Source organism: Leisingera sp. ANG59 (assembly GCF_013317235.1).
Taxonomy (GTDB): Bacteria; Pseudomonadota; Alphaproteobacteria; order Rhodobacterales; family Rhodobacteraceae; genus Leisingera.
This window is the reverse complement of record NZ_WLCM01000035.1, coordinates 1-44,807: the sequence shown is the minus strand read 5'-3', so window position 1 is coordinate 44,807 and position 44,807 is coordinate 1. Positions and strand designations below refer to the sequence as shown.

Sequence of the window (44,807 nt, the reverse complement as noted above, 5' to 3'; positions counted from 1 at the left end):
TTCGGTGACGCCAAGATGACAACCGCGCTTCTGGATCGCGTAACTCATCACTGCGCAATCATCGAGACAGGCAACACGTCATACCGGTTCGCACAGAGCAAGCGACGCAGAAAAACATAAACGTCGCGCAAGCAAAGGCCCCAGACGGACTCGCTATAGGAGGGCGGCCCGCCTGGGGCCTTTGCGCCACAAGGGGTGGGTCAAATTCAAACGCTGAAACCGGGTCAGTTTTGAACGCTCATTGACAGCTTCGGGTTCGATGACACGACTGCCAGTATCTACCGGATCAGGGAAGATGGCAGCCTTGTGCATGAGGATGTGCCGATAGATGGCAGCGACCGCTTAACCGTCAATGGGAGGAAGTATGGGCGGGACAACTGGCGGCACTAACGTGCTAAAAGGTTATTCCTTGGATACTTGCCCTGGAGGGAAGAGATTCATATATGCCGGAAGCATTCACTTAGCCGGGGGCAGTCCCTCCTTCTATCAAAATTCAGAATGGTTCCGGAGGTCTCGAAGTGATCCTTTTTCACGGTGGAAGCCGCTTACAGAATGGAAAGATCTGGCCCATCACGCACTTTGGAACCCTGCAGGCTGCCATGGACCGCATCACGGTAAACTACGAAGAGTGCTTTCCTGGCGAAGACCCGCAGTGCGTTTTGAACAAATGTAGACTGGTCCTGGGTGCAAACGTTGTGGACTTGCCTGACTGGGACATTGCCCAGCCATCCGGGGTAATCCTTGCCTTGATAAATTCTGGTCTCCTAGCCGTGTCCGCTAAGGAGAAACATGAGTTTCTTAGGCCTTTCAATGAAGCTCAAAGAAATGATCCGTTGAGGGCGAGGCTAATGGTTATGAAGGCGATTGAGCATTTGGATATCAGCGCGATCCGCTATCGAAATACTCATGAAGGTGACGACGAAGAAATTTCGTATTGCGTCCTTAGACCCGAGAAAATCGAGGTCCTGGACTGCAAAATCATTGAGCGGGTCTGAAGGGCGAATTTCCTGGGGCTATGGCAACTGTTGCCCGCGCGCGTGGCATGACTGAAATTGCCAAAGCTGCAGACGTTACGAGGCAGGCGCTTTACAAGGGCTTATCCGAGGCAGGCGATCCGAAGCTCTCAACTGTGCTGGGGGTGATGAAGGCCCTTAGTATGAAAGTGACAGTTGAGGCGGGGGTTTAATTCCCTGCCTTCGGCTCCTCCTTTAAAAACTGCCCTGCGAGGACTTGGCGATCTGCCCCGATTGGGAAGCTCGTTCACCCAGTCTTTCACGTTCAGCATTTTCGCCCCATTCTTTCAGCTCGTCAGCATCATTGAAGCCGTTCCACACCGCCCAGAGATCCGCCTGTTCTGAGGCGGCGTCGATGTTCTGATTTTGACCTTCGGAGGTCATTCTGCAGCCCCTTTTCCGGAAGGTTTTCATTGTGTTTCAAACTTTTTAGGGCGCCCTGGGAGAGGTCGCCACAAAAAGGGTTCATCCAAACCGTGCGCGCCGAACATGCGATCACCCAGCAGCACATCGCCCTTCTTCATTGGGTCGAATTCTGAAATGAAGTAAACACCGACCCACGCTGGTGGCATTGGTTTTCCCGAATTTGTTTTCAACAAATGTTCTGGGCGATCCTCCCAATGGAAAACACCGATGGGGCAGCCGTCTTGGCTGACGACTATGTGTGTTCCGTCCTTTGGAGCGGTGTCGTGCGATTGCCAGTCATCAAGGCCAGCCAGAAAATCAATCATTAATCCGCAGCCTTTCTATGGCGGTCATGCCCCACCGTTAGGCCTCGCCCGTCGCACTGCGTTTGGCGTCCCTTGTCACTACTTGCCCTATCCCGATCATTGCCTTGATCCGAGTCACGGTTGCCACTGCGGCGTCCGCGGATAGCTGGCCCAATTCGGTCTCTTCTTCCTGAGAGTTGTTCGCCCCCAATAGGGCAAGTTTTTCTTGAAGAATTTGGTCATCTAGTGACCCTTCCTTAGTCTCCTTCATGAGAAGGTGCACCACAAGAGCCTCTAGTACCTCGACCGTCCCTTGCAGGGAGGCAATCATTTCTTTCTCGGTCATTACTTTTCACTTTCCTTTGAAGAAGATTCCGTGTTTTCACAAGCAGGGCAGAGTGGTGGCTTGTTCGTCAGAAGAACCCTGCGAGGACGAAGTACAAAAAAACCGCATTTACACAAACAAACCCATAGCAATGATTTGGTCCGACCATCGCGCTCACGAATAGATTGTCCAATTACTCTAAGAGAGCCGTAAAGCTTGCCCGTGCAGTTTCGATTCTTTGGTAGACTTCTTGGTACTTGGAACTCCGGACAGGCTCTTTCTAATGAGTGATACCATGAGGGAAGCGTTTCATCAGTTTTCTGCGGTTTCCGCTTAGACACGGCCAGGGGAAGACCTCCTTCCCTTGACTTTTGTGCGAGGTCGCAGCTGCTACACCTGTCCCTAGTGCCATTCAGCAAGGTCTGTCTCTGAAAGGCTTCAAATCGACCGCATATGCAAAGACACACCCAAGCGCGGCCGTTGGAACTCCTTTCCACTTGCAAGCCCTTCACTGTCAGCCGACCAAATTGACGATCAGTAAGGTCAACAAATCTGGGATCTGATTTGACCTGTTCCATAGCTTTTCCAGTGAGCACTGTTGGACTGTGGCCCAGCTTAGAGGGGCGCGGGTCTTGAACTCCTTTACCTAGAGATAAAGCGGTCTGTTTGTTGATGGGCGTTTTACCACTCGAACGTCGCGTACTGTCGGTCAACGATCCGCACCCTTTACTGGAATGAAGTACAGGTCTCTGCTTCTGCTTTCGTCGCAGCGAGAAACGGAATACCTACTTGCCCATCTTTCTTGTCAACTGATCGATCGGACATCGCGGCTTCGCGGCTGTCATAGGGACCACTTATTACCCAGGATCCCGGCGGCCTTGGGTTTGTCTGTCGATACCAGTACCAATAGGGCATATTTTCGCTCCTTTTCGGAAGGGGTCACGATGAAGCTTCTGGCCGCGAAACCTCGAAGGTCACCCACCAACCATCAGTCTTGGAGGTCCGAGCGGTTTCTCCACAGTGAGGGCAAACGATAGGCTCACGTTCTTTTCCGCCAGGTACACCCATTGGCCTCTCAGCCACACAAAACCAACCTTTGCAGGTAGGATTGGGGCATTGCTCCGCATCGCTATTCACTTGAGGACATCTTTCTTAGAAGGGTAGATCACCACCGGTATAATCCGTTGTTGCACGCAGATTTCACGGCAGCTTTCACATCATCGGCCAAAGGCGCACTGTCGAGATCCCAAGTCTGGCTGATTAGGTCCTCGCCCATACGTTCCAATCCTTCAGCTCTAACGGAGCTTTCGTATTTTGGCATGTCTCCAGCTACATGAAGGAGAATTGTCCCGTGAAGCCTGAGGCGTCGCACGACATAGTCTGCGCTGTTTTCTTCGGCAGCTTGAAGCCGCTCTCGCAGATTAGAGATAATCCGCTCTTGCTCCTGAATCCGCTCGGTAAGCACCTGATCAGTAGTATCATCCATCAATCTGCACCTTTTTTTGATCTGTCGAAAAATTTTCCCCTGAAAAGGTATGAGCCCGCCAGCAATGCGAATAGGGGGAGCGCGGCACCCAATCCTCGAAGCAAATACTGCGACCTATCAACTTCAATGGGGTGGCCCGTGATGTCCGTTCCGAAAGGTGCTTCGTCAGTCAGGCGAACAATGCCCAGCAAGAAAACCATGAATGCTAGAAGCACCATTAACCTATAAATTCGTTCAGCCACCCGTTGCACCTTTCTTGGAAGTGTCACTGAGCTTGCCGCTGTCGCGCAGCGCTCGAATTTTTCGGTTCAATGTGGCGATACTGGCCCCTACGGCCTCTGCGATCTGGGCGTTTGTGGCCCCCTCACCGCGCATCTGGAGGATAGTGCGGATCTTCTCCGTGGACCACTCAAAGGGTTTTTGGCCTAGGTTGCCGCTTTCCCGCCGGGCCTGTCGCGCGCGAGACAAAGCCGCAGCCCGGCTGCTACTCTCGGCGCGTGCAGCAAACTCCAAAGCAGGCACGGCATCGGGATGAATCGAAACAGTTTCGGATGTATCGAGATCCAGCACCGAGCTGCTGCGCTTCCCTATTTCGCTGAGAGCTTCGAGAACATCGCGCGCGGAGAACCCCAGGCAGGAAGCTGAGGCCACCACAAGAACATCTCCCGGCTCCAGGCTGGCAATCGCAACCTCCCTATCCTCGGAATAGACCGGGCCAAATGGGTCATCAACATCCAGGCCCGCCCCTCGAAGCGCCGCCTTCTGGCTGCGGAGGGTCGGCCCGGATTTGAAAGAGCGGACAAAGCCTCTTTTCACGTCTTTTCCATCTATATCACACTTGTATCATTGCTATAATGATATAGGTGTGATATTCGTGATGCAAGAGACGAAACCCGCATTTTCCGGAGGCAGGACGATGATCAGATTGATTGAATTGATCCTTAGTGACGGTTCTACCGTCTGGAACATCGAGTATGACGGGGTGGAAAAGAGTTTCGCAGGGTCACTGACCTGCAATATGAGGATAGGCAATCATGAACATGTTGTCTGAAGGATTGAGCCGGACCTGGCGTTCGGCACAGATGTACATCGGGTTTCACAGGGACCAGTCAGGAAACCAGCGGGAGGCCGCCAAACTGTGGCCGCCCAGAAATGGCAACGCATCGATTCACCGGGATCCGGACGAGCAAGAAGCGTTCGTGGTGGTCAAAGCGTCTGACCAAACTGAAAACGGCGACGTGCAAATTAAACTGCGCCCAGATCAAATAGTCCTGCGCCGGGATCCAGCTCAAGGATGGCAGGGGATCAAGGTCGATGATTACGAGGTAGCTGTCCAGGTCAACGGCGCGTGGATCCGCATCAAGGCCGATGGTTCTGTTTCCCAAACGCGAGATGGAGATCTAACAGCCATCGAGGCCGACGGTTCCGTGATCAAAGTGACAGATCACGTCGAAGCGATCATGTCAGGAGACGGGGTGGAGATGTCCAGGCGAACAGCCTCAGACTTCGCGGCGATCCGGACAGACGGGGTGATTTCCAAAGCTCGCTAACCGGGCATCACACATAGGCATATAGGTTTCAGAATGTTTCAAGATTTTTGGGTCGTCCTCGACCAGGCTAGAGTCGCCGCACCTAACATTGGGTATGCTTGGTTTTTCTGCGGTGTCGCTATTTTCTGTGTAGCAGCTGCCCTGCGAAACATGCGCCTAGGCGACTTCGGACTGGCAAACATGCTTACAGCGCCGTTCGCATACTTCTGTTTCGACATTTTCAGAGCTGGCTTGTTCGCAGTGGCAGCAGCTGACGTTTCAGTGGTGATCCAAGAGGCGCCAATGCTCCAGCACGGCTACCCTTTCATTTTCATCACCTTGATTGCGGTGGGGGTTTTGGTCGGTGTGGACCCTCTGCAAATTGTGCGCGCCGGATTTTCCTTGCCTTCCAGAACTCTTCCTGGCGGTGGAAGAGAACACGAATGCGAATTCAAGCCAGTGGGTGGCCCAGGAAGCATGAGGTGCGCCGGCTTTGCAACTCTTGGCTGGCCGCGCTTCAAGAACGATCTGCCAATAGTGCGAGCGACTGATCGGTTGGAGCGATGCTCTTGCGGTGCTGAACGCTGGGCGCCCGGTTTCTATCTCGCCCCCGAGCTGGAAAAGGATACTGATCAAACCGGGTGGCCGCTGAACCACAGGGGAGAGCGCTTGCCAGCCAATAAAGCTGAACGTGTTTTCGAGGTCCCGGCATGAGATTCCTTGCAGCAATACTCTTTCTGGTCTCGGCCGCCGTGGCCCAATCGGCTCCCTTAAGCAGCCGGGACATATATCTGATAGACGGTGACACGGCCGATGTTGGAAACGATCGGTTCCGGCTTGTGGGTTACGACACACCGGAAACATACAAGCCGCGGTGCCGGTATGAAAAAGCCCTTGGCGATGAAGCGACACGCCGTGCTCGTCAACTGGTCAGGGAAGCCGGAACAGTCGATTTCATTGTGCTTCCTGGCCGGGATAAATATGGGAGAGGGCTTGCCCGTATTTTTCTGCATGGGCACGACTTGGGCAGTATTCTGATCTCCGAAGGTTTAGCACGCCCATATAGAGGAGGGCGGAGACAAAGTTGGTGCGGGTAATTTTCTACGCGCAAAGGATATTCTGGATTTTTATTAGTCGCTAAACTATTCAGTGCTCACCAGAGGCAAAGTTATAGGAATGGCAATGGATTTGAATGCAATGTCGTCTGCCGAATTGAAGCAGCTGCAGGCTGATCTGGAAAACGCGATTGACGCGCGGCAGAAGGAAGACTTGAGGTCAGCGCATCTGGCGGCAGAAAAAGCCGTAGGTGAATTTGGATTTTCCCTGGAGGACGTTTTTCCGTCAGCGGTGAAAAGACCGAAAGGGAAAGCGGTCCCAAAGTACAGAAACCCGGGGAACCCAGACCAAACCTGGACGGGCAGGGGCCGGAAACCCAAATGGGTCTACGAGGTACTGCAAGCTGGAGCTGACCTTACAGACTTGGAGATCACATGACGAGCTGACCGGGCTCAAGATTTCCTGCTCTTGCCAGAAGACAGACAGAGGCCGAGGTGTTCAAAAACACCTTGGCCTTTTCATTTCAAGCCAGGTCTGTTGAGCGGAGTGCCCACAACCCTTGAAGTCTGCAACGCCCGAGCCGCCCGGAATGCTTTGGATACCCCTGCAGGTTAGCCAGGGAGATCACCTGTCAGTTCCGGTACAGCAAGGGCGGTCCAGAAAATTAACCGGAAACGTGTTACAGTCAGAGTCGCCCCGGCTTCGGACCGAGGCAGTTGAAGGGTTGGAGGGGCAACTGACGGGACACTGCGCACTCTTTTTTCTGACCGTATCCTGGGCCTCGATCTTCGGCGTCTGGTCAGGGCTTTTTGCTGCTGTGTATGTCGTCTTCTTGCTCGGCGTCAGATCCGGTGAATTCTTCCGGATCTTGGACGATTTCCCTCGTTGGGTAAGAGGCTAACCAGGTCATAGTCCTGCAGCCCAGATCCGAAAGAAGAGAGGGGCCAACTGGCCGATGACCCCGACAATGAAGAGAGCGACTGGCCCCCAGATAAGAACGGAAGTCCCCCGAAGTCTTCCGGCCCTGTCGAAGGAAAGAGCAAACGAGCACATGAGCTGAAAAGCGACGAACAGTAGTGCGATGGTGCCCACAAACCCTGCGAGTGGATGCAACACCTCCCAGATATTGTCTGCGGTTTTCAGGACGGTGTACGACCCTGTTGAGAGTGCTCCAGCTACCACGAGAAGCGCAGCAGATTTCAGGGCATAGTCAGCTGCCCGGATGTCGCATTTGGAGAGGTTGTACAGCCGGTCAGATTGGGTTTCTGCTGGCTGATCTGGGCCTTTCAAATTTCTCCGGCCCAATCTCCTTCTGGCTGAATTTCTGAGCGTAGGAGATTGTCTAATGGAAACCGTAAGAATCCGCCGTTTCATTGGTCGGCCCGTCACTTGCCCAGACCTGTCCACCCCGCGGAGAGTGCCCGCGTTCGTGGTGCTTGGGATACAGCCGCTGTCCGGGCTTTTCCCGTGCCAAAGATCCTTTCCATCTGCTCGCTATAGAATGCCCGCGTGATGGTTGCGCGGTTTCCAGCATACCCATGATAGGCGGACTTGCCGGACACCAGCGGAAGACCAGCCCAAATGCGCGCCAGGTTGTCCATGAAAGCAGAGCGTGAAATCCGGCCAGCCGAGAACTTCTGATACCCCGCGTCCGAAATCAGAAGCGCGGCCATGCGGTTCTGTGTGTCCCGACTGAACCGGGTTCCGTCAGGCAAGCCCAGACGTTTCTGCAAGTTAAGTAAAGTCGAAGGTATGATCTGGAAATTTCCGATGGCATGGGGCTGGCCCGGCGTGCGGTCGATCCAGGCGTAGATTTCCGCAAGCGTCATCTGTGAGGGTTTCTTGCCGGGCTTCACCTTGGCGCCGTGATGGATCGCGTCATAGCGGCCGCCGGGAGCTTCAGCAAATGCGATGAGGGCAAACAGCTGCTCGACATTGGAGCCGGAGGGAAGGCGGAAGGTGGCCGGGGCAGGGGGCTGCTTTCCCGGCCGCGAGCGTTCAAAGGCATCGAGGGCAACCCACTCACTTTCCCTCGTGGCGAAGTTCCAGCCGCCCTGGGAGGAAGCCGGAGCCGAGGCCAGACTTTCGCGGATTTCAGTGGTCTCTTTCAGGTCGAAGCTGCCAGAGCTGGACCAGTCTCCGGCAGAGACAGCCGCAGGAGCCAGGAGCGCCATCAGGAGGGCCGAAAGGGCATTCCGTGGCCTCTGACCCCAGAGGGGAATTGAGGCGCTTTGCGCCGCCTCGTTGGCGGGCTTTTGGCTCAGCCCTCCCTGATGGTTCGGGCCAGCAACGCCCAATTCGGCCCTTCGGTCCTCATAGAAGGTCCACACCTCACGCAGCAAGCTGCAAATCAGCGCAAGGCGCTGATTTAATTGCCAAAATTGGCATTTTGGCAAAGCGGCACTGCTAGAACCTTTTTCGCCCATATTTTTAGGGGTTCTGAAGGCCCAAAAACTGCCCGTGGCAGGGGTTGTGGCAGGGGTGTGCCATGCCATGCCACGCGAATGGCACGGCATGGCAGCGCGGTACTGGCCGGTTTCGGCCCGCTTCAGGAAGCTCATCATCGCTCAATCTCCGCCTCTGCTGCCGGTTCGTTTTCCAAGCCGCCACGCTCTAAATCGCGCAAGATCGCCGTTTGAACCGATGCCTCGTTTTCCCGCAGTTTCTCAATCTCGGAATCTCCAAGCAACTGCAGTTTTGATTGAACCTCTTCGGTGGCCTGGGAGGCCAAAGCAAGGAGAGTCTGCTGATCCTGATTGCCCTCACTCATGAGTGAGGCAATCAGGATGCGGGTCATTTTCAGTTCCAGTGACGCGGTATAGGAGAGGTTCCGGAGCGCTTCGGTCTGGCGCTCCATCGCAGCCTCCAGGGACGCCAAACGTGTATCCAGCGGGGTCTGTTCAAGGGCTTCTGCCTGCCCGCTTTTCTGCCCTTCCAGAAGGGCAGTAATCGCATCGTCCAATGCCTTGGGGCGGTTCTCTCCTGCGCCGTCGATAAGCTGCCGGGCCACAGGGCCGAGCACGATACGGACGTTCTGGGGTGTCTCGCTCATCGTTCAATGTCCTTGTCTCGCTGCAGGACAATTTCAGCCTGCTTTTCAACTTCTTTAAGTTTCTCATCGAAGAGGCCGGGCAGGGCAGGGGTGTCCGGCTCCTTCTCCTTGGCCTCTTTTTCCTTCACCGCCTCAGGCTTCTCCTGTGGTTCCTCTCGGGTTTGTTCCTCTTCCGGTTGGCGGGCGCGGGCGCCAGCGAGGCGGCCGTCCAGCCAGGCATCGAGCGCGGTCTGGCGGATCCCGGTTTCGTTCTCGATGGTTTTGGACAGCCGGTCCGGGTCTTCGGTCAGCAGCATCGCCTCATCCCGAGCCCGGCTGATTTCAACGTAAAAACTCTTCTGGGTCGCCAGCCGTTCGGTGGAGCGCATCGCTACAATCACCCTGTCAACGGACTCGCCTTGAACCGCGTGAGCGGTGGCTGCGTAGTCGTGTTCCAGGCCACGGGCCGCGAGGCTGTCAGCGGGAATGGTGATGCGCGATCCTTCCTGCGTCTCGGCCTCAATTACTCCACCCTTAGTTGATTTAATTTCAGCCCGCAAACCGTTCTTGATGCTGCTTTCAGGGTCTGTGATCCGGAACCGCACCTGGTCGCCTTCAGCCATGCCGCGGGCCTCGCGCTCATAGGCCACCAGTGCCTTTCCAAGCTCCCGCTGATTGAACTTCGCAGCCAGGGGCAGGGTGGTCCGGGCACCGGTTTCCTCGTGCTCAACGGTCAGCTTGTTGCCCCGATGATCAGCGTCGCGGACCACATAGAGACCGTTCTTCTTCAAGCCGTATTCCTTGCTTGTCGCCACAGACATGACCACATCGCCGGGGGCGTAGCTGCGGGCGTCGGCCAGCATTGCTTCGGTGAGCTGACGGTTCAGCAGGCCGTTCACTTTGACCTCCTCGGAGGCGATGCGGCCTTCCTGCCGGAGGCCATCGCGCACGGCCTCATTGATTTCCGCGCGTGCGGCGTTGGTGAGGGCGAGGATCCGCGTTCCCTGCCGCTCCGCCGGGTTGAGAGCAAGGAACCTTTCCGCGGCCTCTTGCCGGGGGTCATCGACCTTCAGAACGTTGTTTTCCATCCGGTTGAAGGCAGCCGTGATTTCGCCCCGGATCGAGTGATAGACCGCTGCTTTTAGGTCATCGTCCCGTTGGCGGCGGATCTCATCCATGACCGCCGTTCGCATCCCGGCTTTCTGCATTTGGGCGAATGGCTGACCGGCGGCAACCGCATCGAGCTGCTGCGTGTCGCCCACGAAGACGACGCGCGGTGCGCCGGTGCGCTCCGCGTAATCCATGAAGCTGCGCATGTCCTGGGCGGACACCATTGAGGCTTCATCGACCACAAGAATGGTCTTGCTGTTGTCCACGTCCTGCGGATGATGCCTCTCAGCGGTAGTTACCTTGGCGAGGGTTTCCGCACTGCCGAGGACACTGGCAAGTTCCTGAACAGCCTGGTGGCTTGGAGCAAAGCCCTTTACCTCGTAACCGCTTTGACCGGCGTAATGAGCCATCCGCTCCATCATGAAGGTTTTGCCTGAACCGGCGTAGCCCTGGATCCCGACATACCGTCCTGAGCCGGTTAGGGTGTTTTCGATGGCAGCGCGCTGACCATCGGTCAGGCTGGTCACTGCGGCAAGTTTCGTAAGCAGGGTGCTTTCACCGCTGCGTCCGCGGTATCCATTCAATTCCAGTCCACCGGCCTTTTCGGCCTTCCGCCAGGAAGCCAGGATGGAGCGTTCCAGTTCCACAGACGCCTTGTCTGTCAAGATCTGTCCATCCTCGCCGCTTTCGAAGAGCCGGCCAGCTTTGATCTGCCGGTTTATCTCTGCGTCCACCGCCTTGAAGTCTGAACGGTAAGCGAAGTGCATCGCCGCCACCGTGAGATCCGCCCTGCTGTAGGCGGATTCCCGTTCGCTTATGTGCTCGACAGCACGGTTTACGGCCTGCCTGGGGTCAGTCTCCACGCGTGCCACGGCTGCGGCACTGGACAGCATGGCCTTTGCCTTTCCGAACATCCCGGACGGCTGGCCGGTTTCCGCAAGGGGGTCGATCGGGCGCTGCTGGTCGAGCGGTATAACGGGCTGCGGGGCTGCGTGACCCACCCGACCAAGGTCCAGCTGATCCCGGCCAAGACCGGCTGAGAGTGCGTCTGCGCGCCAGGTTTCGCGCAGCGCGTCCCGGTCCAGATTTTTGTGCTTGGCCGCACGGGTGGCTAATGCCGCTTTGCTCGCTGTTTCCGGCGAAACATCCATTCCCTTGTTGTCGAGGGCATTGAGAATTTCCTGCCGCCGCTTGGAAAAGGCTTCGGTCACTTCCTGAGAAATACCGGAAATATTCACTTCTCCGTATTTCCCGCGTTCCGTGGCAATGCCTAGGTCTGCCATCCGGTTCTCAAAATCGGAGCGATAGATTTCCGTAATTAGTTTTTGGTTTTTGTATATGGCTTCATTCCGAATTGCCGAATATCCGCCGTTTTCGTTTTTCACCATATTGGCAATGACGGCGTGGCTGTGCAAATTCGGATCAAGCGCGCGGGAGGTGTCGTGTCTGTAAATTCCGGCAATAATTCCTTCCCCGTTTTTCGTGACGATTTCCCCGTCTTGCTGGAATCGCGTTTTAATAAACCGCTCTTCCACCACTGTCATAGCCGCGCGCACTGCGGCGTCATGGGCTTCAATTATGCGTTTGTCGCCAATCACCAGGGCGGCCACTGAAGCCGATTTGGACGCAGAAAAGGTAAGGTCGAGGCCAGGGCGGTGCTGGCGTTCGCCGTCCACATAGCGGCCCATCAGCTTGCCGTCCGGTGCTTCACCATCGAGCATCTGTGCAAAGTGCCTGTCATCGACAAAGCCGCTCAGGCCGTTTTCGTCCGCGGCCTTGCCGAACCAGGTGGCCGCCCGTTCGCCCTCCTCTGTACCCGCTTTGTAATAGCCTTCTTCCTTGTAATAGCCGCTGGCAGCCGCCCCGGCCGAGACGTTTGAGATCGACATCATGTCACTTCACTCCCCGGATGGTGGTTTCCATCGCCAGCAGTGCGCTGGCGGCGGATTTTTTGGCTGGAGGCTCCTGCGGGTGTTCCGGCCGGTTGGGTGTTTTCCTGTCCGGCTGGGCGCGGCCGACGGCGGGATGGGCACGAACAGAGAGGGGTAGGGCAGGGCTGACCATTTCGGCCGCCGCGTCTCCGTCCGCAGGTTTTTCTGCTACTTGAGCCGGATCCTCTGGCGCAGGCTCTTTCGCTGGCGCGGCGGCTGCAGTCTCCTGGTCAGCCTGTGCCGGCGTGGTGCCGGGGTAGGGGAGCGCGGCAGTTTCGCGGGCCTTGGCAGTGCCGTTGCCTGCGAAGCCTGCATAAGGGTCTGGCGGAGCAATCTCTTTCACATCGTGGCCGCGTACCCGGGCTGTGGCAAAATGCTGCCAGTACCAGTCCCGTTCCGAGATTTTGGCGGGTTCCTCAATTCCCACCGCGCCTTCGGGGCGCACGCGGTCCAGGAACCGAAAAAACTCAGCTTTCTGTTCTTCGGGTTTCAGGGCCGCGAACCCCTCTTCCGCAGTCTCGCCCTCCTCGATTTCCACATTCAAGGCGGCAACCTGCATTCCGCCCGCATCGAAGCCATTACCCTTGTATGGGACGAACTTCTCCGCAGTGGCCGTGGTCGGCACAGGTTCAAAACGCACCCTGGCGGTCGGGGCGTCATAGGCCGGGCGAAAGTAGGCCACGAACTGCGGCAATGACTGGATTTCCGCCGGGGTGACGATGGCGCGTTGAGTACGGCGGCCGACAATGCCCACGCCGTCGCGGGTGTCATGCGCGCCGAGGGTGATGTTTTCCTGCTGCTCGATCACATCCTCCTCACCAAGAGAGCGGGAGGAGCGCTGCGCGGTGTTGTAATCTGGAGTGTTGAACACAACCCGGTTGTTCAGAACGCCGGAAATCGTCTCTGCCGCCTTGTCGCCGTAGATGTCTTCCAGCTGGGAAAACACCTGGTAGGCGACGACGAAAGCGCCGCCGAACTGCCGGATCTCCGCAAGGCTCTTGGGCAAGAACGGCATCTTGTTGAGGGTTGGCACCTCATCCAGGAAGAACCAGACTTTGGGGTCGCGGCTTTCCTCTGTCGTCATCAGCGCGTTGGCTGCCACCTCAAATAGGGTCGAGATGATGTTGCGTGTCGCGGCCGACTTTTCCGCATCGCCGGTCAGGAACACAAAGCCGGGCCGGTCATTCACAACCCAATCACGGATGGAGAAGGGTTCGGCGTCATCGCGCAGATATTCCAGAAACCGCAGCTCGGTGATCATGTTGGCGCGGATCGAGCCGGAGGTTTTCGCAACATGCTCCCCGAAGAAGTGAGCGCCCGGCGTAGAAGCCACCAGCTTGCCCAGCTCCTCGGAAGGTATGTTCATGATAGCCTTGCGAAGATCTGCGTTGGTGGTCTTTCCGGCCTTTGCCAGCTCGCGGGCGGTGTACTGGAAGACCAGCCGGGCGGATTGCGTCCAGAAACTGTCCATGGAGCCTTGCTGATCCGGGATCATCACCTCGGCGATCTGCGCGAAGCCCTCCGGTGAAGCCACCTCATTGAAAGGCGACCAGCCCACGGAGCGTTCATCGAAGGGGTTGAGGATGATGTCTTTTTCCGGGTCGTAGTGGTCGCGCAGCAGGCCGCCCATCTTGTCATAGATGATGGCCCTGCCGTCAGCGGCCCGGATGGTGTTCAGCAGCTCGTGCATGAGGTTCGACTTACCGGTGCCGACGGTGCCGGTGATGCCGATCTGCGCCTCTACGGCATTGGGCGGAAACTCGATCCCGGCCAGCGTGTAGCGGGGGCCTTTCTTGGTACCCTTTCCAAAGCGCTTCTCGTATTCGCGCCACTTCCGCTTAGACCAGGCTTTCAACTCCTTGGCTGTGACCAGGCGCGCACCCCGGATATGTTCTTCCTCTTTCAGCGACCGGCCAACCATGGCGAAGACCGCGAAGGTGAAAGCGAACGCTGCGGCGGCTGGCAGCAGGGAGAAATAGAGGTAGCGCCAGGCATTGGCAGTGTAGAGGTGATAGGTCGCACGCATGTCGCGGTCGGCATAGATCTGTCCGGCGGTACGCTTCACGCGCCTGCCGTCGAGATCCACATAGTTGAGTTCGCGGAGTTCCGTGCCCCGCTGTTCAACGTTGAATTCCGCGATCCAGTAGATGCCGGTGAGGCGCACCTTATCCATTTCGTAATTCTGAGCGACTAGAATCAGAAACGTGATGGTGAACGCTGCAGCAGCTACCGAGGTGCTGTACTTGAACACCTGAGTTGCCATGCGGGTCCAGTGTTGTGTCGTCTGGCCGCCTCTGACAAGCTGGGTATGTCCTTTGTTGCGCATGACGAATCCCTCGTTCCTTTTGCAACGCGAGCAGTCCGACAACAGCTCGGGACACCCGCGGCACTTCGCAAATTGTTGTTTCCAAACGGCAATAGCCGGGGTGCCGCGGCCCAGGTGTTTCACCAGGCCGCGCTAAGTGCGCTCAGCGTCATAATCCGATTTATGTTAAGTAGGTCAGATTATCTGACCTAAACTACGCCGCTATGCGTGCGGCTGACTGATGCAGTATTGCCGGTACGCGTCGTGCTCCACTCCTTTGACCAGCGCCGGTTCCCAGCCCTTTGCAGGGTCATAGACACGCATGGTCATAAGGGCGTTTTGCGACGGCTCGTATGTGCCGAAACGGTTTTTGGCGGTGAACCGGGCGCAGACGAAAAAATCCTTTTCCGGGAACGGCCACAGGACGGCCGCATAGCGGACCGGTCCCACGCTCACATCTTTGGCGGTGTCGCCTTCCGGGACATTTGCAACCAGCCACTGCCGCAAGGCTGCCATGCTCTGGGACTTGGACGGGCCGCCAGCCGGAACAGGTTTCTCGAAGGTGATTGCGTGTTTGTCCGGCACGGAGCCGTCATTCAGGCAGCCGGAAAGTGCCGTTGCTGCGAAGATAGCGGGGATAAAGTGTTTGAGTTTCATGCTCGTATTTCCTTTTCCGGTAGATTGTAGCGGGGCTTCAGCAGCCGTTGGCGAGTTTGACGCGCTCCAGGAGCGCGCTGCGTTCTGCGATCGCTAGCGCCGTATTGTAGGTTTGGGCGTCAGGGCCGCCGGATCCGCGCACGCCGCTGGCCGCGGTGCCGGCTACAGCGGTGGCTGTGCCCACGTTGGAAATTGACTGGGCGGATCCCGCGTTGGCGATGGCACCGGCACCGAGGACAGACAAACCCGCCTCCATGAGGCCGCCGGTCAGGTTGGCTTTGCGCTCCCGTTTCCGCTCTGCCTTGTTGATCGCCTCGCTGCGGGCATAAAGCGTGTCCAACTCTTCCTGAACCTCGCTGCAGCTCATGGCGAGATCCTTTTCCGAGGGCTTGGCCTGGGCCGCGCGCTGGACGCCTGCCATAGATTGGAGCCCCATGATATTGGCCGAGGTCTGGGAGGTGTTTCCCATGCAACCGGCCAGGCCCATCAGGCCCGCAACTGCGACTGCTCGCTTGATCGTCTTCACTGGAAAATCCCTTCTCGAAATGTGCGGCCCGTCTTTTACTCGTGGGCCTTATTGCGTAACCTGATTGTCAGCGGTGGGCTTTGCTATGCCCGGCTGTGGGCCTCATCCTTTGCAGAGGTATTGCTGCCATGGCCCGCCGCTGACACTTCCTCAATTCGAGGCTGTTTCACTGGTTTCCGGTGCGTTGGTGATTACCTGAAGACGGTCCGCTGGGGCCGCGCCGCGGATGATGCCGCCGGGGCCGACGAAATACGGGGTGCCGGTCGCGCCGAGTGCAGCGGCCAGGCGCTTGGCCTTTTCCAGATCATCTGCGCCGATGCCTTCATTCACCGCAGCGGTGATTTCTTCCGGATCATGGCCCAGCTCTACCAGCGTGCGGATGGTGGTGGCTGCACTGGCCTTGCCTTGAACCGACATCATGGCATCGGAAAATTCGCGGTAAGCGTCCATGCCCTTCAGCGCTTTCAGCGCCAGCGCCGCCTTGGCAGTGAAGGTCGATTCCTTGCCCAGGACAGGTGTTTCCATGATCACCAGCTGCAGGTCAGGCATGGTTTCCTTCAGAGAGGCGACAACGGGGTGTGCCCGGCGGCAATACCCGCAGTTGTAGTCCTGAAATTCCACCAGGATCGGCTTTTCCAGATCGAGCCCTTGAAACAGCTCGTCAGCCACCTTGGCGATCAGTTCCTGATCTTTCACGGCTTTGGCGGCTTCTTCCTTTGCTTCAAGCAGAGCGAACACTTCCAGGATGATGTCCGGATTGCGAAGAAGTGCGTCACGTACGCGTTGATCAAACTCGAAATCGGCCTGCGGCGTTTCAGCGGCAGCAGGGGCCGTGGTCATGGTGAGACCCACTGCTGCCGCCAAAACTGCCTTGCGCCATGGTTTGTTGCTCAAAATCATTGCTCGTTTCCTTTCCGTTCTTCAAATTGCGGCGGTTTCATTGCCTGTTGAGGAGTGTTTTGCTATGCTTGTTCGCCCTAAAGGAGAAGTCCCCATGCGACGCCTGATGACGAAATTCTGGAAAGAAATCGCCTACTTGGTGGGCTTTGCCGCGCTGGTTGTTCTGCAGCTCGAAGCCATTGGGTTGTTCTATATCGGCGCAGGTGCAGTCTGGTTTGTCGTTTGTTTGCTGCGAAACAGCGGCGGCACTTACGACGCCGAACCGGATTTGATCGACTCGCGGGGGCTTTATGGCGGTTACTCTCATTACCATCGGCCGGACTAGCATCATTCTGCATCCCGCATGCGTCCGGTGAAGATGTGCCGTCCTATTTTGACGTTTTCGCCACCGCGCTCGCGTGATGCATTCTCCAGCCAAGGCGGAATCGCATTCTTCTGAAGTCCCTGTTCTACATAGGATTTCATGAGGTCTGGCTGGTAATAGTTGGTAGCTCCTCCGGTCGGGTCAAGGATTTGGCCTGCTGCCACTGCATCGACAACCCGCCCAATCCTCTCATAAGCCGGGTCGCTCTCCTCAAGGCTCAGTGGCAGTGAGTTTCCGCCATGCCCCTCATTCCATGCAGAGAACTGTTTAAGCTGCAGGCTGACTTCAGCGGGGTTATCACCCCAGCGCGGATCTGCGACCCGGTTCATGATCACATGCGCAACCGCTGCCTGACCAAGCTGAGGTTCATTCCCGGCTTCGCCATAGATGGTACGGATCATGGCGTCTCGGTCATAATGGGTAAGGGGCGGCGTGCCATTGACTACGGAGGAAACGGCTGATCCTGCATCTAAAACGCTGTCCACGATGTCCTCTCCGGTCGTCCAAACCTTATGAAGCGCGCCCGGAACCACACCGAAGTCTTGACCATCGACCACAGCCCGCTCGTTTTCAGTTGCTTTGACAACCGCTTGCTCTGACAGAGCTGTCCGGTGCCCTTCAATGGCGTCTTGAACTTTCCCTGTGGCCTCAGTAATGCGGCCATACTCTTTGTGATGATCCATGCCGCTCGATGGCAGGCGCTGGGTGGTGATGCTGTCTTCCGGGCGCGTCAGCGTATGGGCTTGAGCCAACCCCGGGTTCGGTCGATCCAGCCCAAGCTCCTGAAGCAGTCCGGGAAGAACCCGCTCAACGGCGGCCTCCTGGGCCTTTACGCCAGCGGCAGATTTCGGGTTGAGCAAATTGGAGATCTGCTGATCGCTAAGTCCAGCCTCTCGCCATTCGCCGATCACCGCGTCGGTCAGCTGACCGTCATAGCTGATGCCGTGCGAGTAGAGTTTGCTCTCCGCCGCGGCCAAAGTTCTGGCCTCTTCGCGGGCTTCCGCATAGGCGTTACCCTTGCGCTGTACATTGTCCACGCTCCAGCGGTTGCCGCCATCCTCTGTGTTGGTCAAGCTGCTGGTTTCGCTGGCCCGGATCGAGTTCACCGCATCGCCGTATTTGGCGACGGTTTCCGTCAGGCCTGTGTCCCGAGCGGCAGAGGCAACGCGACGATAGGCATCACTGTCGAGGCCTGTCCCATTGACACTTCCTTGTGCCCCGAAAACGGTTCCTCCTGGGGTGCTCGCGGACAATGCCACTTTGTAAGCTGCGTCCAAAGAGATCCCGTGCTCCTTGGCGAAATTTTCCACTGCGGTATGCGCTTCACGAGCCTCTTCGGTCCACCTATGGCTCTGCGATGTTGAGCTGTCGCTCGCAGTGCTGGTTCCGGAGGTCAGAGAACGGCCGAAGTTCGCATAATTCGCCGCGGTTTGGTTCAGCGCAGTGCTCCATTCATCGCGCAGCGAGGTCGCGGTCCGGATTGCCGCTTCTGACCTGTCGGAAACCTCTTCCCGGATGGTTTGGCCCACACGCGCGGACATCCCGCCAGTAGATTGGGCGGTTCCGGTGGCGAAATTTACCGACCCATCTGCGTTTCGCGTTCTCATCGCACCGTTTGCCATCCGTTCTGTGTATGCTCCGACATCCCGAACGGCAGAGGTGTTCCACTTGTTGGCCGCGAAATTGTTCATGCTGGCATTGGAGAGGGAGATATTGCCGGTCGCTGCTTCACGGCCAGATTCAATTGCTGCCCCCTGCCCCACGTTCAGCATCGAGGTCGCAAGGCCAGCCATGCGGCTCGCGCCGAACAGGATCACCGTGGAAACAAAGGGAATCGACATCATCAGGTAACCCGCGATGGTGCCGACATCCTGTTCGACCGCGCGGACGCCCAGGTAATTGGCGAAGGTCAGGGAATAGTCGAGCGCACCAGTGCTATAAGAGCCCATTGCCTCCCGGTAATAGCCGGAGCTGGCTTTCATGACGATGGAATGCAGGATGGCGGAAAGCGGATCCCAGGCGGCAAGCCAGAGGAAGCCCCCAAAGTAGCCTTTCATGACATTCCATACCAAGGGCGTCATCATCATGATCATCGCCAGCGGAAACGCCGCGTAGTAGAGCGATTCAAAGACGATTTTCAGGAGCGGCACCCATTTCAGAGCCGAGATACCTACGGCGCTGTAGCTGGCCGAGGTCTGGGCTTCCGTTCGAGCTGCCTGATAGGCCGTCATGGCCGCGTTGTTTCCAGAGGAGGCAATCAGCCGTTGCACCGCGCCGTCCAGCGAATTGACGAGCATGGTTTGCCGGATGGTTGCCTGGGCGCCGGCCGAGGTCATGCCGATGAAGGTTTGAAACTGGTTGAGTGTCCGGCGCATGTCGGCCGCGGAGAGTGCGGGATCTGCAGCGAAGTGGCTTTGATCCGCAGCAGCGGCCTTCTGATAGAGGACGTTTTGCACTTCATTGTTGAGACGGTTGGTAATCTGCGGCCAGCCATCGGCGCAGGTCGTGGTTTCTTCCAGAACCGGATCGTAGTAGGCCAGAGATTGCGGAACATTGGCGCCGATGTAGGCCACCAGATTGCCCGCCTGACCCAGTTCGCCCACATCGACAATGCCGATGTTCGAGCCATCGACCATGCAGTTTTCCATAAAGTTCACGAGGGTTTCCTGAACAACCGGAGTGACAGAGCGCCAGCGGGCGGCTTGGCTCAAAATAGTGGAACCAAAGAGCATTCCGGATTTCTGGTATGTCAGGTTATCCGGCGCAGTGAGCAGCGTTTCCATCACATCGGTGAGCGAAGCGCTGGCCCTCGATGTTAGAGAACCGACCCAGGCCACGGACCACGGCACATTGTCTACTGTGCCGTAGATGCCAAGCGGTACGGTGGAATCCATGATGATCACGCGTGCCCTAGGGCCGAGGCCGACGGTAACCACCAGCATCACGCCGATGAAATAGGTCACAGCCTGCCGTGCTGCTCCGAAGATCGCCAGTTGGAGGCCGGCCACGAGCACGCCAGCGACGATGCCGCCGTAAATCAGTGCTCCGAAGTTGCCTGAGCCGGTGAAGGCCGCGAGGTAGTTGAAGACATCATAGAGATAGTAGCCGCCGCCAACTGTATGAATTTCGAGTTCGGGCATAGATCACTGCCCCCCGGTCTGATTGATGATGTTGCCGAAAATCGCGTTGGACGATGCTGCTAGTTCCCCCCTGGCGAGGCTCAGGCGCTCCAGGTTGCGCAGAGCTTCCGCGTATTTCCGCTGTGCAGACGCCCGCAGGTCCTGCAGCACGCCTTTGGTCTGGCGTACCGTGTCCTGAAACTCCCGGTTGATGTCACCGGCAATATCGACGTTGGCGGCCGAGTTCAGGATCTCGTTCATGCCCTCGTCAATGTAGGCAATCGCCAGATCGACCGCGACCAGCTCCGCCATCGAGTTGATGTCGTCCTGGACAAACTCGTACTTGTAGCTCTTGGCCGTAACCAGGTGCTTGTAGACCGGAATGGTGGTCAGGTTGATGAGCGCAATGGCCTCTTCCGGCGGGGCGGTATCGTTGCTGATAGCATCCGAAAGTCCCTGGATCGCTTCAGCCGTGACGGAAAACAGCGCATTGCGGGCAGCGATAGTCCTGTTTCTGAAAACCGGGTGCAGGCAGTCATTTGTTTCATCGCACTGAAGGCTTTTGTAGGCGCCGCCCTCAACCAGGGATTTGGCAGCATCCGGCGATAGGGCACGCGGCGGAATGGTGCGGTGCGTCGGGCTTTCGTCATCATCTTCAGGCGATACGGTGATGATCGTGCCCGTGAGAGTCATGAAGAATTCTGCGATGCGCGGATTGGAAGCAAGGAAGTTGTTTTTCTTCACCGCGCGCCACGCATAGTTCACATCAGTTGGCACTTGCTCAGCTAAGGCCCCGCTTGCGCGCCCCAGCGTCGAGTTATGCTGGCCGCCAGTGCCGCAGCCGTGGCGGGAGGCAACGCGGTCTGCAAACCGGCCGGTATAACCGCCAATAGTTTGGCAGACGTGCTGGGATGCCCCGTCCATTTTAGGCCAGAGCGAGGCAGTGAGCAGTTGCCCTGCTTCGCAGGAATTGATGTTTCCCGCGTTCACCTGCTGGATCAAATCCCGCAGTTTGGCGACGATTTCCTGCACCGCAGGCGACAGGCTTTCCAGTGCCAGCTCGAATGCAAAACCGGCGGCGTTCTGCATAATCGCTTCCATGAGCGCGATAAGCTCCTCCTCGGTGATGAAGGAGAAGGCGCCGCCGAAGATGTCGATGCCGCCGCACCCCGCGCGAACGGAGGGCAGTTGAATGGCTGCAAGCTGGCTGTTGCGCGGCCGGGTGCGCAGATAGAGGGATCCAAGCGTGGCATAGCCCGCTTGCTGGCCTTTATAGGCTGTCGGTTTTGTGACGTTCACACCGCCGCCAGTGCGCTCCCAGAAGTTCTTGAGGTCGTTTCCGATGTCTGCACTGACGGGTCCAGCAGCAAGGAGCGCGGCCGCGGTCAAAAGGTTCAGAAGATTGCGTTTCATTGGCCTGCCTCTTCCTGCTGATGGCTGTTGTCTGCCTCTTGTTTTTTGGATCCTGCGGAGGCGGCGCCTTGGTTGTCCGGCCCAAGGCAACCTTGCTGCGGGAGATCCGGCATCGCGTCCTCGTCAAGCCAGAGCCAAGCAGGATAGGTGCCCTCTGCAGCCACTTCGCGCAGGGCAGCGACCGCATTGGTGTCTGCGGCGGGATCAGCAACGAACAGCGAAACCGGGCTTTCCAGGTCGGTCAGCACCGCGCAGGCAATCGGGGTCTCATGGTCGAGGGTGAACCGCTGGGACTTGAGGAAAGCGCGCCTACTCTCTGTCAGTGCCTGGATCAGCTGATAGTCGCGGATGGATTCAAACGGGATCCAGTTTGAAGTGACCAGCATCATGCCGATTTCCCGCAGAACGGGGTAGCCAGCTTTAGCCACACTAAAGGTGGCGATCACCATCACATGCACGTCACCCAAAGCGTCCGCGAGCATGAGCTGATCCGCAAACACCTTCTCAAATTTCCGCACCAGGTCCTCTTCCGCGAAGAAGGCGCAGTCCGGCGCGTGTTTGAACAGGAAGCGCGCACCCATGCGGGTGGCTTCATGGCTTTTGTATTCGGCCACTACGAGGCCCAATGGAGCGGTGCCGCGCGCAGGCGCCTGAAGGCCGCGCAGGAGTTTGGCCCGGCGCGCGGCGTTTTCTTCTTTCCGCTCCGCCTTCCAGTTGTCCGGAACATAGAGAATATCCCGCAAGTCACGAGACTTGGCGGATTTCCCCGAGGCTGCGTTCAAAAGCGCACGCTGTACTGGCCCCCACCAGCGTTTACCCTGCATCGCCGGGGTCCATTTCACCAGGTCGGCCTCATGCCACAGGTATTGCAGCAGGCTCGACAGGCCGAGCTTGCGCGGGCTGGCCTTGGCCTCTGTCGGTTTTTTCCCTGAAGGCGCAGGTGGTGCCGGACGTTTGCTGCCCATGGTCAAAGGGAAATCGACCTTCAGCGTCGTGGTTCCGCTGTCCAGATCTTCCTTGATCGCGCTGCCCTGCACCTGTCCGAGGCCCGAGAGATCTTCCGGCGGCAAGAAAGACTCGCAGCCGGGAGCGTGTTCCGCGCCGGTGCCCGGCATCCGCTTCAGGATGAACCGGCCATTCACGCAGGCCACGTACATTTGCGGAGCCGGTTTCCGGCAGCCGCAGGTGATGCGGCTGTGTTCCTGATGCGCCCGGCCAAGTAGGTTCTGGCCGTCGTCAGTTGCCGGATCCACGGGGATATTGCCAATGAAATACGCCATTCTGCCTGTTCCTTCACTGATACCGTTCGCCCATGGGCACTTCCCGGACCACGTAGATGCGCTCCAGGATCTGATCTTCTGTCAGCAGTCCGCCCCCGATCAGCTGGGTTTCCCCGCTGGCGGCATCGACAATGGCGATGAAGGGGCGCGGCTTGTCCGCGAGCTGAAGGGCCTCAAGCTGGCCCGCGTCCTGAACCGCGTCCGGGAAAAATTCGATGGGGCTGCCATCGGTGGACACAGCCAGAATTTCCACGCCGTAGGCATTGCGGATGCCGTCGAGGATCTGCGCCTGCGCGAGGCACAAGCGGCAGTCCGCGGGGTTATCATAGACAAAGATCAGACCGGCCTCTTGAGCCGCCCGGCGCAGCGCTGCCTGCTCCGCCGCATTGCGCTGGTCCTGATAAATGTTGGTGCCCATCTGGGTCAGCGGGCGGCGGGTATTGGCATCGAGGTGGGGCGAGCCGAACAGCACGCGCTGCCAGACGGCTGCGAAACGCGCCGCCTGCTGCGCCATCTGCTTGTTCACCTCCATATACGCCTGCACATTTTCCGGCGTCGGATCGAGAATGGCGCGGTGCTTCAGCTCGTCGGCGTATTCCCGGAACGCCTCGATCTCCTCGGTGGCCGTCAGCTCTTTGGGTTCTTTCGGCTCCTGTGGTTCTTCCCTGGCTTCCTGTTCCGGCTCCGGTGCCGGTTCCGGTTTGACCGGCTCCGGCTCAGGTTCCGGATCGCAATAGAAATGCCAGCCGTCTACCTCTTCACCATTGCAGACCAGCCCCGCGCTGGCGGGATAGGCTGCAGTGGCTAGAAGTGCGGCAAGGGTCAACGGTTTCAGCATCAGCCTGTCCTCCCGGCTGCGGCGAGAACTGCGGCCCGCACGGACTGCGCGTAGTGGCGCGCATTGCGGTAACCAGTAATCTGGCGTGTGATTTCCCCGGCAGCCTGCGAGTAGATCAGAGTGGTGGGGAACTCGGTGATCTGCGCGGCAACCGGGTGGGTTCTGGCATCGGTCACTTCCGCAAACGGCGGGATCGGCCGCGCGTCATGCGAGGCAACCAGGACCGGAATGCCGGCGGGCTGGGTCATGGCCGCCAGCACCGGCGCAGCAGATTTACAGAAAGAGCACCAGGACGCCCCGATGAAGATCACACCAACGCCGGGATTTTCCTGAGCACCGGCCAAGGCCGGTGCAGTTGCAATGGAAAGGCTGGACAAAAGGAAGGAGCGCCGGTTCATTTGCCCATCTCCTCGAATGCGTCCTGCGCCTGGCTGTCGGCGGACGGGAAGCGGTCTTCATAGAAGTCCTGCAGGTCTTCAGAAACGGGAACCTGGATATCGCTCATGATGTCACCGAAGACAGGCGACAGATCCATTTCCTCGATGTCCACATTCCCGAAATCTTCGATGGTGACATACCCGCAGTTTGCTGAACCCGGCGTGCCCCAGCCCTCGTCAACTTGCTTTTTGAACTCCTCGATGAAGACCCGGCCGAATTTCGAGTTGTAAGTGCAGTAGTGGTAGCGCTTCTTGACGCAGGCCCCCAAAACCTTCTGCTGGCAGGTGACGCCGACAAAGTGGGTCGCGCCCGCTTCCCGCTTGTCCCGCAAGATTGCAGCAGATTCCGGACAGGTGCCGCCAAAGAGACCCCCGGTCCCGCAGCAATTCCGTCCCGGCGCCTTACTGCAGGTCATTGTGGTGCCCTGGAAGAAACGCACATCGTTCGGGTCAGTGGCGGCCTGCTCCCGGTATTCTTCCTGCATCTGCGCCAGCACATTCAGCCAGGCCGCAGATCTGCCAAAGTCATCAGAAGTTTCCTGTTCGACCCCGATGCAGTTGTCACCGACACAGACGTTGATCGGCTCGCAGCTGGTTTCCAGATCCCCGGAAGAGACGCCGCAACGGTAGTGATACTCCCGGTTCGTGCAGACCCCATCGCGTTCCGCAAGACAGGTATTGCCCTGCAGGATACAGGTAGGATCGCTTTCCAGCGGCCCGCAGTTGGTTTCGCCTTCGCCAACGGACAGGCAGCTGTAAACGCGCTTCCGCTTCCACCAGCTCCGGGAAAAGCTCTTGCGGTTGATGTCGCGGACTTCGGCCCCCTCCTCGGTGATGGTTTCAACCAGCTCGCATTCCTCATTGCCTTCAAACCTGCCGCAGCGGTTGATGATTTCCTCCTGCGTCGGCCCGAACTCGGTGTTCACAAGCCGCGCCGGGCTCATGTCGTCGTCTTCATTCAGGCAGGAATAGGTGAGACGCCACTGACGGCATTCCCCGTTGCGGTAATCGACGCAGCGGCGGTCGGTTCTGGTGCAATTAACACTGGCGCGCGTGGCGGTGCATTCATCAAGCGGAGCGCTGTCACGACAGGAGCGTGTTCCTGCTTCACGGGAACAATAACTGGTGAGCCGGATGCCGCCTGTGGACGCCGTGTCTGTTGCCACACAGCTGTATTCGGCTTCTCCGCAGGTAATTTCGGCCGAGGCGGGTGCAGCCCAGATCAGGAGAGCAAAGAGAAGAAGGATCAGGCGGCTCATTCGCAGACCTCCTCTCCGACGTTTCTGAAGCTGTCACAGCAGGCACCATCGAACTTGATGGTAATCTTGGCTCTGCCGCCATTGGACGTCCCTCCGGCGAAGACAACGCGGGCTGTGAAGTCGGTCTTGCGGAACCGCTGGCCCTGATCCGGGCGCGACCGGGGGTAGGTGTTCAGATTGATGAAACGAAGCACATCTTTCGAAACCGTTTCGCTCCGGGTAAGCACCTGCATTTGATGGCAAAGTTCATGCTCCAGCGGCTGGCATTCGAACCACTGCAGGATTTTATCGTTGCCGCGCTCGATGAGCCTGTAGACTTTTGCCCGCCAGGAAGTAGGGCCTTCCGGCATATCCCAGCCGCTTGAGAAAACGCCGGGTCCGGATGCCGGCGGCTGCAAGGCGGTGCTGCTTGCCAGCGGTTTCTTGATAATTGCCGCCAGAGGCTGCACGCCCATGCCTCCAAAGGGCGGTCCCCAAAAGCACCTGTATCGTTGGTTTTGATTGAAATGAGGCGGTCCCAATTTGACCATGGGGACAAGCAAGCCGTCTGTGTCATTGGCCGGGCACGCATTGCCGCGGCCATTCAGGAAATGGCCGGTACGGGTGCGGGAGAACGTGCCAACAACTGTGTTCCCAGCCAAAACCTGCAGAGCGCCCCGGGCCTCAACGTGCTCCATGATAACTTCATCAGGTGCAAACCGGTCTGAGACCTCAATGGAAAACCTATGCTTTTTCAGATGGCTGCTGCCATCGTTCGCGGTTGGCGAAGCGGCCGGGAAGCTGATGGTCGCAGTTTTTCCGCTCCAGGTAACATCACCGCCGGTAATCCGGACTTTTCTGCGAATGCAGGCAGCCTGGTTCGAGTTGACCTTGCACTCATATTCATTGGTCTTTTCGCAGACCTGCACGAAATTCGAGGCCCGCCTGTCGCAGCGGTAAGTGTCAGTACGATCCACCCAGATTTTCCGGATCAGGCGGCAGGTCTTTTCTTCCCGCGCAGGCAGGCTTTCGCAGAACTCGTCGCGCACGTCAGACACCGGAACTTCCGGCGTGGTGCAGCTGCCGGTTTCGCTGCTGAAATACCGCCCGGCAATGTCCTCTGCATTCTCATGCGCCCAATTGGCGTCATCGAACAGTTCCCCCTGCCCGTCGATGTCGATGTCCGGACGGATGAGCGCGCTGTCTTCTGTGGCGCGCAAAACCCGGCCCTGGTCATTGTCCGCATCGCGGGTTTCCAGAATACGGTCCTCGAAAGTGGTGTGCCTCATGCCCGCCTCTGGCGGCCGGGAGGTTTCAAAAGGCGTCACCACCTCGTCGATCGTTTCATCCCGGAAAGTGCTGCCTGTATTCACAGACCCATCGGCAGCAGCCGCCGCGCGATCCATGAAGGATTGCGCGAAAGCGCCGCTGCCAAGCAGGACGGCCATCAGGGCAAGGGAAAGAGATCTATTCAGCATCTGCGGCCTCCCGCTGGGCGAGCAGCCGCCGGGCCTCAGAAGCGCCGGCCTCCCCCTGTTCCGCGATCAGGCGCAGGGCAAATTCGACCGGTACATTGCCGCCCACCCGGTCATGCAGCGGCACAGGGTCCGCTTCACAGCCGGGTGTTTCGCAGACATCGACCGCTTCACTCATGGCAATGACCTGCGGCACCGAAGTGATCCGGAACCGGGTGAACACTGTAGGGTCGATGGAAAAGCCCACGGCATCATCCAGAGAGCCAAACGTCTCCTCCAAGGCTGCTTGAGTTTCATAGACCGAGTTGTTCACGAACCCGCGGAACACGATGGGCAGACCGAATTTCCGGGCTTCAGCCATCATTTGCTGCAGTGACTCCTTGGGCATCGAGAAAGAGGCCAGCAAGAAGATGGTGGCACCGTCGTACCGCACTTCTTCCGCGTCACTGGCAGCTCCCCCGGTGGCATCGGCACCAAGCAAGGCCCTGACACGGGGATCCGACAGTGCGCGGGTGCGCAGCCCGTCGAAATCGACGTCAGAAAAGGCCCCTTCCGCCTCATCAAGCGGCCGCAGGGTCTGCCGCAGCACCTCACCCTGCTGTTTGGCGCTGTCAACGATGGTCGCCAGCGGAGTAGTGATCCGCCCGGTGCTGCCCGGTGCGTATTCGGTCACACCTTCCCCAGCCTCCTGGGCGCCAAGGGACAGGGACGTGACAGCCAATGCGGATCCAGCCGCCAGTCCAACCGACAGGGCAAAAGTCAGAGTGCGCAGCAATTTCTCTTCCTCCAGAACAGCCAGCCGAAGGATTCCCCTTTGAATGGGAACTCTCTCAGCCGGTCCACGTATTGAGCTGAAAAGCCGATGGGGCCGCAGCCGTAGCGGCCCGAGGTTTTCGGGCGCGGGCGCGTCACTTGCATCCGGTACTGGCTTTTCTTGATCACCGGCTGCGATTGGGTCTGGCAAAGCGGTCTTTCCGACGCGGTTTTCCGTGCGATCAGCAGCCTGTGCATCCGGGCCACCATCTTGGTTGCAACCACCTGGCTTGCCATCACCCCGCCAACATGGGCCGCAACATCGCCCTGAATTGGGTAGATCGAGCCGCCGCAGCCGGTGCACCAGAACAGCGCATCCATCGGCAGATTGCCGGAGGATGCCTTAGTGCAATCTGCAGCGCAGGCCGCCTGGGCAATCGGATTGGCAAACAGGATTGCCTCCGGGTTGATCAGGTTGTTCAACTCCGCGTCCTGCCAGAGCGGGTCAATTTCCGAGATATAGGCGACATCGAATTGCGCGCTTTGCTGGCAGAGACCATCGACCACCACACCAAGCCAGGAAATCAGCGGATAGAAGTAATAATGTGCCTGCCAGCGCGACCCGGTGCTGCCGCCGCTTTGCTGGGTGGCTGATGATTTACCGAGCGACAGCAACCCGAAATCCATTTCAAAGCCCATATTCACGAAGCAGCCGGGCTCATTTGCTACATCGACCAGCCGGGCCGGTTCCCAAAGACCAATGGAAAGGCCAAGCCGGGGCGGAACACCCGGGCAGACGCAGAGCGGGAAGGTCTGGTTTCTCGTATCCGGGCGGCTGGCGCCAAAGCTCAGGCTCAGGCCGCCGATGGAAATGGGAAAAATGCAGTCCCAGCAAACTTCCGTGATGGGGTTCAGAAACCGCTTGTTGCAGATTGCTGCCGCTTGGGTTGCTGCAAGGGCGAAGGCAAAGGCGAGGATTAGAGCGCGCAGGTTCATTGCAGCACCTCCCCGCCCTTTCCGAGCGCGATTTCTTCCACCTGCATGACGGGATCCGCGCGCTGCACCACGGCAGGCACATTGCGAATGCCGAAACGCTTCACCAGAACAGCATCCTGGTCGAAATAGAACCGGCGGCCATGCTCGCGCATGAGCCCCAACGGATCACCGTTCACCAGAACCAGAAGCGTGTCCAACTCGCCGCCATCTGCCAGCGCGAAAGCCACCTGGTCGGGATCGTCGCCGTCAAGCAGGACGATGCGCTTTTCAAAGCGGGAATAGGCCAACGGATTAACGACTGTGCCAGCGCGGGCGAAGACCCGGCCCTGATGGTCTGCCAGATCCTCTTTCAGGGTGATCGACATATCGACCTCCCAAACCGCGTATTCCTCCGCTTTGCCGATACCCTGAACCGGACGCGGCCGGTTCACATAGGCCCGCGTGGTGTCCTGCATGTCCTGACGCATCTGATCCAGTTCGCCAGCCGCTTCCATTTCCAGAAGCCGGGTCTTGATCGTGTCCAGCAGCGAGGGTTCAGCCACCTCGAACAATGGGCCGTGGGTGCCGAGATCCTTGGCCGCTCCCTGCCCTGCGGCGGCAGCGAGAACCAGAACGGCAGCTTGAAGACGGCGGCGGTGATGTGTCATTTCCAGCGCTCCGCAAGGTCTGTCCAATGGGGGAAAGGGATTTCAAATCCGGCGGCGACGACTTCCGCCACCGGCCGCGGGCCGATCACTGAATACCGGCTGTCCAGGCTGTCCGGGCTGTCTCCAAACACGGCAATCATGCCGTCCGGCACCACATCGCCCTGCCAGAGCGGTGCAACAAGCGCGCCTTTCTTCAGCTGCCCCTCGACACAGGTTCCATTGATGCAGATGCTATTGCCCGAGCGGCGGACCGGATCGCCGGCTACTCCGGCAATCCGCTTGGTCAGGTAAAGTTCATGCCCGCCGAATTTTCCCTCCAGAACCTCCGGCATTTCAACCGCGACGATGGCACCTGGCCGCAGGATCAGCGGCCAGGTCACCATTGCATAGGCATTGCCTTTCAGGCTGCCGGTTGCATTCACAACCAGCCGCCCGCAGGCAAGCCCGTAGTAACCGGCAACGGTCACTGCCAGGACAGGCAGGATTATAACCAGCTTAGAACGCTGCATCACTCAGCACCTTTTCCATGATGATGCCGGTGACATCTGAGGCCTGAAGGCCCGCAGCCGATAGGACAGCGCCTTTACGGACGACAATTTGGCCGGTCTGGCCGGACAGACGGTCAATTTCCAACTGAACAGCCTGCTGGAACGCTGGGAGTGTGTCCCCGAATTGTTCATCCGGCACCCGGCCATTAGACCAGACCACAAACATGGTCAGGCTCTTTTCCGGGTCGAAAACCGCAACCGCCGGAGGCTCATCACGCAAGAGATCGAACAACAGCAGGAAGGCAAACACTGCGACCTGGGCCATCGCCACAAGGAAAAGCGCAATGAGAGTAATCTTACGCCAGCTCATGCCACTTCCCCCCGCTCAACAAGGGTTTTGATGGCCTCCACTGTGCTCATGCCTTGGGCCTTGTAGTGGTTCATCCGCTCAACCGTGGAGCCTTTCGATGAAAACACTGCCAGCGAGAACGGATCGAGCAGCAAACGCCCGTAGGCAAAGCCCTCAGGCATCTGAATTGCGAGTTCGGAAAACCGGCCCGGAACTGATGTCAGCGACTTCAGGAGCATTTTCACCGGCGGGTCGATGCTCTGCAGCGCGTCGATACTCTCCGGTTTCTGGGCCAGAAAGATCCGGAAGTCCGAGTTTTCCAGGCAGACGCTGGCGGCCGGGTTGGCCTTATAGTCCTGCATCGACTGCGTGCCCGTGATCAGCGCCCCGGTGTATTTCCGCGCCCGGCGCACGACACCCTCGATAAAGGCCGCTGTGCCGGTTCCTTTCAACAGATCCCAAGCCTCATCAATCACGATGGCTGTAGGCGTGGAGCGGGAGGTCTTGAACATCAGTTCGGTGCCAAGGAACATGACGATCTGCAGGATAGTCGCCTCAAGACCGGCCTGCCCCTTGATGTCACTCAGCTCCACCACCGTGAACGGGGCATCCAGTGCAATATTGGCCTCGCCTTCAAAGTAATGGCCGTAGGCCCCGCCGCGGGAATACCGATTGAGTTTGCGAACCACATCCGGCAGCCGCGGCTCACCAGCCGCGGCATCCTGCAGCCGGTCGCGCACATCGGAGATTTCACCGTCCCGGCCCTTTTCGTCCCAGACCTGGGCAATGGCCGTGCGGATATAGTCCTCTTCAACCCCTTCAACCCGGCCGCCAGTGTGGCCGCCGAGATCAGCCATCGAGGCAACAACGCGGGTAACCAGCTCGATCGCATCAGTCTTGTATTCGTCCTGCCCCATGGCACCCGCATCGAGCAGAGAAAACGGGTTGAGGCGGTTGCGGGTCTGGCCGTCAAAAGCAATGTGCTTGCCGCCCAGGATTTCCGCCGTGGTTTTGAACGAATAGCCGTCGTCGATCACCAGAACGTTGCCGCCGGAGGTGTAGATCCCCACCGCCAGCTCCTGCATGAACACTGATTTACCGGCACCGGACTTGCCTACCACGGCGGTGTTGTAGTTGCCCGACGAACGGAAATTGTCCCACTGGAACACCTGCCCCTGACGGCCCGCCAGCAGCATTCCGGTTCCCCGGGCATTGCCCATCCACTCCCCATGCACTGGCAGGAAGGCCATTGCCGCTGTCGATTTCATAAGCCGCATACGCATCTGCCGGCCGAAGTCGGACATCATCCGGCCCGAGCAGCCAAACGGCAGGCTGGCAAGGAACAAGGGAAGCTGCAGGAAAGTGTCTTTGGAGAGTTTGATCCGCTGGCGCCGGTAGATGGATTCCACCTCGCCTGCCGCCATCTGCGCCTCTGTTGCACCGCCCCTGGCGTAGGAAACGATAGTATAAAGTGTTTCAAAGAGGCGTTCGCCCGCTTGGATTTCAGCCGCCAGCCCGTCCAGCTCCGCCTTTTTCTCCGCGAAATTCGGGACAAACTTACCAAAGGAACTGTTGGCAGCGTGTTCCGCCATGCCCCGTTTCTTCAGAATGAAAGCACCGGCTTTCTGCCCTGGCATAGCCTTCAGCGTGAAGGATGTCAGAACCGGGCCGAGCGGCCGGTCCATCAGCCGGGCGGGATCGCCGTTGAGTGCCATGCCAAGGCCAAAGACCCATTCCCCCGGGTAGGCATTCACCGAAGAGACAGTAGCCGCCAGCTCTGGGCTTCCAGAGAATTGAAGGGCCTGGCTGCCAACCCGCAGGGACGCGCCGGGCAGCTGATAGTTGAGCGGCATGTTGTCGTCATAGGCTTCCTGGTCCCAGTCTTCACCGCTCCCTTCCGGGCGGGCAGCGTGGAACAGCTCCCTCAAAAGGGCGAGGAAGCGCGGCGGCTCTACATCCATCGACCAGCTGGCCGTGGCGAACACGTTCCTGAGGGCCGAGCGCATGGACTTGAGGCGCTTCTCGTCCTCAATCCCAAGCTCTTCCCCTTCCTGCCAGACCGCGACGAAGATGTGCCTGTCGAAGGGGATGGCACGGGCACCATCCTCATCAATGCCGAACCGCATATTCTGAAGGTGGGACACCCGCTGACGGACCATTTCGTCAATCAGAGCCGAACGGCCAAGCCGCGCCGATTTCCACCGCCCGGCAACCGGTTCGATGGCCGGAGAGGTCCAATTCAGCACCTGAAATGTGGCGCCGGACGGCAGGTTGGCGGCAATGACACCGCCAATATTCTCCGCCAAATCGTTTTGACCGATCGACGCCCCCACTTCCATGAGGAAGCCGCTGCCGTGGGTAAAGTGGTAGAGCTTGTGTTCCGGATCATAGACCCGCCACGGCAGAATGTCGGAGAGCACATCACCCTCCATCAGGTCAGGCTCTTCCTCTGTCCACGGGACATCCCCGAACAGACCGTCCATTATGTCACGAACAATTTTCATTTCCTGCCCCTCTGACGGCGTTTTTGGCCCAATAGGGTATTGCGTGGAAAAGAGCGGCTTACGGCCTCAACTGCTTGCCAAGCCTTGTCACGGAAGTGGCGAACTTCCTCTACAGGGAGCCACACCGTCACTTCGACAAAACCAGCATTGCGGCGCTCTTGCCTGATCGAAACCATGCGGGCTGCTTTGTCGCTCAGGCTTGTTGAGTTGGTTTTGCTCATTACTGCCGCCACTGCCCTTCCTGGATCACGAAATGCACAAAGCGCGCCTCATGCATGATCCCGCCTTCATCAAGGATCGGCGCAATCCAGAGCGTTCCGACGACTTCCGGAGAGCGGTAGGCCGCAGCGTTGTAGGGAAAACCGCCGTCTGGCAGACCGGTGAAGGCCCCTTTGCCGGAGAACAGCGGATTTTGTGCCAGGCTCTTCACCGCAGTATCTTCGGGACGTTCCTGAACAGAGGTCACGGCGGCGGTTCCAGTGCCGTCCACCGCACCGATAGTTGTACAGGGCGACCCTTGCTGCGCTTCACACAGAAAGTCTTTTTCCGTGTTCGGATTGGCACAACCAGCGGCCAGCGCGATCAAAATCAGGCTTGCGAGTTTCTTCATTGGCCCAGCTCCACCCCTTCGAGAAACACGAGCTCGACCTTGGTTCCGCCATAGAGGGAGACCACCGGCTGATACTGTTCGGCCCGTTTGATGTAGTAATCTGCCAGCGTACTGGCCGCTTCTTCCGCTCCGCCGGCCAGTGTGCCTGCGCCTGCACTCTGCAGGATCTGGCTGACCGAGGCGTTTTCCTGGCTAAGAGACGCGGTAGCCCCGGCGCTCAGCCCTTTGCCCAGGCCGCCCAAAGCCCCTGCAATGGCCGCATTCCGGACGTTGGCGCCTTCGCGGCTGACGACGTGCCCGCGCACGCCTTCCTTGCCGGACCCGGCCATGTAGCCCGCAACTTTGGTTTCAAGAACTTCCCCCTGCCGGTTTACGCAGGTCATGGAAATCAGGCGTACCTTGACCCGTTCCGACGACAGATCACCGGTTGCAGACCCCTGCACTGTGCAGCCCTTCAGGTTCACCCGCGCGGGCTGACGGTTTCCAAGCGCTGCGGTCACTGCAGAGCCGGTAATCCGGAACAGAACCGGAATAGGATTGTCCCTGTTAGAGACGTTGGTGGCCGCATCGGCGCCCGAAAGGACAACTGCTGGTGCGTAGCTGCCTGCAGGGAGGTAGCTGCCCAGGCGGCGGATCTCGCGTTCTTCCGTTTGCGGCTGCTCGATGGCGGCGAGTGTGAAACTCTGCCCGAAGTTGCTGCGTACCGAGGCCCCTTCCCCATCACCGGCTGTTTGCCCCGTCCGGCGAGGTGTGGTGCGCGTAGGGGTGCGGCGCTCAATGAAGTCACTTCCCGGCCCGATTTCCGCAGGTTCCCGGGTCAACTGCTCTTTGCCGGGCAATTGCGCCGCGGCATTGAACGATTGCTCCGGCCCGCTTGAAGCAGGGCGGTTTTTGGCTTCAGCCAGTTGTGTTTCCAGCGTCGAGATTTTCTCGATCAGCTGCAGGATCGGTTCGTCATACTCCTGACGGATTGCCTCAGCCTGTTGTTCGGCTTCGCGGCGGGACTGCTCGACCAGCTTACGCTGCTCTTCCAGTTCCTTTTGCAACTGCTCCATTTGGATCCGCCCGGAGGTGATCCAGGACATTTCCGGTGAGGCCGCAGCCGTGCGGTCCGAAATGATCGTTTCGTCAACTGTGGGATTGGAGCGTTTTGGCAGACCCGCGCCCCCTGCTCCGCCGTTCATCATCGACCCAAGGACAATAAAGCCACCAACCACGACGGTGCCAACAACACCAATGGCAATGATCTGGTTCTTTTTGCGGTCTTTCTGCGCCATCACTTCGCCCTCACAACAACAACCCAGGACCGTTCACCGGCAGCGAGGCTCTTTTTCTGAACCCAAACCGACAGCACGCCGGACCGGTAAAACTCCTGCTCCCGAACCTGCCGAGGCGACTTGCCAGCCGCAGCCACACGAACCTCGCCAACCAGCTCACCGGTGCGGTGCGAGGTGATCAGCGCACCATGGCGAGCGCTGCCCGGGCGCGGGCTGCGGATCTTCGATCTGATGGTGTCGCGGGTCGCGGCTGTCAGCTGAGCTGCAAGGCCGTCGCCGCCGCCAAGTGAGGTGTCGGCGAAGCCGCCGCTGCCCGCAGCAGCCTCTGGTTCCGGGTTCTTGCTTCTGACGGTGATCAGCGCGGTTTGCGTGCTCGCGCGGATCGGCAGGATTTCATAGGCGACTGTCAGACCCCTTTCCGTGACCAGATAGCCGCCTTCCTTTTCCGGCATTCCCTCCGGGCCTGCGTATTTGAGGAACAGATCCCCGGTCTTTTCGTCATTGCGGACCTGATAGACCGAAGCCTCATTGTCGTTGACAATCGACGTTATCCGGTCGCCCACGACACTGACGCGGGTAATGCCGGTTACAGATGCCTTGAAGCGGACAAGGCCATCCTCTGAGACGGTAAAACGCTGATCTGCCGCATTCACCGGGCAAGCCGCCGCCAGCCCGGCCGCGAAAACCGCCGCCAGTTTCAAAGTCTTCATCATGGTCAGCTTCACTCCTCCGCTGAGATTTTCCCGATAGCGGCGAGCCGGACTGAACCGGCTTGCGGCTTGAACCGGATCAAAATCCGGCGGTCTTCGCGGGTGACTTGAGTTGTTTCCAGGTAGGTGGCGAGGTCGCCTTCAACCACCACTTCATAGGTGGCAAAGTTGTGCTCGATCTTCCGGGGAAAGAAGACGGTCGAGATCTTGCGTTCGGTGATGTCCTTGGCAATCCGGTCGTAAGTATCCAGGATGCCGGCCCGCTCAGCCGGGCCGCTCAGCCGTTCCAGGACGCCGCGCCCGTAATGAAGGGTCCGGGGCGAGCTATTGTACATCGCATAGACCGCATCCAGCGCAAGCGCCTCAACATAGCCTTTATCCACTGTTCCGCGCGCCACCATCCCGTCGCTGACGGTGGTAGGCACAAGAACCACCTGATTGGACTGCGAATAGAGCTTGGCCGACAGCATCACGACGGCACCAACCAGTCCAGCCGATACAACACCCAGAGTTAGCACCGCTTTCCGGGAGCGGTTCAGGGCTTTGTTCATGTTCTGAAAGTTCATCACGCCCTCCAGGCGCTGACAGCGCTATCCGGGAAGGACCGATAGATGGTGATCTCTTTCGGAGTGATCCAATAGAGAAGAGCCAGGAGCCCGTGCAATCCACGCTCGCCCTTCACACGTTTCCAGATGAAATAAAACGCAAGCCCGGCTGCGAAGCCAAAAAACGCCTGACGGCCCAGGAGGCCCAGTACAATGGGAAACATTCCGGCCACCGCTTCATCGGCAGGCAGGAAAAAGAACTGCGGCGGGTCTTGCAGCCTCTGTTCCACTTTAACGACCTTGTCCATGCCTCTTCCTTTCAGGAATTGCTTCCCGCACCAGAAGGCACGGGAAGCAGTCCAGATCACTGAGTGACGGTTTCCGAAACGGGGGCCTCCACGGCCGACAGCTCCAGAAGATCGGTGCTTGCAGTAACACCGCCGAGGCTGGTGGCGGTTTGGACGCCGTAGCCCAGGAAAACCGCAACACCGATGGCAATGAAAACATGGCCCCAGCGGCCGGTAACTGCCAGAGTTGCGCCACCGATGATCACAGACAGGATCAAGATGACGTAACCACCTGCACCATCGAGAATGGTGTTCAGGTCCTGGCCGAGCGCATAGAAACCGGCTTCAACACCGGTGTCCGAACCGGCCGCCATCGCGCTGGTTCCAGCCACAGCCACTACCGCAGCCATCGCGGCAGTCTTCAGGGTCTTCGAAATGTGCATATCCCTCGTTCCTTTCGTTGTTTCAGATGCACAGAAATAACCCGCGGGTCCGACACCGCGGGATCTCGTCCATTGCGGACGAAATTCAGAATGTTCGTGAGATTTGGAAAATTCGGCGCATGCCTGGGCCACAAACATGCGCCGCGCAAACTCTGCCGACGGGGAGGTTACGGCATTCAGTTCGCGCGTGTTTTCAGTATGCCTTGCTGGTGCTTGCGAACACGCAGCACTCTGTTCAGCTTTCCGGCTGGGTACAGTCTCTCCCGACAGTACCAACTTCAGCTGTGCCGTCAGGTCCAACCACCCATGTTGTAATGGTTTGATCCTTTGGGTTGAACACCAGCATCGAACCATCGCCGAATTCAAGGTGGTGCTTTTTGAGAATACCCGGCCAAAGATTGATCTGGCGTTTCTCAATGAAGCCGCTTGGTCCGGGATTTGTCGGGACCAGCACGTGTTCCTGGCCGTCAACAATGTATGTGCAGTTGTAGGCCGGAGCACCGCTTTTCACCCCTAGTTTTACTAGGTCGTACCGAACTTGAAAGTCCTTCCCCGCCTTCTTCCAGCTCATAACGCCAGCAATCGTGACCAAGGATTGGTATCTCTCTATCGGCATGTGTCGTCCCCTGTTGGCGACGACTTCCTAGCAAGATGATTGTTTAACGAGAAGCCATGGCATCCCGTAATCGGTGTTTGCCACGAATATCAAATTCGTGTCAACATCAGTTTTCAACGCACCGTTGTTTTTTGCTTCCGAAAGCTTCCGCGTTGATTGCTGCAGACAGAACAGCATTCGGAACTCGCGTCCAAGCTATGCTCCTGAGCGAAGGATTCCGTACTTGTAGAATTTGATGTGTGCTCTCCTCGGCTATCCGAAAACTGAGGATCTTCCGGAGGGCATCGCACCAGGAGGCGCGAACAGAGAAGCGAGTGGTGCAGCAAAGTAAGGCTTGCGCGAAGTGCAGGGCTATAGGTGTAGCGACCTGCAAACATAAACACCTCGACCTGCAATCATCGCGATTTTCGACTCGAATTATCTGACGCTATCGGGGGCCTCAAACCCGGATTATCTGCGAACGAACCCACATTGTTTGCAACCAGCCTGCAATCATCCGGCCCGGCTCACATTGGATGCGAATAAGAATACCTATCGTTTTCAAAGCTTTGATGCAGTCTGGAAACTCATGGCGCAAAATCTGGACTGAACATAGAATATCAGACGCAATTTCAGGACAAGAATTATCATGATCTCTGGACGCTGGCTCGGCGGCGTCTTGGTGTCTAGGAAACCCCCGTTTCCTGAACGGCCCAAGGTCGGCTTACCCCAGTCCAGCCCTTGGCGGTCTGTGCGGCTAAAGCTGACTAGAGCCCGTGCTTACCGATGCTGCAGGATGAACCAAAGTCCGCTTCTAAGTAGCTGAGCCGTGCGATGCGCGGTACCGCTCGTCCTGATTGCGCATGATCAGTGCCGCCACGAGAACAAATCCCGCCAGGGCAGACAGCCAGCTAAACCGATCACCGAAGAAAACCGCTCCGAGTATCGCGGCCATAAACAGTGCGATGAAATTTGCCAGCGAAACGAGCGTCGGGCCATGATCCCGTGTCAGCTTCAAATAGACGAGCAACGCAAGCCCCTCGCAGGCGCTGATTGTCCCGATGGCTGCCATGTTTGACGGGGCCATGTGCCATTCAATGATGCTGCCGGAAACCAGCCCCCCTGCGAGTGCGGCCACCGAAAGGATAAGCGCTTGCGCATTGGCCACATGCAATGCATCGACCCCGTCGGGCCAGCGCGCGGCGACAAAAACCGTATTCGCCGCGTAGAGGGCAGGAACCGCCAATGCGACCAGTATCCACGTCCAGGTAACATTGCCAGCCGGGAGCTCCGCAGTGTCCCAAAGGATCAGAACTGCTGCACCAAATCCCAGAAGAACCGAGCAGACCCGCCTTGTGTTCAGATCTTCCACACCAAGATAGGTCGCGAGGAGGGTGGTTAGGATGGGCATCGTGGAGATGATCACGGCAAAGGCGAACAAGGGCAGCCGGGGAGTGACCATGATCTCCAGGATGAAGGGCAAGACAAAACCGAAGAGGCCGCTGAGACAATAAAACGCGATGGCAGGGCGGTCGATTGGTGGCCAGTTACGGCGCATGGCCGACGTTGCGGAATAGAGGACCGCTATGCCCAGAACCGACATCGGGACAACCACATGGGGCGGAATGCCCGACTGCCCCGCTGATTTCATGGCGGCAAGGCGCAGACTCCACAACACCCCCAGCAGGAGCAAAAGGCCGTATTTCATGGCTCTACCTCAACTCGGCGAGAAGCTTGGCCGCAAAACCCAACAGAACGACGCCCGAGATCTGCCGGAACCTGTCGTATCTCGTCTGGGTCATGAACCGGGTGCGTAGAACATGGGCCAACGCGGAATAGGTGCTGAGAGACAGGATGGACAGGCCGCAATAGGTCAGGATCAAGATACCGGCCTGCGGCGCTAGACCGCGCTCCGCGTCGAGGATTTGCGGGAACAGCGCCATATAGAAGAGCAGCGCCTTGGGGTTGGACGCGGCAAGCAGGAATGCCTCGGAGAACAGCGCCTTGGCGCGCACAGGCGCCTCTGCCCTTGCCGTCAGGGACAACCTTTCTTTTCTGAAGATCAGCTTGAGGCCAAGCCAGGCCAGATAGGCCACCCCCAGCCAGCGAAAGAGCGACCACCAGAAGCCCGGCGCCATCACAAAGGACCCGATGCCAGCTGCGCAAATGGCCCCGCCAAGGGCAAGACCAAGGGCGTTGCCAAAAATTGTCGGCAGGACCCGTTTGCCGCCCAACTGCACGGCCCGGCGCAGCGTGTTCAGATTTGCCGGTCCCGGTGTCACGATATTTACGGCCGATACGGTCGCGAACGATAGCCAAAGTGCCCAGGTCATGAAGCCTCCTGCCGATAAAGTCAGATCGCAGGAAATTTACCAATCAACAGGTCGCCCGTACTTTCAGAAAGGGAACTTACTGGCTGAAAATGTCGTGCTTTGTGAGGCTGAATGCGCTACTCGCCTTTCTATGAAAAACCCATTGGATGACCTCGACCGCAGCATTCTGACCGCCCTGTCGCGGGACGCACGCGTCAGTTGGAAAGACCTCGCCGCCGAGGCGGGGGTCTCGGCCCCAACCATTCGTGATCGCGTGAAACGGCTTCAGGACATAGGCGTCATTCAGGGGTTCGCGGTAGAGTTTTCACCAAGCGCTCTGGGGTTTTCCCTCGAAGCCGTTGTGCGGTTTCGACCGCTTCCGGGCAAGCGTCATGTGTTGGAGGCACAAATTCGGGAGACCCACAGGATTGTCCAATGCGACAAGGTTACGGGCGAGGATGGTTTCGTGGCTCGTCTCTTGTTGAAGGACATCGGCGAACTGGACCCGCTGCTGGAAACATTCAGCCGGATGGCAACGACAAATACATCTATCGTGAAATCCAGCCCGGTGAGAATGCGGCCACCTCCATTTTAAAGCCATTGCAGGCGCAGGCGCAGGCGCAGCGAATGCTCACATTGTCCGCCCTTTTCCAGTTCATACGATGCGCAGGGCCAGTCGATTCACCCCAGACCGGCCCTTAGAGCGGATCGCGGCTAAGGTTACCGGAGAGCCCAACTCGGTCATAGCGATTTCGTGCTGCGCGCGCTCGCAGCACCAGATATGCTGCAGCTGCTGAAAAAATGGCGCTGCCGTGCAGCGCGGAGATCGGCCATTCATCGACTGTGAACTTCGTCCCTGTTCCCGGACACCAGGGTAATTTACCCCTGTCCAGGAAAGGAGCATGGAATGGGACAAACGAGACGGACGTTCACAGATGAATTCAAAGCCGCAGCTGTTGGTCGGCTTTATAAGCCTGGTGCCACACAAGGTGGTGTTGCCAAGGAGCTTGGAGTGACGAGCTCACAATTGAAGACGTGGCGCTTGGAGATCGAAGCGGCAGGATCAATGGCGGCACTGCGCAGGCAGCAGGCGGATGCGGCGGAACTGGATCGTCTTCGGAAGGAAAACAAACGTTTGAAGCTGGAAAATGAAATCCTTGAGAAAGCTTCCGCTTTTTTCGCCTCAAGGGCAGCGAAGACATGACTGCGAAACATGCATTTGTCGCTGCCCATAAGGCTCTTTATCCCATTTCCCTGCTCTGTCGCATTCTGGGGATCGGCCGCAGTTGGTTTTATGGTTTTACTCAGTCGCAACCAACCCGAGATCAGCGGCAAAAGCGGCGTGCCGACCGGGACGCCGAGTTGCTGCCAAAGATAAAAGCGGCGTTTTCTCAAAGCAAAAAACGGTATGGGTCAAAGCGGGTCCACCAGGATCTGAAGGCCGATGGCGAGGCAGTCTCGGAGCGTCGCGTCGCCAGAATAATGAAAGAAAACAGTATCTCACCGCGTCTGCGCAAGCGCCGGAAGCCGCGCACCACAGACAGCAATCACTCTTTGAAACCATCGCCAAATTTGTTGGAGCAACAGTTCGATTGTTCCGTTCCAAACCGGGTTTGGCTGGCCGACATTACCTACGTCGATACGGACGAAGGATGGCTCTACGTCGCCGCCATCAAAGACATGGCCACGCGTGAAATCGTCGGCTGGGCAATGGACGATCATCTGCGTTCAAAACTCTGCTGTGATGCCTTGAACATGGCCCTGGGGCGGCGTGGTCCGGTGCCTGGGCTCATTCACCATTCGGATCGCGGCGTGCAAGGCGGATTCAACCGGTCGTCGCAACACCCCGTTCGTGGAGGTGTAGATGATGACTGGAAGACGGAAATCCGAGCGCTCGACGCGGCGTAAATTGTCCTCGCCAGGACGGCCACCAGTCTGGCAGCGTGAGAATTTATGCCGCTTCTGGCAGGGTGTCGCAGCAGGTCTCTCCAGCGAAGAGGCGGCTGTAGCAGCAGGTGTTTCTGCTCCCGTGGGAAGCCGGTGGTTTCGGAGTTCTGGCGGAATGCCTCCCACACATCTGGCCCCTTCAAGGCCTCAGTCGCACGCGTGCTGAACACGACCTGGCAGCGTTGTCGGGTGCATTTCCAGAGGAACGCTCTTGCGCATGCGGGCAAGAGCAGCCGGCGCGTCGTCTCCGCCTTTATCGCCACCGCCTTCGCACAGCCGGACCATGCGGCGGCGAAAACCCAATGGCGCAACGTCGCCGATCAGATGCGGGGCAAGCTGCCAAGGCTCTCCGGGCTGATGGACGATGCCGAGGAGGACGTGCTCGCCTACATGACCTTTCCCCATCAGCATCGGACGAAATTGCATTCGACGAATCCGATTGAACGTTTGAACGGCGAGATCAAGCGCAGGACAGACGTCGTCGGGATCTTTCCCAATGAGCCTGCCATACGCCGGCTCGTCGGCGCCATCTTCATGGAGCAGACCGAGGAATGGACCGTGCAGCGTGCGCGATACATGACGCTGGAAACCTTGGCGCCGGTCTGCGTTCGTCAGGGAATTGATCCACTGGATCAATTCCTGATCTTTCTCACTCCCGTCATCAGCCTGCCTGCAACTCAGACAGAATGATCAGCTCGGCCCGTCAAAAGCACCCGGCCAGCCATGAGCTACACCACGCTATGGGGCATGATCTCAGCTTTCGCTATTGACGGACTGTTCACCTACTGTTTGGGAAGTGTTTCAGGCGGCTATAGCCCACTTTCCAGCGCGGTCGAGTTGATCGAAGGTAAAGAATTCGACGTTAGCACCAGTAATCACGGACGAGGCCAAGGCATTCAACTCGTCAATGGTACCCTTGCCGACCACGGCAATCCGTTGAAAGTCGTCATAATGTGCAGCATCGAGTTCCAGGCCTTTCCACACTGCTGCCAACCTCCATTCTTGCAGACTATCTAGGATGATGACTGCGTTAAGCTTTTCGTTGCTGCTGCTAACCGCCTGTTGAACCCTTAGAATTGCTTTGCCGTAGTCAGCGGTGGTTTGCGTTCCTGATACGCGAACCGTCAAGAAAGGCTTTTCGGCTAAGTGTCCAATCTCGATCATCTGGACCTCCCTTTTGTTTCCAGGTTGGGGCTGAACCAAGTCTGGCTTCAGGTCTGCTTGGTAACCAACGCCAGGGCGCTGCGCATGTTGCGTATGGCGAACCTGCCAAGCATGCACCTGCGCGTTAACGCCCGGATCAAAGTGAGCAGCTACACCGGAACCTTTGCAACAGGTTATGCGCCGTAAGCGTTTACGTACTGAAGCGGCATGGAGAAGATTGAAATGAACCCGAATAGTTTTCACGAGCTCTACTTGGCCGAGTTAGAGGAACTGCACTCAGCCGAAGCGCAAATGGCCAGCATCCTGGGCAATTTCGCTGAGAGTGCCGCAGACGCCAGGCTGGGGGCAATGATCCGGGATCAGAAGGATGTGACAACCCAGCACAGGGACCTCCTGGACGATCTTTTGAAACCGAACTCGTCGTATATGGAAGGGCATTCCGACTTTTCGATGAAGGCGATGATCGCTGAAGCAGGCAAATGGGTTGATATGATTGAGGACAAAAAGCTCAAAGATGTCGGCATTATCGCCTCTTTGCAGCGCATGGCACACTATGAAATGGCGGTGGCCGGTTTACTTGCTGGTTGGGCAATTTGCTTGGGCCACGATGATGATGCCGCCGTATTGTCCAGTATTCTCCATGACAAGTTGGAAGCAAGCGCTCACCTGAGCAGGATAGCCGGAGACACAGTGGTCCCCGCTGCAGCCTGAACAGCCAGCCAGAGGGATGTTTCGGCGCGTAACAATCGTCCGGGGCATCGGCTATCAGGGCAGTCGGATCATTCAGCATTTGTTGGAGGCAGGCGCTGGGAGTGTTTCCGCCGCCATACGGCGGCCAGGCTGGGTTGGGGGTCAATGCCGCTACCCGCAAAGCCTTAATAAGTTTGAGCTGCTGCTCAGCCGGTCAGAGCGGAGCGTGCGCGCGACAATCGGCTCCGCACTGTCCCTTCGGCGATGCCCAACCGGTATGCAATGTCCCTTTGGCTTAGCCGCGAAAAGGCGTTCAGGAACAATACCTCCCGTTCGCAAAACCGCAACCTTTTGAGCGACCGGAGCAAATCGACCAGAGCCATCCAGTCATCCTGAGGTGCGCGCCGCCTCGTTTCCGCCTGACATTCCTTGAGGGCCACATGGGGTCCCCGGCGGGTGCATTGCCGGCGCCAGTCCAAGTGCAGGTTGCGCAAGATCGTAAACAGCCAGCGGCGCTGGTGGGTTGCGGGGCGGAATTGATGCCGTTTGCGAATAGCGCGCAACATACAGTCCTGGACCAGATCGTCTGCCTGCCATGTGTCCTTGACCAGCGATAGCGCATAGCGCTTCAGATGCGGCATTTCCCGCACAAGCGCGTCATTAAACTCTTCACGGCTTTCACGATCGGCACTGGAGAGTGCTTTCTCATATTTTTCAGAACAGGCCATGGCCTGACTTTACGCGCTATCCGGCAGTCTGTCTCGGAGAGTTGCCACCTAACACATTGATTTGATGAAACTAACTTTCACCATCTTACTAAAACCACTGCAAATCGCACAATACAATAATGGCATTATTTGCCATGCCTCCAAGCTTGCATGCAGGGAGCAGAACAGGTCCAGCCAGCGTTTATGCACTGTCCCACACCACGCAAGGAGCTGGACAGATGCCCAATCGAACGGCGAAAAACCTCATCGACACCCCTTGCCACGTTCTGCGCGCTGACTGGTCTGCCGCAGCCATCATGCGGCAGCTTTACGCAGAAGACTATGGCGATGAAAGTCTGATCGTCCTTGTAGACAACGCAGATGTCGTCGGAAAGATTTCCGTCGGCAGGCTGAAAGCCTATATCGTGGAGTTCCCGGATCTTTCAGGCGAATTGGCAGGAAACCTTGCGGATACCTCCTATGCAATTTGCAGGACAACTGACCGTGAAGCCGAATTGAATGCGCTGTCAGCAGCTTGCAATCCGGACGTGATCCTCGTGAGCGATGCGGGCGGCCGGATCTGCGGCGCCATCCGGGAGCTGCCGCGCTAACCGCCTCCAGTCACGCTGCTGGCAAGTTCGGGCGGCATCCGGCAGAGAATTTGCGGAAAAGCTCAAAGGCACAGCAGTCCGCCCGAAACAGCGCTGTGTTGCGTATTCCGCCGGAGGTTCCGATCCGGTTGCCCGGCGCGGGAACGAACGGCTCCTCATAGCGTTGATAGCGAAAGCAAACCGTAAGGCTCCGGCGGCGGCCGCCTGATCCCGGGATCGATCCGATGGTAAGTCCGGCCTTATGTCCGACTTCAATAACCGCCCTCAAATCGAAGTTCTTTCCGCTGCCGATGGTGATCGCCGCCGGTATTGGTCAGATGATGATAAACTGCGCATCGTGGAGGAGAGCTTTATCGGCCACCGACAAGCGGCTGCCACAGCGCGGCGGCATGGCATTTGCCGGTCGCTGCTGACCACCTGGCGGCGGCA

At 58.2% G+C, this 44,807-nt stretch carries 51 protein-coding genes and 2 pseudogenes; 16 read left to right on the top strand and 37 right to left on the bottom strand.

Annotated elements, in window-relative coordinates:
- The 3 genes from GKC28_RS21020 to GKC28_RS26925 form a co-directional block, all read left to right on the top strand.
- Positions 1-120, top strand: a 120-nt coding sequence (locus tag GKC28_RS21020) for an ATP-binding protein (RefSeq protein ID WP_217433978.1), incomplete at its 5' end; no start/stop codon positions are given.
- A gap of 479 nt (positions 121-599) precedes the next feature.
- Positions 600-995 (top strand): hypothetical protein, encoded by a 396-nt coding sequence (locus tag GKC28_RS21015; RefSeq protein WP_174148950.1) that lies wholly within the window; start codon positions 600-602, stop codon positions 993-995.
- 20 nt (positions 996-1,015) lie between these two features.
- Positions 1,016-1,186 (top strand): addiction module antidote protein, encoded by a 171-nt coding sequence (locus tag GKC28_RS26925; protein ID WP_174148949.1) that lies wholly within the window; start codon positions 1,016-1,018, stop codon positions 1,184-1,186.
- 22 nt (positions 1,187-1,208) lie between these two features.
- On the opposite strand, the gene GKC28_RS21005 is transcribed toward GKC28_RS26925, so the two are convergent.
- The 5 genes from GKC28_RS21005 to GKC28_RS26920 form a co-directional block, all read right to left on the bottom strand.
- Positions 1,209-1,397 (bottom strand): hypothetical protein, encoded by a 189-nt coding sequence (locus tag GKC28_RS21005; protein ID WP_174148948.1) that lies wholly within the window; start codon positions 1,395-1,397, stop codon positions 1,209-1,211.
- 26 nt (positions 1,398-1,423) lie between these two features.
- Entirely contained in the window at positions 1,424-1,744 is a 321-nt protein-coding gene (locus GKC28_RS21000) for a hypothetical protein (protein ID WP_174148947.1), read from the bottom strand.
- Positions 1,745-1,781: 37 nt separating this feature from the next.
- Positions 1,782-2,069, bottom strand: coding sequence for a hypothetical protein (locus GKC28_RS20995; protein WP_174148946.1), 288 nt, complete (start codon positions 2,067-2,069; stop codon positions 1,782-1,784).
- Between the two features lie 1,144 nt (positions 2,070-3,213).
- Complete coding sequence (locus tag GKC28_RS20990) at positions 3,214-3,534, bottom strand: hypothetical protein (protein ID WP_174148945.1); 321 nt, start codon at positions 3,532-3,534, stop codon at positions 3,214-3,216.
- A gap of 234 nt (positions 3,535-3,768) precedes the next feature.
- Positions 3,769-4,350, bottom strand: coding sequence for a winged helix-turn-helix transcriptional regulator (locus GKC28_RS26920; protein WP_174148944.1), 582 nt, complete (start codon positions 4,348-4,350; stop codon positions 3,769-3,771).
- A gap of 218 nt (positions 4,351-4,568) precedes the next feature.
- Here GKC28_RS26920 and GKC28_RS20980 point away from each other — a divergent pair, with 218 nt between their 5' ends.
- The 4 genes from GKC28_RS20980 (at position 4,569) to GKC28_RS20965 (ending at position 6,557) form a co-directional block, all read left to right on the top strand.
- The gene (locus tag GKC28_RS20980; RefSeq protein WP_174148943.1) at positions 4,569-5,084 is read left to right on the top strand and encodes a hypothetical protein; all 516 of its coding nucleotides are present in this window, start codon (positions 4,569-4,571) and stop codon (positions 5,082-5,084) included.
- 33 nt (positions 5,085-5,117) lie between these two features.
- Positions 5,118-5,777 carry a hypothetical protein gene (locus tag GKC28_RS20975; protein ID WP_174148942.1) on the top strand — a complete coding sequence of 220 codons (660 nt, stop codon included), beginning with the start codon at positions 5,118-5,120 and terminating at the stop codon, positions 5,775-5,777.
- Positions 5,774-6,160, top strand: a complete 387-nt coding sequence (locus tag GKC28_RS26915; RefSeq protein ID WP_174148941.1) for a thermonuclease family protein — start codon at positions 5,774-5,776, stop codon at positions 6,158-6,160. Before GKC28_RS20975 ends, GKC28_RS26915 begins: the two co-directional genes overlap by 4 nt.
- A gap of 85 nt (positions 6,161-6,245) precedes the next feature.
- Entirely contained in the window at positions 6,246-6,557 is a 312-nt protein-coding gene (locus GKC28_RS20965; RefSeq protein WP_368041154.1) for an H-NS family nucleoid-associated regulatory protein, read from the top strand.
- 947 nt (positions 6,558-7,504) lie between these two features.
- On the opposite strand, the gene GKC28_RS20960 is transcribed toward GKC28_RS20965, so the two are convergent.
- The 7 genes from GKC28_RS20960 to GKC28_RS20930 form a co-directional block, all read right to left on the bottom strand.
- Positions 7,505-8,683: a hypothetical protein gene (locus GKC28_RS20960; protein ID WP_174148939.1), complete on the bottom strand. Its 1,179-nt coding sequence runs from the start codon at positions 8,681-8,683 to the stop codon at positions 7,505-7,507.
- Complete coding sequence (locus GKC28_RS20955; RefSeq protein WP_174148938.1) at positions 8,680-9,171, bottom strand: hypothetical protein; 492 nt, start codon at positions 9,169-9,171, stop codon at positions 8,680-8,682. Before GKC28_RS20955 ends, GKC28_RS20960 begins: the two co-directional genes overlap by 4 nt.
- Positions 9,168-12,152, bottom strand: a complete 2,985-nt coding sequence (gene mobF / locus GKC28_RS20950; protein WP_174148937.1) for a MobF family relaxase — start codon at positions 12,150-12,152, stop codon at positions 9,168-9,170. Before mobF ends, GKC28_RS20955 begins: the two co-directional genes overlap by 4 nt.
- A gap of 1 nt (position 12,153) precedes the next feature.
- Positions 12,154-14,517 carry a type IV secretion system DNA-binding domain-containing protein gene (locus GKC28_RS20945; RefSeq protein WP_254604335.1) on the bottom strand — a complete coding sequence of 788 codons (2,364 nt, stop codon included), beginning with the start codon at positions 14,515-14,517 and terminating at the stop codon, positions 12,154-12,156.
- 201 nt (positions 14,518-14,718) lie between these two features.
- Positions 14,719-15,153, bottom strand: coding sequence for a hypothetical protein (locus GKC28_RS20940; RefSeq protein ID WP_174148936.1), 435 nt, complete (start codon positions 15,151-15,153; stop codon positions 14,719-14,721).
- A 37-nt stretch (positions 15,154-15,190) separates the two neighbouring features.
- Positions 15,191-15,679, bottom strand: a complete 489-nt coding sequence (locus GKC28_RS20935) for a hypothetical protein (RefSeq protein ID WP_174148935.1) — start codon at positions 15,677-15,679, stop codon at positions 15,191-15,193.
- 150 nt (positions 15,680-15,829) lie between these two features.
- Positions 15,830-16,519, bottom strand: a complete 690-nt coding sequence (locus GKC28_RS20930; RefSeq protein ID WP_174148934.1) for a DsbA family protein — start codon at positions 16,517-16,519, stop codon at positions 15,830-15,832.
- Between GKC28_RS20930 and GKC28_RS20925 the strand changes: the two genes are divergently transcribed.
- Entirely contained in the window at positions 16,518-16,904 is a 387-nt protein-coding gene (locus tag GKC28_RS20925) for a hypothetical protein (protein ID WP_174148933.1), read from the top strand. The genes GKC28_RS20930 and GKC28_RS20925 overlap by 2 nt on opposite strands.
- A gap of 2 nt (positions 16,905-16,906) precedes the next feature.
- On the opposite strand, the gene GKC28_RS20920 is transcribed toward GKC28_RS20925, so the two are convergent.
- The 23 genes from GKC28_RS20920 to GKC28_RS20810 all read right to left on the bottom strand — a co-directional run bounded on the left by GKC28_RS20920 (position 16,907) and on the right by GKC28_RS20810 (position 39,280).
- Complete coding sequence (locus GKC28_RS20920) at positions 16,907-20,083, bottom strand: conjugal transfer protein TraG N-terminal domain-containing protein (protein WP_174148932.1); 3,177 nt, start codon at positions 20,081-20,083, stop codon at positions 16,907-16,909.
- 3 nt (positions 20,084-20,086) lie between these two features.
- Positions 20,087-21,475 carry a conjugal transfer protein TraH gene (locus tag GKC28_RS20915; protein ID WP_174148931.1) on the bottom strand — a complete coding sequence of 463 codons (1,389 nt, stop codon included), beginning with the start codon at positions 21,473-21,475 and terminating at the stop codon, positions 20,087-20,089.
- Positions 21,472-22,755 (bottom strand): DUF1173 family protein, encoded by a 1,284-nt coding sequence (locus GKC28_RS20910; protein ID WP_174148930.1) that lies wholly within the window; start codon positions 22,753-22,755, stop codon positions 21,472-21,474. Before GKC28_RS20910 ends, GKC28_RS20915 begins: the two co-directional genes overlap by 4 nt.
- A gap of 13 nt (positions 22,756-22,768) precedes the next feature.
- Positions 22,769-23,593, bottom strand: a complete 825-nt coding sequence (locus GKC28_RS20905) for a conjugal transfer protein TraF (RefSeq protein ID WP_174148929.1) — start codon at positions 23,591-23,593, stop codon at positions 22,769-22,771.
- Positions 23,593-23,991, bottom strand: coding sequence for a conjugal transfer protein TraF (gene traF / locus GKC28_RS20900; protein ID WP_174148928.1), 399 nt, complete (start codon positions 23,989-23,991; stop codon positions 23,593-23,595). Before traF ends, GKC28_RS20905 begins: the two co-directional genes overlap by 1 nt.
- Positions 23,988-25,289, bottom strand: coding sequence for a conjugal transfer protein TraN (gene traN, locus GKC28_RS20895; RefSeq protein ID WP_174148927.1), 1,302 nt, complete (start codon positions 25,287-25,289; stop codon positions 23,988-23,990). Before traN ends, traF begins: the two co-directional genes overlap by 4 nt.
- Entirely contained in the window at positions 25,286-26,488 is a 1,203-nt protein-coding gene (locus tag GKC28_RS20890) for a hypothetical protein (RefSeq protein WP_174148926.1), read from the bottom strand. Before GKC28_RS20890 ends, traN begins: the two co-directional genes overlap by 4 nt.
- Before the next feature lie 247 nt (positions 26,489-26,735).
- Positions 26,736-27,518, bottom strand: coding sequence for a type-F conjugative transfer system pilin assembly protein TrbC (trbC, locus tag GKC28_RS20885; protein WP_174148925.1), 783 nt, complete (start codon positions 27,516-27,518; stop codon positions 26,736-26,738).
- Positions 27,503-28,492, bottom strand: coding sequence for a conjugal transfer pilus assembly protein TraU (gene traU, locus GKC28_RS20880; protein WP_174148924.1), 990 nt, complete (start codon positions 28,490-28,492; stop codon positions 27,503-27,505). The genes trbC and traU overlap by 16 nt, the downstream gene beginning before the upstream one ends.
- Positions 28,489-29,139, bottom strand: coding sequence for a type-F conjugative transfer system protein TraW (gene traW, locus GKC28_RS20875; protein WP_174148923.1), 651 nt, complete (start codon positions 29,137-29,139; stop codon positions 28,489-28,491). Before traW ends, traU begins: the two co-directional genes overlap by 4 nt.
- On the bottom strand, positions 29,136-29,648 hold the full coding sequence (locus GKC28_RS20870; protein WP_174148922.1) for a S26 family signal peptidase: 513 nt from the start codon (positions 29,646-29,648) through the stop codon (positions 29,136-29,138). The genes traW and GKC28_RS20870 overlap by 4 nt, the downstream gene beginning before the upstream one ends.
- Entirely contained in the window at positions 29,635-29,997 is a 363-nt protein-coding gene (locus tag GKC28_RS20865; RefSeq protein WP_174148921.1) for a TrbI F-type domain-containing protein, read from the bottom strand. The genes GKC28_RS20870 and GKC28_RS20865 overlap by 14 nt, the downstream gene beginning before the upstream one ends.
- On the bottom strand, positions 29,994-32,480 hold the full coding sequence (locus tag GKC28_RS20860; RefSeq protein ID WP_174148920.1) for a TraC family protein: 2,487 nt from the start codon (positions 32,478-32,480) through the stop codon (positions 29,994-29,996). Before GKC28_RS20860 ends, GKC28_RS20865 begins: the two co-directional genes overlap by 4 nt.
- Positions 32,477-32,701: a hypothetical protein gene (locus GKC28_RS20855; protein WP_174148919.1), complete on the bottom strand. Its 225-nt coding sequence runs from the start codon at positions 32,699-32,701 to the stop codon at positions 32,477-32,479. Before GKC28_RS20855 ends, GKC28_RS20860 begins: the two co-directional genes overlap by 4 nt.
- Complete coding sequence (locus GKC28_RS20850; protein WP_174148918.1) at positions 32,701-33,090, bottom strand: TraV family lipoprotein; 390 nt, start codon at positions 33,088-33,090, stop codon at positions 32,701-32,703. Before GKC28_RS20850 ends, GKC28_RS20855 begins: the two co-directional genes overlap by 1 nt.
- On the bottom strand, positions 33,087-34,367 hold the full coding sequence (locus GKC28_RS20845; protein WP_174148917.1) for a TraB/VirB10 family protein: 1,281 nt from the start codon (positions 34,365-34,367) through the stop codon (positions 33,087-33,089). Before GKC28_RS20845 ends, GKC28_RS20850 begins: the two co-directional genes overlap by 4 nt.
- Positions 34,367-35,080, bottom strand: coding sequence for a type-F conjugative transfer system secretin TraK (locus tag GKC28_RS20840; protein ID WP_174148916.1), 714 nt, complete (start codon positions 35,078-35,080; stop codon positions 34,367-34,369). The genes GKC28_RS20845 and GKC28_RS20840 overlap by 1 nt, the downstream gene beginning before the upstream one ends.
- Positions 35,081-35,088: 8 nt before the next feature.
- Positions 35,089-35,643: a TraE/TraK family type IV conjugative transfer system protein gene (locus GKC28_RS20835; RefSeq protein WP_051371724.1), complete on the bottom strand. Its 555-nt coding sequence runs from the start codon at positions 35,641-35,643 to the stop codon at positions 35,089-35,091.
- The gene (traL, locus tag GKC28_RS20830; RefSeq protein WP_035919424.1) at positions 35,643-35,930 is read right to left on the bottom strand and encodes a type IV conjugative transfer system protein TraL; all 288 of its coding nucleotides are present in this window, start codon (positions 35,928-35,930) and stop codon (positions 35,643-35,645) included. Before traL ends, GKC28_RS20835 begins: the two co-directional genes overlap by 1 nt.
- A gap of 56 nt (positions 35,931-35,986) precedes the next feature.
- Complete coding sequence (locus GKC28_RS20825) at positions 35,987-36,352, bottom strand: hypothetical protein (RefSeq protein WP_174148915.1); 366 nt, start codon at positions 36,350-36,352, stop codon at positions 35,987-35,989.
- Positions 36,353-36,587: 235 nt separating this feature from the next.
- Positions 36,588-36,968 carry a hypothetical protein gene (locus GKC28_RS20820; protein ID WP_174148914.1) on the bottom strand — a complete coding sequence of 127 codons (381 nt, stop codon included), beginning with the start codon at positions 36,966-36,968 and terminating at the stop codon, positions 36,588-36,590.
- 793 nt (positions 36,969-37,761) lie between these two features.
- Positions 37,762-38,655, bottom strand: a complete 894-nt coding sequence (locus GKC28_RS20815) for a DMT family transporter (protein ID WP_174148913.1) — start codon at positions 38,653-38,655, stop codon at positions 37,762-37,764.
- A gap of 4 nt (positions 38,656-38,659) precedes the next feature.
- Entirely contained in the window at positions 38,660-39,280 is a 621-nt protein-coding gene (locus GKC28_RS20810) for a LysE family translocator (RefSeq protein ID WP_174148912.1), read from the bottom strand.
- Between the two features lie 142 nt (positions 39,281-39,422).
- Between GKC28_RS20810 and GKC28_RS20805 the strand changes: the two genes are divergently transcribed.
- The 5 genes and pseudogenes from GKC28_RS20805 to GKC28_RS20790 all read left to right on the top strand — a co-directional run.
- Positions 39,423-39,854, top strand: coding sequence for an Lrp/AsnC family transcriptional regulator (locus GKC28_RS20805; protein ID WP_254604334.1), 432 nt, complete (start codon positions 39,423-39,425; stop codon positions 39,852-39,854).
- 312 nt (positions 39,855-40,166) lie between these two features.
- A complete protein-coding gene (locus GKC28_RS20800; RefSeq protein ID WP_174148911.1) occupies positions 40,167-40,463 on the top strand; it encodes a transposase in 297 nt (98 codons plus the stop codon).
- Positions 40,460-41,167, top strand: a complete 708-nt coding sequence (locus GKC28_RS20795; RefSeq protein ID WP_174148910.1) for an IS3 family transposase — start codon at positions 40,460-40,462, stop codon at positions 41,165-41,167. Before GKC28_RS20800 ends, GKC28_RS20795 begins: the two co-directional genes overlap by 4 nt.
- A pseudogene (locus GKC28_RS26520) lies at positions 41,127-41,348 on the top strand (IS30 family transposase); the annotation flags it as partial. The gene GKC28_RS20795 and the pseudogene GKC28_RS26520, both read left to right, overlap by 41 nt.
- Positions 41,348-41,896, top strand: a pseudogene (locus GKC28_RS20790) (transposase); the annotation flags it as partial. The pseudogenes GKC28_RS26520 and GKC28_RS20790, both read left to right, overlap by 1 nt.
- Positions 41,897-42,007: 111 nt before the next feature.
- On the opposite strand, the gene GKC28_RS20785 reads toward GKC28_RS20790, so the two are convergent.
- Complete coding sequence (locus tag GKC28_RS20785) at positions 42,008-42,370, bottom strand: STAS/SEC14 domain-containing protein (protein ID WP_174148909.1); 363 nt, start codon at positions 42,368-42,370, stop codon at positions 42,008-42,010.
- A gap of 207 nt (positions 42,371-42,577) precedes the next feature.
- Between GKC28_RS20785 and GKC28_RS20780 the strand changes: the two genes are divergently transcribed.
- On the top strand, positions 42,578-43,081 hold the full coding sequence (locus GKC28_RS20780) for a ferritin-like domain-containing protein (RefSeq protein WP_174148908.1): 504 nt from the start codon (positions 42,578-42,580) through the stop codon (positions 43,079-43,081).
- A gap of 185 nt (positions 43,082-43,266) precedes the next feature.
- Here the strand turns inward: GKC28_RS20780 and GKC28_RS20775 are convergent, their stop codons facing one another.
- Positions 43,267-43,788, bottom strand: a complete 522-nt coding sequence (locus tag GKC28_RS20775; protein ID WP_174148907.1) for an RNA polymerase sigma factor — start codon at positions 43,786-43,788, stop codon at positions 43,267-43,269.
- Positions 43,789-43,907: 119 nt separating this feature from the next.
- Here GKC28_RS20775 and GKC28_RS20770 point away from each other — a divergent pair, with 119 nt between their 5' ends.
- Together GKC28_RS20770 and GKC28_RS20765 are read left to right on the top strand one after the other, a co-directional pair.
- Complete coding sequence (locus GKC28_RS20770) at positions 43,908-44,378, top strand: hypothetical protein (protein WP_174148906.1); 471 nt, start codon at positions 43,908-43,910, stop codon at positions 44,376-44,378.
- A gap of 241 nt (positions 44,379-44,619) precedes the next feature.
- Positions 44,620-44,807, top strand: a 188-nt coding sequence (locus tag GKC28_RS20765) for a transposase (protein ID WP_174148636.1), incomplete at its 3' end; no start/stop codon positions are given.

What these genes read in the sequence shown, in the direction of transcription:
- GKC28_RS21015 (WP_174148950.1), top strand. Translation starts at nt 600, where the DNA reads ATGGACCGCATCACGGTAAACTACGAAGAGTGCTTTCCTGGCGAAGAC.
- GKC28_RS26925 (WP_174148949.1), top strand. Translation starts at nt 1,016, where the DNA reads ATGGCAACTGTTGCCCGCGCGCGTGGCATGACTGAAATTGCCAAAGCT.
- GKC28_RS21005 (WP_174148948.1), bottom strand. Translation starts at nt 1,397, where the DNA reads ATGACCTCCGAAGGTCAAAATCAGAACATCGACGCCGCCTCAGAACAG.
- GKC28_RS21000 (WP_174148947.1), bottom strand. Translation starts at nt 1,744, where the DNA reads ATGATTGATTTTCTGGCTGGCCTTGATGACTGGCAATCGCACGACACC.
- GKC28_RS20995 (WP_174148946.1), bottom strand. Translation starts at nt 2,069, where the DNA reads ATGACCGAGAAAGAAATGATTGCCTCCCTGCAAGGGACGGTCGAGGTA.
- GKC28_RS20990 (WP_174148945.1), bottom strand. Translation starts at nt 3,534, where the DNA reads ATGGATGATACTACTGATCAGGTGCTTACCGAGCGGATTCAGGAGCAA.
- GKC28_RS20980 (WP_174148943.1), top strand. Translation starts at nt 4,569, where the DNA reads ATGAACATGTTGTCTGAAGGATTGAGCCGGACCTGGCGTTCGGCACAG.
- GKC28_RS20975 (WP_174148942.1), top strand. Translation starts at nt 5,118, where the DNA reads ATGTTTCAAGATTTTTGGGTCGTCCTCGACCAGGCTAGAGTCGCCGCA.
- GKC28_RS26915 (WP_174148941.1), top strand. Translation starts at nt 5,774, where the DNA reads ATGAGATTCCTTGCAGCAATACTCTTTCTGGTCTCGGCCGCCGTGGCC.
- GKC28_RS20965 (WP_368041154.1), top strand. Translation starts at nt 6,246, where the DNA reads ATGGATTTGAATGCAATGTCGTCTGCCGAATTGAAGCAGCTGCAGGCT.
- GKC28_RS20960 (WP_174148939.1), bottom strand. Translation starts at nt 8,683, where the DNA reads ATGATGAGCTTCCTGAAGCGGGCCGAAACCGGCCAGTACCGCGCTGCC.
- GKC28_RS20955 (WP_174148938.1), bottom strand. Translation starts at nt 9,171, where the DNA reads ATGAGCGAGACACCCCAGAACGTCCGTATCGTGCTCGGCCCTGTGGCC.
- mobF (WP_174148937.1), bottom strand. Translation starts at nt 12,152, where the DNA reads ATGATGTCGATCTCAAACGTCTCGGCCGGGGCGGCTGCCAGCGGCTAT.
- GKC28_RS20945 (WP_254604335.1), bottom strand. Translation starts at nt 14,517, where the DNA reads ATGCGCAACAAAGGACATACCCAGCTTGTCAGAGGCGGCCAGACGACA.
- GKC28_RS20940 (WP_174148936.1), bottom strand. Translation starts at nt 15,153, where the DNA reads ATGAAACTCAAACACTTTATCCCCGCTATCTTCGCAGCAACGGCACTT.
- GKC28_RS20925 (WP_174148933.1), top strand. Translation starts at nt 16,518, where the DNA reads ATGGTGAGACCCACTGCTGCCGCCAAAACTGCCTTGCGCCATGGTTTG.
- GKC28_RS20930 (WP_174148934.1), bottom strand. Translation starts at nt 16,519, where the DNA reads ATGACCACGGCCCCTGCTGCCGCTGAAACGCCGCAGGCCGATTTCGAG.
- GKC28_RS20920 (WP_174148932.1), bottom strand. Translation starts at nt 20,083, where the DNA reads ATGCCCGAACTCGAAATTCATACAGTTGGCGGCGGCTACTATCTCTAT.
- GKC28_RS20915 (WP_174148931.1), bottom strand. Translation starts at nt 21,475, where the DNA reads ATGAAACGCAATCTTCTGAACCTTTTGACCGCGGCCGCGCTCCTTGCT.
- GKC28_RS20910 (WP_174148930.1), bottom strand. Translation starts at nt 22,755, where the DNA reads ATGGCGTATTTCATTGGCAATATCCCCGTGGATCCGGCAACTGACGAC.
- GKC28_RS20905 (WP_174148929.1), bottom strand. Translation starts at nt 23,593, where the DNA reads ATGCTGAAACCGTTGACCCTTGCCGCACTTCTAGCCACTGCAGCCTAT.
- traF (WP_174148928.1), bottom strand. Translation starts at nt 23,991, where the DNA reads ATGAACCGGCGCTCCTTCCTTTTGTCCAGCCTTTCCATTGCAACTGCA.
- traN (WP_174148927.1), bottom strand. Translation starts at nt 25,289, where the DNA reads ATGAGCCGCCTGATCCTTCTTCTCTTTGCTCTCCTGATCTGGGCTGCA.
- traU (WP_174148924.1), bottom strand. Translation starts at nt 28,492, where the DNA reads ATGAACCTGCGCGCTCTAATCCTCGCCTTTGCCTTCGCCCTTGCAGCA.
- traW (WP_174148923.1), bottom strand. Translation starts at nt 29,139, where the DNA reads ATGACACATCACCGCCGCCGTCTTCAAGCTGCCGTTCTGGTTCTCGCT.
- GKC28_RS20870 (WP_174148922.1), bottom strand. Translation starts at nt 29,648, where the DNA reads ATGCAGCGTTCTAAGCTGGTTATAATCCTGCCTGTCCTGGCAGTGACC.
- GKC28_RS20865 (WP_174148921.1), bottom strand. Translation starts at nt 29,997, where the DNA reads ATGAGCTGGCGTAAGATTACTCTCATTGCGCTTTTCCTTGTGGCGATG.
- GKC28_RS20860 (WP_174148920.1), bottom strand. Translation starts at nt 32,480, where the DNA reads ATGAAAATTGTTCGTGACATAATGGACGGTCTGTTCGGGGATGTCCCG.
- GKC28_RS20855 (WP_174148919.1), bottom strand. Translation starts at nt 32,701, where the DNA reads ATGAGCAAAACCAACTCAACAAGCCTGAGCGACAAAGCAGCCCGCATG.
- GKC28_RS20850 (WP_174148918.1), bottom strand. Translation starts at nt 33,090, where the DNA reads ATGAAGAAACTCGCAAGCCTGATTTTGATCGCGCTGGCCGCTGGTTGT.
- GKC28_RS20845 (WP_174148917.1), bottom strand. Translation starts at nt 34,367, where the DNA reads ATGGCGCAGAAAGACCGCAAAAAGAACCAGATCATTGCCATTGGTGTT.
- GKC28_RS20840 (WP_174148916.1), bottom strand. Translation starts at nt 35,080, where the DNA reads ATGATGAAGACTTTGAAACTGGCGGCGGTTTTCGCGGCCGGGCTGGCG.
- GKC28_RS20835 (WP_051371724.1), bottom strand. Translation starts at nt 35,643, where the DNA reads ATGAACTTTCAGAACATGAACAAAGCCCTGAACCGCTCCCGGAAAGCG.
- traL (WP_035919424.1), bottom strand. Translation starts at nt 35,930, where the DNA reads ATGGACAAGGTCGTTAAAGTGGAACAGAGGCTGCAAGACCCGCCGCAG.
- GKC28_RS20825 (WP_174148915.1), bottom strand. Translation starts at nt 36,352, where the DNA reads ATGCACATTTCGAAGACCCTGAAGACTGCCGCGATGGCTGCGGTAGTG.
- GKC28_RS20820 (WP_174148914.1), bottom strand. Translation starts at nt 36,968, where the DNA reads ATGCCGATAGAGAGATACCAATCCTTGGTCACGATTGCTGGCGTTATG.
- GKC28_RS20815 (WP_174148913.1), bottom strand. Translation starts at nt 38,655, where the DNA reads ATGAAATACGGCCTTTTGCTCCTGCTGGGGGTGTTGTGGAGTCTGCGC.
- GKC28_RS20810 (WP_174148912.1), bottom strand. Translation starts at nt 39,280, where the DNA reads ATGACCTGGGCACTTTGGCTATCGTTCGCGACCGTATCGGCCGTAAAT.
- GKC28_RS20800 (WP_174148911.1), top strand. Translation starts at nt 40,167, where the DNA reads ATGGGACAAACGAGACGGACGTTCACAGATGAATTCAAAGCCGCAGCT.
- GKC28_RS20795 (WP_174148910.1), top strand. Translation starts at nt 40,460, where the DNA reads ATGACTGCGAAACATGCATTTGTCGCTGCCCATAAGGCTCTTTATCCC.
- GKC28_RS20785 (WP_174148909.1), bottom strand. Translation starts at nt 42,370, where the DNA reads ATGATCGAGATTGGACACTTAGCCGAAAAGCCTTTCTTGACGGTTCGC.
- GKC28_RS20780 (WP_174148908.1), top strand. Translation starts at nt 42,578, where the DNA reads ATGGAGAAGATTGAAATGAACCCGAATAGTTTTCACGAGCTCTACTTG.
- GKC28_RS20775 (WP_174148907.1), bottom strand. Translation starts at nt 43,788, where the DNA reads ATGGCCTGTTCTGAAAAATATGAGAAAGCACTCTCCAGTGCCGATCGT.
- GKC28_RS20770 (WP_174148906.1), top strand. Translation starts at nt 43,908, where the DNA reads ATGGCATTATTTGCCATGCCTCCAAGCTTGCATGCAGGGAGCAGAACA.